This is a genomic window from Microbacterium sp., from assembly GCF_031180975.1.
Taxonomy (GTDB): Bacteria; Actinomycetota; Actinomycetes; order Actinomycetales; family Microbacteriaceae; genus Microbacterium.
This window is the reverse complement of sequence record NZ_JAPSLI010000002.1, coordinates 111,693-169,363: the sequence shown is the minus strand read 5'-3', so window position 1 is coordinate 169,363 and position 57,671 is coordinate 111,693. Positions and strand designations below refer to the sequence as shown.

At 70.6% G+C, this 57,671-nt stretch carries 27 protein-coding genes, 1 tRNA gene and 1 pseudogene (2 of these 29 cut by a window edge); 13 read left to right on the top strand and 16 right to left on the bottom strand.

What is annotated here, in order from left to right; genetic code table 11:
• The 3 genes from RIF65_RS03795 to RIF65_RS03785 form a co-directional block, all read left to right on the top strand.
• Positions 1-685, top strand: the 3' portion of a protein-coding gene (locus tag RIF65_RS03795; protein WP_309064361.1) for a beta-ketoacyl-ACP synthase III. It extends 314 nt beyond the left edge of the window; 685 of the gene's 999 nt are visible here — the last part of the coding sequence; its start codon lies beyond the left edge, outside the window; it ends in the stop codon at positions 683-685.
• Between the two features lie 64 nt (positions 686-749).
• Positions 750-998 (top strand): acyl carrier protein, encoded by a 249-nt coding sequence (locus RIF65_RS03790; protein WP_309064362.1) that lies wholly within the window; start codon positions 750-752, stop codon positions 996-998.
• Between the two features lie 78 nt (positions 999-1,076).
• On the top strand, positions 1,077-2,312 hold the full coding sequence (locus RIF65_RS03785) for a beta-ketoacyl-[acyl-carrier-protein] synthase family protein (protein ID WP_309064363.1): 1,236 nt from the start codon (positions 1,077-1,079) through the stop codon (positions 2,310-2,312).
• Between the two features lie 141 nt (positions 2,313-2,453).
• On the opposite strand, the gene RIF65_RS03780 is transcribed toward RIF65_RS03785, so the two are convergent.
• Together RIF65_RS03780 and RIF65_RS03775 are read right to left on the bottom strand one after the other, a co-directional pair.
• Positions 2,454-2,957, bottom strand: a complete 504-nt coding sequence (locus tag RIF65_RS03780) for a DUF3145 domain-containing protein (RefSeq protein WP_309064364.1) — start codon at positions 2,955-2,957, stop codon at positions 2,454-2,456.
• 168 nt (positions 2,958-3,125) lie between these two features.
• Positions 3,126-3,899, bottom strand: a complete 774-nt coding sequence (locus RIF65_RS03775; RefSeq protein WP_309064501.1) for a hypothetical protein — start codon at positions 3,897-3,899, stop codon at positions 3,126-3,128.
• Positions 3,900-4,072: 173 nt separating this feature from the next.
• On the opposite strand from RIF65_RS03775, the gene RIF65_RS03770 reads away from it, so the two are divergent.
• Positions 4,073-6,070, top strand: a complete 1,998-nt coding sequence (locus tag RIF65_RS03770; protein WP_309064365.1) for a DUF262 domain-containing protein — start codon at positions 4,073-4,075, stop codon at positions 6,068-6,070.
• 12 nt (positions 6,071-6,082) lie between these two features.
• Here RIF65_RS03770 and RIF65_RS03765 read toward each other — a convergent pair whose 3' ends face one another.
• A complete protein-coding gene (locus tag RIF65_RS03765; protein ID WP_309064366.1) occupies positions 6,083-6,301 on the bottom strand; it encodes a hypothetical protein in 219 nt (72 codons plus the stop codon).
• 103 nt (positions 6,302-6,404) lie between these two features.
• On the opposite strand from RIF65_RS03765, the gene RIF65_RS03760 reads away from it, so the two are divergent.
• Positions 6,405-7,286, top strand: coding sequence for a DUF72 domain-containing protein (locus tag RIF65_RS03760; protein ID WP_309064367.1), 882 nt, complete (start codon positions 6,405-6,407; stop codon positions 7,284-7,286).
• An 11-nt stretch (positions 7,287-7,297) separates the two neighbouring features.
• Positions 7,298-7,498: a KTSC domain-containing protein gene (locus RIF65_RS03755; RefSeq protein ID WP_309064368.1), complete on the top strand. Its 201-nt coding sequence runs from the start codon at positions 7,298-7,300 to the stop codon at positions 7,496-7,498.
• On the opposite strand, the gene RIF65_RS03750 is transcribed toward RIF65_RS03755, so the two are convergent.
• Complete coding sequence (locus RIF65_RS03750) at positions 7,493-8,458, bottom strand: YihY/virulence factor BrkB family protein (RefSeq protein WP_309064369.1); 966 nt, start codon at positions 8,456-8,458, stop codon at positions 7,493-7,495. The two genes, RIF65_RS03755 and RIF65_RS03750, sit on opposite strands and share 6 nt — an antisense overlap.
• A gap of 182 nt (positions 8,459-8,640) precedes the next feature.
• Here RIF65_RS03750 and RIF65_RS03745 point away from each other — a divergent pair, with 182 nt between their 5' ends.
• Entirely contained in the window at positions 8,641-8,943 is a 303-nt protein-coding gene (locus RIF65_RS03745) for a hypothetical protein (protein ID WP_309064370.1), read from the top strand.
• Here RIF65_RS03745 and RIF65_RS03740 read toward each other — a convergent pair.
• Positions 8,922-8,998, bottom strand: a tRNA-Ile gene (locus tag RIF65_RS03740). The genes RIF65_RS03745 and RIF65_RS03740 overlap by 22 nt on opposite strands.
• Positions 8,999-9,034: 36 nt before the next feature.
• A complete protein-coding gene (locus tag RIF65_RS03735; RefSeq protein WP_309064371.1) occupies positions 9,035-9,571 on the bottom strand; it encodes a gamma carbonic anhydrase family protein in 537 nt (178 codons plus the stop codon).
• A 138-nt stretch (positions 9,572-9,709) separates the two neighbouring features.
• Here RIF65_RS03735 and RIF65_RS03730 point away from each other — a divergent pair, with 138 nt between their 5' ends.
• Entirely contained in the window at positions 9,710-10,195 is a 486-nt protein-coding gene (locus tag RIF65_RS03730) for a Dps family protein (RefSeq protein WP_309064372.1), read from the top strand.
• A 66-nt stretch (positions 10,196-10,261) separates the two neighbouring features.
• Here the strand turns inward: RIF65_RS03730 and RIF65_RS03725 are convergent, their stop codons facing one another.
• The 6 genes from RIF65_RS03725 to RIF65_RS03700 all read right to left on the bottom strand — a co-directional run bounded on the left by RIF65_RS03725 (position 10,262) and on the right by RIF65_RS03700 (position 16,739).
• Positions 10,262-11,743, bottom strand: a complete 1,482-nt coding sequence (locus RIF65_RS03725) for an amidohydrolase (RefSeq protein ID WP_309064373.1) — start codon at positions 11,741-11,743, stop codon at positions 10,262-10,264.
• On the bottom strand, positions 11,740-12,378 hold the full coding sequence (locus tag RIF65_RS03720; protein WP_309064374.1) for an FMN-binding negative transcriptional regulator: 639 nt from the start codon (positions 12,376-12,378) through the stop codon (positions 11,740-11,742). Before RIF65_RS03720 ends, RIF65_RS03725 begins: the two co-directional genes overlap by 4 nt.
• Before the next feature lie 38 nt (positions 12,379-12,416).
• Positions 12,417-13,907, bottom strand: a complete 1,491-nt coding sequence (locus RIF65_RS03715; protein WP_309064375.1) for an alanine/glycine:cation symporter family protein — start codon at positions 13,905-13,907, stop codon at positions 12,417-12,419.
• A gap of 104 nt (positions 13,908-14,011) precedes the next feature.
• Positions 14,012-15,010, bottom strand: coding sequence for an Fpg/Nei family DNA glycosylase (locus RIF65_RS03710; protein ID WP_309064376.1), 999 nt, complete (start codon positions 15,008-15,010; stop codon positions 14,012-14,014).
• Position 15,011: 1 nt separating this feature from the next.
• A complete protein-coding gene (locus RIF65_RS03705; protein ID WP_309064377.1) occupies positions 15,012-15,497 on the bottom strand; it encodes a ribose-5-phosphate isomerase in 486 nt (161 codons plus the stop codon).
• A 48-nt stretch (positions 15,498-15,545) separates the two neighbouring features.
• Positions 15,546-16,739, bottom strand: coding sequence for a ferrochelatase (locus tag RIF65_RS03700; RefSeq protein ID WP_309082487.1), 1,194 nt, complete (start codon positions 16,737-16,739; stop codon positions 15,546-15,548).
• A 135-nt stretch (positions 16,740-16,874) separates the two neighbouring features.
• Between RIF65_RS03700 and pepN the strand changes: the two genes are divergently transcribed.
• The 4 genes and pseudogenes from pepN (at position 16,875) to RIF65_RS03680 (ending at position 22,682) form a co-directional block, all read left to right on the top strand.
• Complete coding sequence (gene pepN / locus RIF65_RS03695) at positions 16,875-19,445, top strand: aminopeptidase N (RefSeq protein ID WP_309064379.1); 2,571 nt, start codon at positions 16,875-16,877, stop codon at positions 19,443-19,445.
• Positions 19,446-19,511: 66 nt separating this feature from the next.
• A complete protein-coding gene (locus tag RIF65_RS03690; protein WP_309064380.1) occupies positions 19,512-20,582 on the top strand; it encodes a mechanosensitive ion channel family protein in 1,071 nt (356 codons plus the stop codon).
• Positions 20,579-21,028 carry a globin gene (locus tag RIF65_RS03685; protein ID WP_309064381.1) on the top strand — a complete coding sequence of 150 codons (450 nt, stop codon included), beginning with the start codon at positions 20,579-20,581 and terminating at the stop codon, positions 21,026-21,028. Before RIF65_RS03690 ends, RIF65_RS03685 begins: the two co-directional genes overlap by 4 nt.
• Positions 21,025-22,682 (top strand): annotated as a pseudogene (locus tag RIF65_RS03680) (FAD-binding dehydrogenase). The gene RIF65_RS03685 and the pseudogene RIF65_RS03680 overlap by 4 nt, the downstream one beginning before the upstream one ends.
• Positions 22,683-22,718: 36 nt before the next feature.
• Here RIF65_RS03680 and RIF65_RS03675 read toward each other — a convergent pair.
• The gene (locus RIF65_RS03675; protein WP_309064382.1) at positions 22,719-23,387 is read right to left on the bottom strand and encodes a hypothetical protein; all 669 of its coding nucleotides are present in this window, start codon (positions 23,385-23,387) and stop codon (positions 22,719-22,721) included.
• A gap of 18 nt (positions 23,388-23,405) precedes the next feature.
• Here RIF65_RS03675 and RIF65_RS03670 point away from each other — a divergent pair, with 18 nt between their 5' ends.
• Positions 23,406-24,293 (top strand): acyl-CoA thioesterase, encoded by an 888-nt coding sequence (locus RIF65_RS03670; protein WP_309064383.1) that lies wholly within the window; start codon positions 23,406-23,408, stop codon positions 24,291-24,293.
• Between the two features lie 56 nt (positions 24,294-24,349).
• Here the strand turns inward: RIF65_RS03670 and RIF65_RS03665 are convergent, their stop codons facing one another.
• From RIF65_RS03665 to ettA, 3 genes are all read right to left on the bottom strand, one after another.
• Positions 24,350-56,104, bottom strand: coding sequence for a hypothetical protein (locus RIF65_RS03665; protein WP_309064384.1), 31,755 nt, complete (start codon positions 56,102-56,104; stop codon positions 24,350-24,352).
• Positions 56,105-56,416: 312 nt separating this feature from the next.
• Positions 56,417-56,944 carry an acyl-CoA thioesterase gene (locus tag RIF65_RS03660; RefSeq protein ID WP_375142122.1) on the bottom strand — a complete coding sequence of 176 codons (528 nt, stop codon included), beginning with the start codon at positions 56,942-56,944 and terminating at the stop codon, positions 56,417-56,419.
• Positions 56,895-57,671: the 3' portion of an energy-dependent translational throttle protein EttA gene (gene ettA, locus RIF65_RS03655; protein ID WP_309064386.1), read on the bottom strand. It continues 903 nt past the right edge of the window; only the last 777 of its 1,680 coding nucleotides appear in the window; its start codon lies beyond the right edge, outside the window; its stop codon occupies positions 56,895-56,897. The genes RIF65_RS03660 and ettA overlap by 50 nt, the downstream gene beginning before the upstream one ends.

Here is a 57,671-nt window from a genome sequence, read left to right as displayed (position 1 = left end):
CGACCGCATCGGTGCGAACCCGGCTGCCGCCTACGACTCGAACGCCGCCTGCGCCGGCTACGCCTACGCAATCGCCCAGGCCGACGCGCTCATCCGCGCCGGTGCGGCGCACTACGCCGTCGTGATCGGCGCTGAGAAGCTCTCCGACATCGTCGACCCCACCGACCGCAGCATCTCGTTCCTGCTCGGCGACGGGGCGGGCGCCGTGGTGATCGGCCCCAGCGACACGCCGGGCATCTCGGCGACCGTGTGGGGCTCGGACGGCTCGAAGGCCGACCTGGTCGGGATGAACCACACCCTGACCGAGTTTCGCGACGGCGTCGCGCCGTGGCCGACGCTGCGCCAGGAGGGCCCCCGCGTGTTCCGCTGGGCGGTCTGGGAGATGGCGAAGGTCGCACGCGAGGCGCTCGAGCGCGCCGGCGTCCAGGCATCCGACATCGCCGCCTTCATCCCCCACCAGGCGAACCTGCGCATCGTGGAGGAGTTCGCGAAGCAGTTGGAGCTTCCCGAGACGACGGTCATCGCGCGCGACATCGAGACCACCGGCAACACCTCGGCCGCTTCGATCCCGCTGGCGACCCACCGCCTGCTCGAGGAGCACCCCGAGCTCAGCGGCGGCCTCGCCCTGCAGATCGGCTTCGGCGCCGGCCTCGTGTTCGGCGCGCAGGTCGTCGTCCTTCCCTGAGCAGCGCCCGCCGTTCCCTAGACTGTTCACCGGTCCCGAAACCACCCCCGAGAAAGAGGAAAACATGGCTCTCACCCACGACGAGGTCCTCGCCGGCCTTGCCGAGCTGGTCACCGACGAGACGGGCATCGACGCGTCCGAGGTCGCGATGGAGAAGTCGTTCACCGACGACCTCGACATCGACTCGATCTCGATGATGACGATCGTCGTCAACGCCGAGGAGAAGTTCGGCGTCACCATCCCCGACGACGAGGTCAAGAACCTGAAGACCGTCGCCGACGCCGTCAACTTCATCGTCGCCGGCCAGGAGTAAGACCCCGCAGGATGCCACCCCCGCTCGTCGGGGCGTGGCATCCTCCTTATCCGTTCCCTCCCTCCACGAAGGACCCCCATGACCAAGCGCATCGTCGTCACCGGTATCGGCGCCACCTCCGCACTGGGCGGAACGGCCCCGGAGAACTGGGAGAACCTGCTCGCCGGCAAGCCCGGCGCTCGTACGCTGACGCACGAGTGGGTCGAGAAGTACCAGATCCCCGTCACGTTCGCCGCCGAGGCGTCGGTGCGCCCCGAGGAGGTCCTGCCGCGGCACGAGGCCAAGCGCCTCGACCCGTCGACGCAGTTCGCGCTCATCGCGGCCCGTGAGGCATGGGAGGACGCCGGGACCCCCGAGGTCGCCCCGGAGCGACTCGGAGTGGATTGGGCCACCGGTATCGGCGGCGTCTGGACCCTGCTGGACGCGTGGGACACCCTGCGCGAGAAGGGCCCGCGCCGGGTCATGCCACTGACCGTGCCCATGCTCATGCCGAACGCCGGTGCGGGAAACCTGTCGCTGCACTTCAACGCCAAGGCGTACGCCCGCACTGTGGTGAGCGCTTGCGCGTCGAGCACGGAGTCGATCGCGAACGCGTACGAGCACCTGCAGGACGGTCTCGCCGACGTGGTCATCGCGGGCGGCGCCGAGTCGGCGATCCACCCCATCACGATGGCATCCTTCGCGTCCGCTCAGGCGCTGTCTCGCCGCAACGACGACCCCGAAGGCGCATCTCGCCCCGGTGCGATCGACCGCGACGGGTTCGTCATGGGTGAAGGCGGCGCGGCCCTCGTGCTGGAGACCGAGGAGCACGCCAAGGCACGCGGCGCCAAGATCTACGCGTATCTGGTCGGAGGCGGCGTGACCGCCGACTCGTACCACATCACCGGCAACGACCCTGAGGGTGCCGGCGCGGCCCGCGCCGTCGAGCAGGCGCTGGAGCAGGCGGGCGCCAGCGCCGACGAGGTGACCCACATCAACGCGCACGCGACATCGACGCCGGTCGGCGATCCCAACGAATACGAGGCGCTGAAGCGCGTCTTCGGAGAGCGGATCGACGACATCCCGGTGTCGGCCACCAAGGCCTCCACAGGCCACCTGCTCGGCGGCACCGGCGCTCTCGAGGCCGTGTTCACCGTGCTGGCGTTGCGCGACCGTGTCGCCCCGCCGACGATCAACATGACCGAGCCCGACCCGGCCGTGCCGTTCAAACTGTCCGGCGAGCCGCAGCCGTTGGGCGACGGTCCCCAGCTCGCGATCAGCAACTCGTTCGGCTTCGGCGGTCACAACGCCGTCGTGGCCTTCCGGAACGCCTGACCGCCGGAGACATGGACGGAGCCCCCGCTTCCCCGCGGGGGCTCCTGCCATATGCGGAGGATTCGCCTTCTCGGCGCCAGGGATGACTCACCGGGCTCCGGTACTCACGCCTCCTCCACAGGTCTCCTGCGGCGGTCCCGGTCAGCCGACCTTGTGCAGCCAGACGACGCGCGCGTCGTCGCTGGCGTGCCGGAACGGCTCCAGCTCCTCGTCCCAGGCCGTGCCCAGGGCGACGTCCAGTTCGCGCTGCAGTTCCGCCGCGTTGCCCGCCGCGATCTCCATCGCGTAGCGGATGCGGTCCTCGCCGACGACGATGTTGCCGGCGGCGTCCGTCTGCGCGTAATGGATGCCGAGATCGGGCGTGTGCAGCCAGCGTCCGCCGTCACTGCGAGGTGTCGGATCCTCCGTCACCTCGAACCGCAGGTGCTCCCAGCCGCGGATCGCCGTGGCCAGCGCAGCGCCGGTGCCCACCGGGCCGTCCCAATAGAACTCCGCACGGCGTGTGCCCTGCTGCACCGGCTGGTCGCTCCAGTCGAAGCTGACGGCACGACCGAGAGCGCGTCCTACCGCCCATTCGAGGTGCGGGCAGAGCGCGCGAGGGGCGGAGTGGATGAACACCACTCCGCGTGCGTATCCCGTCGCCATGATCTCTCCGTTTCATCAGGTACGTCTTCCCCTACGACCTGACCGAAAAGATGCGGCGAGCTATGCGGTTATGTGCCCATTCTGACCCACGACCGCGGAAATCACAACCATGTCATTACGACGGCGAAGGCCCCGGTCCGTGTAGGAACCGGGGCCATCGGGAGAGGGTCAGGCCTCGCTCATGGCCTGCTTGACCTGCTGGCCCTTGGCTGCGTAGTACGCGGCGCGGGCGGCGTCGCGGCGGGCCTGCTCGGCGTACCCGGCCTCGAGCACGTCCTGAGGGACCTCGTAGTTCTCGACGTCGTCGGTGCCGTTGTACTTCTCGATGTACGCGTCGAGCTCAGGGCCCGAGGTCCACGAGGTGATCAGGCAGTACCGCGGCTCGGTGCCGTTGTGGGTGGCGGCGTGCCACAGACGCTGCGTGTCGACGATGAGCTGGGCACCGGCCGGCAGGGCGATGCGGTACTCGATGCTCGGGTCGGTGCGGTTCTCGCGCAGGACGAAGTAGCTGTCCTTGTCGTCGGTCAGGTTGAAGAACCCGCGCACGACCCAGCCGGTGCCGTCCGGGTTCAGACGATTGTTGTCGTCCTGGTGCAGGTTGTACAGGCACTCGCCGTACGGGGTGGGCTGCAACTCGATCACGCGGCAGCGGCCGACGTTGGCGCCCGGCTCCTGCGCGCGACGGGTCAGGTTCGGCGCCTTCTCGACCTGCGAGTCGATCCACACGCCGTCCTTGTCGGTCCGCGGCGGCTTGTGGTTCCAGAAGCCGTTGCACTCGATCTCGCCCTTGGCGCTGGCGAGCGGTGCGAAGCGGGTGTCACCCGAGGACTTCCAGTCGACGTACTCGATGTCGAGCCACTCCTTGGGGTCGGCCTCCTGGTCGTAACGGTCCAGGACGACGAAGCCCTTCTCCTCGAGCGCTGCGGACTTGATGTATCCCATGATCTGAGTCATGTCCTTTCGTAAGGGGCCAGCACGTTTTAACAGGCCCTACTTAGGCAAGCCTACATCGCCCGCCTCCGAGGACCCGGGAGCAGCGGCTCCGCCGAGAGGGCGAAGACTAGACTCGATGCGGCGGCACTCGTCTTCCCGCCAATCGGAGGCATCACTCAGTCATGGCAACGGCGACCAATGTCGAAGCGAACGCGGTCAACACTGTCGAATGGCTCTCGTCGCCGTCCACGACGATCGTCGTCCCGGTGTATCAGCGGCAGTACCGCTGGGACATCGGCGGCTGCGAGAAGCTGCTCACCGACATCCGCGCCGTCGCCGGCGAGGACGACGCGCACCGCCACTTCATCGGCTCGATCCTGTCCGCCGAGGATGCCGCAGGCGACGACCTCATCCTCATCGACGGCCAGCAGCGGATCACCACGATCATGCTGCTCGTCGCGGCGCTGCATCACGCCGTGCAGGACAGCGACCCGGCGATGGCGGCGGAGTTGCACCGGGTCCTGGTGCGCGCCGACGACGACCGGCGCACCAAGCTGCGCCCCCACGACGCCTGGACGGACCTGTACGAGTCTGTGGTGCTGGACCGCCGCGGCGACGTCGACCGCGAGTCCCGCTTCGACGACAACTACGCATTCTTCCGCAGCCAGGTGCACGCCGACGAAGCGCCGCGGATCTGGCGCGGCCTGCGCAAGCTCGAGCACGTCTCGATCACCCTGGGTGCGAGCGCGAACGCGCAGCAGATCTTCGAGAGCCTGAACTCCACGGGTGAGCCGCTGCGGGACCACGAGCTCATCCACAACTACATCCTGATGGGCCTGTCGCACGCCGAGCAGCTGGCGGTCGAGGAGGAGTACTGGCTGCCCATCGAACAGCACACCGGTGAGACGATCGGCGCGTTCTGGCGCCACTACCTGGTGATGACCACCGGCCGGGAGGTCGCCGCCGCGGGTGAGCACGGGGTGTACGCCGCGTTCCGCGACCGCTTCCCCCGCGTCGACGTCGAGCGTCTGCGGACGGATGCCGGCGTCTGGCGCGAGTACGCCGAGATCTACGGCATCCTGCTCGATCCGACGCGGGAGCCCGACCCGGAGATCCGGCGACAGCTGGTGCACGTGAACACGTTCGGACGCATCTCGTACCCGCTGGTGATGAGCGCCTACGGCGACCACCGCCGCGGTCTGATCAGCCGGGCGGAACTGCTCGAGACGCTGGAGTGGGTGCAGGCGATGTTCCTGCGCCGCGCGGTCGTCGGCCTCCCGCCGGAGCGGCTGATCGCGCGGCTGTGCCGGGCCAGGGCGCAGGGACGGGACGCGCTGATGCGCGCCGTGGCACGCATCACGCCGTCGGACGAGCGTGTCAGCGCCGTCCTCAAGTACGGCGAGCTGCCGCACGCCGCATACGTGCTCGGGCGCATCGAGGGGGTCACCGACCCGGCCCCCTTCGACGTGGAGCACATCGTGCCGGCGGCGCCCGGCGACACCTGGTCGGGGGACGGACGCCGGGTGTGGAGCGACTACACCGAGGACGAGCAGAACAGCCACCGCGCGCTCGCGCCGACGCTCGGCAATCTCACGCTGCTCGAGCAACCGCTCGCCGAGCGCGTGTTCGGCCAGTCGTTCCCCGACAAGCAGGTCGGCGCGTACGCGCGCAGCGCCGTGCCGGAGACCCGTGAACTGGCGGGTGTGCCCGCGTGGGGCACCGCGGCGATCGCCGAGCGCACTGCCCGGCTGACCGCCGACTTCGTGCGGATCTGGGCGCGCCCGGCGCTGCCGGAGATCGACGACGACGGCCTCACCCCCATCCTGGACGCCGTCCGCCGCCGCGGCTGGCCGGCCGGCTGGGACCGCGAGTTCGACTATGTGGAGTACCGCGGCGAGCACTGGGAGATCAAGGATGTCCGGGCGCTGTTCAACCGCATCTTCCGCCGCGCGTGGACGGACGACCGCGCCGCGGCGATCGCGTACAGCGATCGCCGCGGCGGGCCGATCTACGACGAGATGGCGTGGAAGGGCCACTGGGACGCGCTGGACGACAGCCACTTCCTCTACATGGGCTGGGACTCCAACTACATGATGAACGCGCTGCAGGGCGTGCTCGAGGAGTCCGGGATCGCCGCCGAGGTGTTCGTCAAGTACTCCTACATCGGCAACGTCATGTAGCGGGCCTCCGGCTCACTCCTCCTCGTCGTCATCGAGGTCGACGTCCTCCGGCACCTCGATGGTCTGCTCGACGACATCGGCGGGGTCCGCATGGATGTCGTCGGCACGCGGCACTCGGGGCGTCACGGCCTGCTCGGGGTCGACGGCATCCGTCCCCCACGCCTCGCGTTCCTGATCCAGCAGGTCCCCCTCCGACGCCTCCGCGGCTCGGTCGTCCTGAAATCCGGACATGTCCGTCCTCCCTTCGCGATGTTCGTCCCCCCAGGATGCCGTGCGTCCGGGCCGGGCGGAAGGGGGTTGCACGGGTCCGGGCCGCTCTGCCTAGCATCACGGGATGACCACCACCAGGCCCGACCCGCCCGCCTCGGCCGCTCGTGTGCGCGTCGGGACGTCCGGGTGGCGGTACGTCTCGTGGCGGGGCGACTTCTACCCGGTGGGTCTCCCCCAGCGGCGTGAGCTGGAGTACATCGGGCGCACCATGTCCTCGGCGGAACTGAACGGCTCGTTCTACTCGCTGCAGCGACCGGAGAGCTACCGCCGGTGGCGGGAGAGCGTGCCGGAGGGTTTCGTGTTCGCCGTGAAGGGGTCCCGCTACATCACGCACATGCTGCGCTTGCGCGAGCCCCGGCAGGCGCTGGCGAACTTCCTGGCGTCCGGCGTGCTGGCGCTCGGTCCGGCGCTGGGCCCGATGCTCTGGCAGCTGCCCGCCCGGCAGGAGTTCGACCGGAGTCTGCTCGCGGACTTCCTCGCGGCGCTCCCCCGCACGACCGGCGAGGCTCTGGCGATCGCCCGCGAGCACGACCAGCGGCTTCAGGGCAGGGCGTGGCTGCATGTGGACGAAGAGCGCCCCATCCGTCATGCCATCGAACCGCGGTCGCCGAGCTTCCACGACCCGGCCTTCACCGACCTGCTGCGCGAGCAGCAGGTCGCGCTCACCGTCGCCGACACCGCGGGTCGCTGGCCGCTGTTCGACGAGGTGACGGCCGGCTTCGTGTACGTGCGCCTGCACGGCTCCACGGAGCTGTACCACAGCGGATACACGAGCCAGGAGCTGGACGATTGGGCCGAGCGGTGCCGCCGGTGGGCGAGCGGTGCGACGGACGGGGTCGCGCGGGACGTCTACGTGTACTTCGACAACGACGCCAAGGGACACGCACCCCACGACGCGGTGGCGCTCGCCCGGCTGGTGGGCGACGGTCCGGTGGGGGCACCGTGAAGCGGCATCCGGTGTCCTCGTCCGCGCTGGTCGGCGTGGGCTACGACCGCGAGACCGCGGTGCTCGAGATCGAGTTCACCGGCGGCGAGGTGTACCGGTACTACGCGGTGCCCGCCTCGGTGCATCGCGCTCTGATGTCGGCGCCGAGCATGGGCAGGTTCTTCGCCGAACGCATCCGGGAGCGGTACCCGACCGAGCACGTGCGCTCATGACTCCCTGATGCGTCGGGCGGTCCGCTCGTCCTCGACATCGTGACGGGCGATGTTCGCGATTCGCTCCGTGTCGCGCAGCGGCAGCTGGATGCTGCGCTCGGCGGGCTCGCCCACCTTGAGCTCCCTGGCGCGCTCGATCTCGGCGTCGAACAGGGCGCCGACGAGCAGCGCCATGTTCGCGATCCACAGCCACAGCAGCAGGATGACCACGCCGGCGAACGACCCGTACACGCGGTCGTAGTCGGCGAGCCGGGAGACGTAGAACGCGAACCCGGTCGAGGCGAGCGCCAGCACCAGCAGCGCGATCGCCGCGCCGATGCTGATCCAGCGGAATCGCGGGTGCTGGACGTTGGGCGCGAAGTAGTACAGCAGCGCGATCACGAGCATCACCAGCAGCACGACGGCCGGCCAGCGCAGCACCCGCCACACCGTCAGCGCGGTCTCCCCCGCACCGATCTGCGCGCCGATGAACTGGGCGAGCGGCCAGCTGATGGCGGCGAGACCGGCCGCCGCGAGGACGAGCACGAAGACGACCGCGGTGAGCAGCAGGTGCACCGGCTTCGCCTTCCACAGCGGCCGTCCCTCCGGCACCCCGTAGATGCGGTTCATCGCGTGGCCGAGCGCGGTGATGTAGCGAGCGACCGACCACAGCGCGACCGTGAGGCTGACGACGAGCACCCACCCGGCGCCCGATGCCTTCGCCACGGCCTGGATCGGCTCGCGCAGCGCGTCGATGGTGTCCGGCGCCAGCACCTCGCCGAGCGCGTCCAGCACGGCACGCGCGGCCCCTCGCTTCTCGCCGAACAGCCCGATGACCGAGAACGCGGCGATCAGCGTCGGGAACATGGCCAGCAGCCCGTAGAAGCTCAGACCGGCGGCGGCATCCGCCGACTGCGTGCCGAGGAAACCGCGCACGACGCGCCGCAGGATGAACCCCGCCGTCAGCCGCTTCTGCTCCACTCTCCGACTCTGCCCGCGCGGACGGGTCGGCGCCAACTGCTTGCCCTGCGGCGGGGCGGGTGCTAGGCGGAGCGGTACATCCGGGCGGCGATGTTTGTCGACCCCCTTCGCGCCGCACGCGGGTCGCGGTTAGCGTGACGGCGACATGGGGCCCACACCGCGGAGGCCCGGATGGGAGAGACATGCAGGAGCAGCAGAACGGCCCGCAGGAGGAACCGCAGGAGCCGCTGCCTCAGGGCGGTGACGAGCAGATCGCGTCCCGTCCGGACCGACCGCAGCAGCCGACCACCAGCGAGCTGCAGGAGCCGAGCACCGAGAAGGACCCGGGCGATGAGCCCAAGGCGCCGCCACGCGATGAGCCGGAGCCCGACCACCGGGCGGTCGGCATCGGCGTGGTCGATACGCCCGAACCCACGCAGCCCGAGCAGGGTACCCCTCCGGACGGGGGTCAGAGCGAGGCGGATGGTGGGGCCGGTGGGACTTGAACCCACGATCGTCGGGTTATGAGCCCGCTGCCTTGACCAGCTTGGCCACGGCCCCGTGTGACTTCCAGCCTACCCGTGCCGCCGACCGCACTCAGAGCGCCTCAGCCGCGCGGTGGGTCCTCACGTGGTCGAGATAGATCTCTGCGTTGCGCAGCAGCCCCGCACGCTCCTCATCGGAGAGCGGTCGGCGCACCTTCGCGGGCACCCCGGCCACGAGTGAGCCGTCCGGCACCTCGGTGCCGGCCAGGACGACGGCTCCGCCCGCCACCAGACATCCCGCGCCGATCACCGCGCCGCTCACCACCACCGCGCCCATGCCGATGAGAGACCCGTCGCCGATCCGGCAGCCGTGCACGACGGCGTTGTGCCCGATCGACACCCGCTCGCCGATCTCGACGCCGTGCCCGGCATCGACGTGCACCGACACGTTGTCCTGCACGTTGCTGCCCGCACCGACGACGATGGGCGCGGAGTCCGCACGCAGCACCGCGTTGTACCAGACGCTGCTTCCCGCGCCGAGCCGCACCTCCCCGACGATGCGCGCGCCGTCGGCGACGAACGCGTCGTCGGCGATGCTGGGGCGCTTCTCGGGCAGGGCGAGGACGGATGCTCCGGATGCGACGCTCATGTAGGCGAGACTACCCTCACACGCGCCGAATTCCGCGTGTTTCCGGGCCGGTAAGCGTTGCCTTCGCTTGCTTGCGGAATGCGCTCAGCTGAGTAGCGTTGAACCTGTCAGGCCCGCACGCACACTTCAGGAGGACCCATGAGCAAGGCACAGACCGTTCCCACCACCGCCGTCGACCCGACCGTGGCCGCGGCCGCCGCGCAGTTCCTCTCCCCTGTGGTGCTCGGCCTCGAGGCGCTGACCGTCAACGGCAAGCAGGCGCACTGGCACGTCCGCGGTGCGAACTTCGTCGGTGTCCACGAGCTGCTCGACACGATCGTCGCGCACGCCGGTGAGTTCGCCGACACCGCGGCGGAGCGCATCGTGGCACTCGGCCTGCCGATCGACGCCCGCGTCGCCACCGTGGCGGAGAAGGCCGGCCGCACCGCCGTCCCGGCCGGCTTCACCCAGTCCGACGAACTGGTCCGCGCCGTCATCAGCGACATCGACGCGATCCTGGTCGACGTGAAGGCTGCCATCGAGGGCCTGGACGAGGTCGACCTCACCAGCCAGGACGTCGCCATCGAGATCATGCGCGGGCTCGAGAAGGACCGCTGGTTCCTCGTCTCGCACATCGCCGCCTGACGCCGAACACCTCACGAACGCCCGGTGGACCCACGCGGAGGGTCCGCCGGGCGTTCGCGTTCCCGTTCACGCCAGGTGGGTGATGCGCCCCTCCAAGAGGGTGGCGGCGACCGGCATCCGCTCCAGCGCGGCGGGGTCGAACGGGTCCGCGGCGCAGAGCACGACGTCGGCAGGCGCGCCAGGGGTGATCTCGGCCTCGCCGTGACGGGTGCTGGCGCGCAACGCCGCCTGCGTTGACACGCGCTCCTCCGGTCGCCACGGCGGGCGCTCGTCACCCGTCCTGGTCACCGCGGCCGCCATCGTCAACCACGGATCCAGCGGTGCGACCGGGGCGTCCGACCCGAACCGGACCGCGGCGCCTGCCGCCATGAGCGATGCCAGCGGGTAGGCCACGGCGGGCTGGTCCGCCCACAGCCGCGTGGCCAGGTCGCGGTCGTCGACGGCGTGTCTGGGCTGCACGCTCGCCGCGACGCCCAGCCGCGCGAAGCGCGTCAGGTCGGCGTGCCGCACCAGTTGCGCATGCTCGACCGTGCCACGCGCCTGCGTCCACGCGAAGGCGTCCAGCGCGGAGGCGACGGCGAGATCGCCGATCGCGTGCACCGCCACGTCCAGGCCGCCCGCGGTCGCGCGGGTCAGCAGGTCCCGCAGCTCGGCGGGCGGGATCGTCAGTACGCCGTGATTGCCGGGGTCGTCGGCATAGCCGTGCGAGCAGGCGGCGGTGCGGGTGCCGAGGGAGCCGTCGCTGATGAGCTTCAACGGCCCCACATGCACGAGACCGGCGCCGCCCTCCAACGGCATCCCGGTCCGCAGACCCTCGTCGATCGCGCGGTCGAGCGCCGCCGGATACACGGCGAACTCGACGCGGTGGGTGCGGAAGCCGGCGGCGCAGCGTCGCCGCCAGGCCTCCGCGTTCCACGCCATGTCGAAGTCGACCAGTCCGGTGATCCCGCGTGCGGCGGCCCGCCGAGCGGCCTCGGCGACCGCGGCGTCGGCGGTGGCAGGGTCGGCGGCGTTGAGTCTGCGGGAGATCTCGAACGCGTCGTCCTCGCGCAGCATCCCGTCCGGTTGCGTCGGGAAGCCCTCGCGCCGAAACGCGGCGGAATTCAGCCACACGCTGTGCACGTCGGCGTTGATCAGGTAAGTCGGCACCTCGCCGGTGGCCTCGTCCAGCAGCATCAGCGACGGCTCATCCGGCCAGAGCCCGTCCCGGAACCCGGCGCCGACGCGTCGCCCGTCGGGGAGCGGCGAAGCGGATGCCATCCGCCGCGCGGCTTCGGCGGCGCTCGCCACATCCCCCAGGGCGGTGCGCTGCGCGTCAAGCGCCCACTGCACGGTGTGCACATGGTGATCCCACAGGCCGGGCACGATCCAGCATCCGTCGCCGTTCAGCACCTCACCCGCCGGGCGCAGGACGCCGGCCGGGGCGACGTCGGTGATCAGTCCGTCGGCCAGTGCGATGTCGACCGGATCGTCGGGCGCCGCGATGCCGCTGCCACCGGTGATCCGCACCCCACGGATCAGTGAGACCGCGGAATCCCTCGCAGTCATCGCGTCCCGCCCGGCGCGCCGTGCGCGCGGCGCATCTCGGCGGCGAGAGTGGGGTTGGCGTACGCACCCGGCGCGTCCAGCGCGGCGATGATGTCCTGCACCATCGTCGCCGGCTTGTTCTGGCTGAGTTTGCGCTTCGCGACGACCCGCGTCGGGGTGAGCCGGAACCCGACCGTTCCGGCGGCCAGCCGCTGCACGAACTGCTCGTCGTTGGGCCGCTCCCACATGTGCCGGGGTTGTGGCATGCGGTTCTCGAAGACGTCCACCATGCGCTCCAGCACCCGCAGATTCTCCTCGTCGGAGAGGATCTCAGGGATGCCGGACAGGTGCACGGACACGTGATTCCAGGTCGGAACGGCCTGCACGTCCCCGTACCAGCCCGGTGAGATGTAGCCGTGCGGCCCCTGGAACACCACCAGCAGCTCCCGGTCGCCGAGACCCAGGATCAGGTCGTCCGGGCGGCCGACGTGGCCGACAACCGTCAGATCGTCCCGGCCCTCGTCGAGCAGCACGACGTAGTGAGACGCGGTGAGGCCGTCGTCGCCGGCGGTGACCAGCGTCGCCCACGGGTTGTCGGCGATCACGCGGCGCAGTTCGGCCGGGTCGGTCATCGTGAAGCTCGGGTTCTGACGCATGAACCCAGACTAGGACCGGCCCGGCCGCAGTCGGCCGGTCAGCGTGCGGCGTCGCTGTCGCGGACGACCGGCACGGCCTGGGTCTTCCACTCCTCCCAGCCCGGCTCGCCCGCCATGAACGCCTCGACCTCGTCGGTCGACGCGCGCAGCTTCGGGTCGTTGTCGAGGTACTTCTTGGTCTCCCGCGCCACCAGGCCCGACAGGATGAGCAGGCCGATGAGGTTCGGCAGCGCCATCAGTCCGTTCATGACGTCCGAGAACGCCCACACCACGCCGAGCTGCACGGTACAGCCGATGAAGACCACCAGCGAGAAGAGGACGCGGAAGGGCATCACCGCTCGGCGTCCGATGAGCCGCTCGATGTTCCGCTCGCCGTAGTACGACCAGCCGAGGATCGTGGACCCGGCGAACATCACCAGCCCGATCGTGACGATGTAGTGTCCCCAGTCCCCCGGCAGGCCGTGCGAGAACGCCGCGCCGGTCATCAGCGCGGGGCTGATCTGCTCGCCCGTCGCGGGGTCGATGTCGTCCCACGTGCCGGTCGCGATGATCACCAGGCCGGTGCAGGAGACGACGATGATCGTATCGATGAACGTCTGGGTCATCGACACCAGCCCCTGACGGACCGGGTGGCTGGTCTTGGCGGCGGCCGCGGCGATGGCGGCCGACCCCATGCCCGACTCGTTGGAGAAGATGCCGCGGGCGACGCCGTACTGCACCGCGATGATGATCGCCGAACCGGCGAAGCCGCCCACCGCGCTGGTGCCGGTGAACGCGTCGGTGAAGATCTGCGCGAACGCGGCGGGCAGCGCGCCCACGTTCACGATGAGGATGTACAGCGCACCGAGCACGTAGAGGATGATCATGATCGGCACGAAGCCGGCCGTGACGCGGCCGATCGACTTGATGCCGCCGACCAGCACGAGCAGCGCGAACACGGTGAGCACGATGCCGGTGACCCAGGTGGGGATGCTGAAGCTGGCCTGCAGGTTCGTGGCGATCGAGTTGCCCTGGGTCATGTTGCCGATGCCGAAGCACGCGATGACGGCCGCGACGGCGAAGAAGAGGGCGAGGAACTTTCCGAACCCGCCGGGGATGCCGCGCTCCAGGTAGTACTGCGGACCGCCGGACTTCTCACCGGCGTCGTCCGTCTTACGAAAGCGCACACCGAGGAACGCCTCGGAGTACTTGGACGCCATGCCGAGCAGCCCGGTGACCCACATCCAGAACAGAGCGCCCGGACCGCCGATGCCGATCGCCGTCGCGACACCGACGATGTTCCCGGTGCCGACGGTGGCGGCGAGGGCGGTCGTCAGCGCCTGGAACTGCGAGATGTCGCCGTCCGCGCCGGGGTCTTTGCGGGTGAACAGCCCCAGCCGCAGGGCTGGGCCGAGGCGCAGGAACTGCAACCCGCCCAACCGGATGGTGAGGTACAGGCCGGTGCCGAGCAGCAGCGGGATCAGGACGTACGGGCCCCAGATGACGCCGCTGATCTGTTCGAGGACGGTCTGCAGTCCGGTGAGGTCCATGGGGGTCTCCTTCGCGCATCGGTGCAGGGATGCAGACATCCTATTCACAGCATGCGCTCAGCCTAGGTGCGACCTGCTGCGCACCCGCAGCCCGACAGGACGGATCAGCGCTGGCAGGAGGGGCACCAGTACAGCTTGCGCGCCCCGATCTCCTCCAACGCGATCTCCGTGCCGCACACCCGGCAGGGCAGGCCGGCCCGGTGGTACACCCAGTGCCGGTCGTCACGGCTGGCCATCGCGGCGCGGTAGGCGTCTCCGGTCAACCCGTCCATGGTCATCATCTGCCCGGTCTCCACGCCGATCGCGAGCAGACGCACCCAGTCGTGCCAAAGTCCGCGCACCACGCCCTCCGGCACGTCCCGTCCGGGCGTGTGCGGGTTCAAGCGGGCGCGGAACAGCATCTCGGCGCGGTACACGTTGCCGATGCCGCTGACGACCGACTGATCCATCAGCAGCAGCGCGATGGGAGTCGGCTTGCGGCGCACGGCCCGCACGAACCGCTCCTCGCCCTCGGCGGGATCGCCGACCAGCGGATCGGGGCCGAGCTTGTCGATGGTCGCGAGCACCTCGTCGGGCCCCTGCAGGGCGCACGCGGTCGGCCCGCGCAGGTCGGCGCACGTCACGTCTGTGAGCAGGCGCAGCCGCACCTGACCGACCACCGGTGGCGGCCACTCGTCGCCCTCATCGGCCAGGCCACTGGTCTGCTCCGACATGCGCACATGCACGCGCGTGCGGCGCGGGGCGCCGATGGAGCTCAGCGAGTTCTCGCCGGCGTCGTCCAGGATCGGCTCGTCGAGGTCGGTGCCGCGCTGGTTGGTCTGCCCCATCCGCCCGTTCGCGGAGGCGATGGTGGGGTCGACCAGGATCTCGCCGGCGAAGTCCCACGCGCCGTACAGCCCGAGGTGCACGCGCAGCCAGACATCGCCCTCGAACTCGAGGAACATCTGCTTGCCGACGGCCTTGGCCTGCAGCGCCTCCCGGCCGTCGATGACGGCCGCCCCCTCGGCGAAGCGACCCTGCGGGCTGGATGCCGCGACCGGGCGTCCCACGAAGTTGCGGGCGAACTGCCGGGCGATGCGGTGGACGGAATGCCCCTCGGGCATGTCAGGCCCGGGGGTCCGGCAGCAGCGACCCGTCGCGCTCGAAGTCGGCGATCTGGCGGATGCGGCGCACGTGCCGCTCGTCGCCGGGGAACGGCGTGGCGATGAACAGGTCGATGAACTCGACGACCTCTTCGAAGCTGTGCTGGCGCGCGCCGATCGAGATCACGTTCGCGTCGTTGTGCTCGCGGGCGAGTTCGGCGGTGGAGCGGTTCCACACCAGCGCGGCACGGATGCCCTGCACCTTGTTCGCCGCGATCTGCTCGCCGTTGCCCGAGCCGCCGAAGACGACGCCCAGCGCCTCGACCCCGGCGGACTGGTCGGCGACCACGGCCTGCGCGGCGCGGATGCAGAACCCCGGGTAGTCGTCGAGGGCGTCGTACTCGACCGGTCCGTGGTCGACGACCTCGTGACCGGCACCGCGGAGGTGCTCCTGCAGCCGCGTGGAGAAGTCGAGGCCGGCGTGGTCGGTGGCGATGTGGATGCGCATGGGGACAATCCTATTTCGGCGTTGAGGTCGACGGTCGGGGCGGGCGGGTCAGGGGACGAGTCCCGCGGCGGCGGGTTTGAAACCGGCGCGCACGTTCTCGCAGCACGCGGGGCGGCAGACGTCGTACCAGGGGCCGAGGTCGGTCACATGCGCGCGCTGCCCGGCCGGGCGGCCTTCCAGGCGCTCCTCGATCAAGTCGACGATCCCTGCGACGAACGCCTCGGACACTCCAGGCGTGGGTGTGCGCACGAACCGCAGGCCGGCCTGTTCGGCGGCATCCCTGGCCTCCGTGTCGAGGTCCCAGAGCACCTCCATGTGGTCGCTCATGAAGCCGACCGGCACGACGACGACGGCGCGGCGGCCGCGCTCACCGAGCGCCTCGATGACGTCGCACACGTCCGGCTCGAGCCACGGCTGGGAGGCGGGGCCGGAACGCGACTGGTAGACCAGCTCCCAGGGCACGTCGGACGCCGCCGGCAGCAGACGCGCCACCTCGGCCATGGTCCACGCCGCGACCGCCTCGTGCTGCGCGGCGTAGGCGCCGCCCTCGCCGAAGTCGATGTCGCGGGGCCCGGAGCGCTGCGCGTCGGCGGTCGGGATGCTGTGCGTGGAGAACAGCACCTGCACCTCGCCCGGCGCGATCCCGTCGTCCATCAGCTGCTGCACGGCATCGCGGACGCCGTCCACGAAGGCCTGCACGAAACCGGGGTGGTCGAAGAACGGGCGGATCTTGTCGATGGTGACGACGCCGTCGTACTCGGTGCCGTCCAGGACGCGCGCGAAGTCTTCGCGGTACTGGCGGCAGCTGGAGAACGAGCTGTACGCGCTGGTGGCGAAGGCCAGCAGCGTGGTGTCGCCGTTGCGGGCCGCATCCGCCACGGCGTCCTCCAGGTACGGGTCCCAGTTGCGGTTGCCCCAATACACCGGAAGGTCGATGCCGCGCGCCGCGAGCTGCGCCTCGAGCGCCTGCTTGAGCGCCCTGTTCTGCGCGTTGATCGGACTGACGCCGCCGAAGTGGCGATAGTGGTGGGCGACTTCCTCGAGCCGCTCGTCGGGGATGCCGCGGCCGCGCGTCACGTTGCGCAGGAACGGGATGACGTCGTCCTGGCCCTCGGGTCCGCCGAATCCGGCGAGCAGGATCGCGTCGTAGGCGACGGGCTCCTCGATGTGCGGCGCACCGCCGGCGGCTGCACGGGAGGCGTGGGGAACGGCATCCGATTCGTAGGCACTCACATCGTCCATCCTTCCATCGGTTGTCTATGAACCGGCGTTGAGAAACCGGCTCGCGCGGCGCTCTGGCGTAGGCTGGGAGGGTTGTCGTCGGCGCCAGCAGTGTCGACATGTGGCGACATCCCCTCACCATTGGGAGTGAAAGCTGTGCCTGGAGAAAACCTCACCCGAAGCGAAGCGCAGGAGCGACGCGCCGTCATCGACACCCAGTCCTACGAGGTCGCGCTCGACCTCACCAAGGGCGACGAGGTGTTCGGATCCCGCAGCGTCGTCCGCTTCACCGCCACGCCGGGCAGTTTCACGTTCATCGACCTGATCGCCCGCGACGTCCGCGAGATCACGCTCAACGGAGAGCAGCTGGACCCGTCGGAGGTCTTCAGCGACTCGCGTATCCAGCTGACCGATCTGCAGGCCGAGAACGTGCTGGTCGTCGACGCCGACTGCCTGTACACGAACACCGGCGAGGGTCTGCACCGGTTCGTCGACCCGGTGGACGGCGAGGTGTACCTCTACTCGCAGTTCGAGGTGCCCGACTCGCGTCGCGTGTTCGCGGTGTTCGAGCAGCCCGACCTGAAGGCCACGTTCCAGTTCACGGTGACCGCGCCCGCGGCCTGGAAGGTGGTGTCCAACTCCCCCACTCCCGAGCCGATCGTGCACGACCCGTCGACCGACTCCGGCACGCAGCGGATCGCGACCTGGGGGTTCGAGCCGACCCCGCGGATCTCCTCGTACATCACCGCGCTGATCGCCGGTCCCTACGAGGCGACCTTCTCGGAGCTGACCAGCGCCTCGGGCCGGGTGATCCCGCTCGGGGTGTACGGCCGCAAGAGCCTGTGGCAGCACCTGGACGCCGATTACATCTTCGAGAAGACCCGGCAGGGCTTCGAGTATTTCGAGTCGAAGTTCGGCGTGCCCTACCCGTTCGCCAAGTACGACCAGCTGTTCGTGCCGGAGTTCAACGCCGGGGCGATGGAGAACGCCGGTGCGGTGACGTTCACCGAGACCTACGTGTTCCGCAGCAAGGTGACGGATGCCGTCAAGGAGCGCCGCGTCGTCACGATCCTGCACGAGCTCGCGCACATGTGGTTCGGCGACCTGGTCACCATGAAGTGGTGGAACGACCTGTGGCTGAACGAGTCGTTCGCCGAGTGGGCGTCCACCATAGCCACGGCGGAGGCGACCGAGTGGACCGAGGCGTGGACCACGTTCAACGCCATGGAGAAGACCTGGGCGTACCGTCAGGACCAGCTGCCCTCCACGCACCCGATCGTCGCCGAGATCAACGACCTGCAGGACGTGCTGGTCAACTTCGACGGCATCACGTACGCCAAGGGCGGGTCGGTGCTCAAGCAGCTGGCCGCCTGGGTCGGCATCGACGCATTCTTCGCCGGGGTGTCGAACTACTTCCAGAAGCACGCGTGGGGCAACACCGAGCTCGGCGACCTGCTGGTCGAGCTCGAGGCGGCCAGCGGCCGTGAGCTGTCCACCTGGGCGCGCAAGTGGCTGGAGACCGCCGGGGTCAACACCCTCGCCCCGGTGATCGCCGAGGACGCGCACGGCGACATCACGCGGTTCGCGGTGACGCAGACCGCCCCCGCGGACTACCCGACGATCCGTCCGCACCGGCTCGGCATCGGCTTCTACGATCTGCAGGACGGCGCCCTGGTGCGCACGCACTACGTCGAGGTGGACGTGGACGGCGACCGCACCGAGATCCCCGAGCTGCAGGGTCTGCCCCGCCCCGACATGGTGCTGCTGAACGACAACGACCTCGCCTACGCGAAGATCCGCCTGGACGAGCGCTCCTGGGCCACTGCGATCGCGCACCTGGCCGACATCAGCGACCCGCTCGCGCGCTCGCTGGTGTGGGGCGCGGCGTGGGACCAGACCCGCGACGCGGAGAGCTCCGCGAGCGACTACATCGACCTGGTGCTCGGCAACATCGGGCGCGAGAGCGAGTCCACGACCGTGCGCACCACCCTTGCGCAGCTGCAGCTCGCGGCGCACAGCTACGTGCAGCCGGAGTCGCGGGCTGCCGCCAGAGAGAAGGTGGCGGACGGCCTGTGGGCGCTCGCCCAGCAGGCCGAAGCGGGCAGCGACATCCAACTGCAGCTCGTCACCGCGTTCGCGAACGCCGCGGTGACCTCGGAGCACGCCGGAATCATCGGCCGTCTCCGTTCCGGCGAGGAGACGCTGCCCGGGCTGGAGATCGACGCGGACCTGTCCTGGCAGCTGCTCGTCGGCCTCGCCGCCCTGGGCGCCACGGACGCCTCCGCGATCGATGCCGCGCTCGCCGCCGACAACACCGCGAAGGGTGCCGAGTTCGCCGCTCAGGCCAGGGCCGCACTGCCCACCGCTGAGGCCAAGCAGGCCGCGTGGTCGTCGCTCATCGACAGCGACGAGCTGCCCAACACGATCGTCCGCTCCGCCGCGCTCGGCTTCGTGCACCCCTCCGGCGTGGACGTGCTGGGCGAGTTCGTGCCGAAGTACTTCGACATGCTGCTGCCCATCTGGGAGAACCGCACCTACCAGATCGCGGACTACCTGATCGTGGGGCTGTACCCACGCTCCCTCGCGAACGTGGCGCTGCGCGACGCCACCCGCGCGTGGCTCGCCGCGCACCAGGACGCGCCGCCGGCGCTGCGCCGGCTGGTGCACGAGAACCTGGCCGACGTGGAGCGCGCCCTCGCCGCTCAGGCGAGGGACGCCGACGACTGAGCGTCATCCGATCGGAGGGCCTCTGCGCACAGGCTGCGCAGAGGCCCTCTCGGTAAAATCGACCCGATGCTCCCCTTCGAGAACGAGACCCCCGCGCCGGAGATCACCGACCCCGGATTCTGGGAGCGGGTGCTCGCCGTGCTCATCCAGGTGGGCTGGAACGCGCTGACCATCGCCCTCATCATCGCCGGCTGCGTGCTCGCCGCCCTGGTGCTCCGCGGCGTGATCAACCGGGTGGTGCACCGGATCGTCGACAGCGCCAAGACCAAGGCGAACGTCGACGACACGCAGGCGCTGGAGCGCTCGCCGCTCGCCGACATGCGCCTGGTGCAGCGCACCCGCACTCTCGGCACGATCCTGCAGAACATCGTCAACGTGATGCTCGTCGTGATCGCGGTGATCCTCATCGTCCAGTTCCTGAACAAGGACCTGCTGGGCTCGCTCACCCTGCTCACCGCCGCGGTCGGCGCCGGCCTCGGCTTCGGCGCCCAGAACATCGTCAAGGACGTCCTGAACGGACTCTTCCTGGTGGCCGAGGATCAGATCGGCATCGGCGATGTGGTCGACCTCGGACTGGCATCCGGCGTCGTCGAGTACGTGAGTGTGCGGATCACGCAGGTCCGCGACGTGAACGGCACGCTGTGGTACGTCCGCAACGGCGAGGTCACCCGCATCGGCAACATGTCGCAGGGGTGGGCCCGTGCGATCGTCGACCTGGGGGTTGCGCCGGACGCCGATCTCGAGGTCGTCGAAGCGACCATGCTGGAGACCGCGCAGGCGCTCGCCAAGGACCCGAAGTGGCGCACCCGCATCATCGAGAAGCCGGAGATCTGGGGCCTGGAGTCCGTGGACGGCGACGCACTGGTGGTGCGGGTCGTCATGAAGACCAGGGCCAACGCCATGGACGACGTGTCGCAGGAGCTGCGCCGCCGGCTGCGCACCGCGCTCACCGAGAAGGATGTCGCCGTGCCGAAGATGAACGCCGTTACCCTCACCGGACCCGACGGCGCACGACGCGTGCGCGGTGCCAACCCGCCCCAGACGAAACCCAACGCGGTTACCGGCGTGCCCCGCGTCGCCGACCGCGGGATCTGGCGGCGCAAGAAGACGAACAACGACGAGGGCGGCGCACGATGAGCTTCTACGACGAGGTCGGCGGCTACCCCGCATTCGAGCGCATCGTGTCGGTGTTCTACCGCGAGGTGGCGCTCGACCCGGTGCTGAAGCCGATGTACCCGGAGGACGACCTCGGCCCCGCCGCCGAGCGGCTCACCTGGTTCCTGGCGCAGTACTGGGGCGGACCGTCCACCTACGGAGAGCGCCGCGGGCACCCGCGGCTGCGCATGCGTCACATGCCCTTCCACATCGACCCGGATGCCAGGGATCGTTGGCTTCGTCACATGCGCACCGCCGTCGACGAGGCGCAGTTGTCGCCGCTGCACGAAGCCACGCTGTGGGACTACCTGGAGCGCGCCGCGTATGCCATGGTGAACACGTTCGAGCCGTCCGGCATCGGGCCCGCCCCAGCGGGGCGTCCGACGCTGGAGACGCGCGCCGGTGAAGGAGCCACGGAGACCACATGACGACGACACCCCCGTCCGCTGACGTGCTGGTGATCGGATGGGGGCTGGCGGGGCTCGTCGCCGCAGGTGAGGCGGTCGCGGCCGGGCGCCGCGTGGTGGTCGTCGACCAGGAGCCGCGGCAGAACCTGGGCGGGCAGGCCTGGTGGTCGTTCGGAGGCTTGTTCCTCGTCGATTCGCCCGAGCAGCGCCGGATGGGTATCCGTGACTCGCTGGAGCTGGCCGGCCAGGACTGGTTCGGCAACGCCGGGTTCGACCGGCCGGAGGACGAGTGGCCGCGCCGCTGGGCGCACGCGTACCTGGAGTTCGCGGCCGGCGAGAAGCGCGCCTGGCTGCGGCAGCGCGGCGTGCGCTTCTTCCCTGTGGTGGGCTGGGCCGAGCGCGGCGGCGCCGGCGCGATCGGGCCGGGGAACTCCGTGCCCCGGTTCCACATCACGTGGGGCACCGGTCCGGGCATCGTCGAACCCTTCCTGTCCGCCCTGCTCGCCGCCGAGGCCGATGGCCGCCTCACGGTCCTGCCCCGGCATCGCGTGCGGGAGCTGATCCGCGAGGGCGGCGCGGTGACCGGTGCCCGCGGCGACGTGCTGGTCGACAGCACCGTGCGCCGCGGCGCGCCGAGCCCCGACGAGCAGGTCCGGGATTCGAGATCAGGGCCGCGGCGACGATCGTCGCATCCGGCGGCATCGGCGGCAACCATGAGCTGGTCAGGGCGGCGTGGCCGGTGACGCTCGGGGCTCCGCCGCAGCACATGCTGTCGGGCGTGCCCGCCTACGTCGACGGCTCGATGCTGCAGATCTCCCGCGCGGCGGGCGCGGCGCTGATCAACACCGACCGGATGTGGCACTACGTCGAAGGCATCCAGAACTGGGACCCGGTCTGGCCCGGACACGGCATCCGCATCCTCCCCGGGCCGTCGTCACTGTGGCTGGACGCGACCGGCGCCCGGCTGCCCGTGCCCCTGTACCCGGGGTTCGACACTCTCGGCACCCTCGCGCACCTGCGCACCACGGGGCACGACCACTCCTGGTTCATCACGTCGCTGAAGATCGTCGAGAAGGAGTTCGCGCTGTCCGGGAGCGAGCAGAACCCCGACCTCACCGGCCGGGACATCGCCCTGCTGATCCGCTCACGCCTCGCGAAGGGCCCGACCGGCCCCGTGCGGTCCTTCCTCGACGAGGGTGCCGATTTCGCCGTGGAACACGATCTGGACTCCCTGCTGGACCGGATGAAGCGGATGCCGGGCGGCGAGGTGCTCGACGCGGAGCGCGCGAGACGGGAGGTCGTCGCGCGCGACCGAGAGATCGGCAACGAGTTCACGAAGGACGCCCAGATCGCCATGCTGCGGTCGATGCGGGCATACCGGGGCGATCGGCTCATCCGCACCGCCGCCCCGCACCGGCTGCAGGACCCGGCCGCGGGTCCGCTGGTCGCCGTGCGGTTGCATGTGTTGACCAGGAAGACCCTGGGCGGCATCCACACCGATCTGGACGGCCGCGTGCTGGACGCCGGCGGCGAGACCGTACCAGGGCTGTTCGCGGTGGGCGAGGCCAGCGGGTTCGGCGGCGGCGGCATGCACGGCTACCGGGCGCTGGAGGGCACGTTCCTGGGTGGCTGCCTGTTCTCAGGGCGTGCCGCGGGGCGCGCTGCAGCGCGCTGAGTCCGTCGCGACGTGGTGCGCGTTCAACCTGCGCGTTCAGCCCGCAGAGCTGCCCGTGGTGCGCACCGAGGTGAGCCCGACCGCGGCCGGGCCACGGCTCAGGACGTGTCCGCGCTGGAACGCCAGGCGCGTCCATCGGCCGGACACGGTGACGCGCACCTGCTCGGCCCCGGAGATGAACCCGAACGCGTGCGCCGCGAACGCCACGCCGCGGGGAAGCCCGAGCAGCGCCTCGTCCGGTTCGCCCCAGATGCGGGCGCGCAGGGCGCGGACGGCCTCCTCCCCCGCGCCCGGCGGTGTGCCGTGGGCGACCGCCGAGATGCCCCACTGCGCGCGTTCGGCGATGGTGTGGGCGGGGAGCCCGGCGCGTGGTTCCCATCCGCCGCGCGGGGGTGCGATCCCCGCCCAGGCGGGCGAGCGCCCGACATCGGGCAGGCAGAGCTCATTGCCGGCATCCGTCTCTCCGAGCGAGTCGACGACGATGTCGCAGCGCAGTTCCGGGTCGGCGCGGACGACGCGCAGTGCGAGCACCGTGGGCGTCTGATCGAACAGACCCTGCGGGGCGAGCGGCGCGGCGGTGAGCACCAGCACGCCGTCCGACGCCTGCAGCCGCACGCCCTCGGATGCCGCCTGCGCGGCGCGTCCGGCGAAGGTCAGGACGTCTCGGGCGGTCTGCGCATCGGCGAGGACGAGAGGACGGGTCACCCCTCCTAAACTAGCGTCATGACGCTCGAGGAGAACGCACGCCGGTCGGTCGACAACCTCCTCGAGGTCCTCGACATCGCGGCGTCCGAGGCGCGCACCACCGAGGACATCTTCACCGGCCGCTCGCACCAGATGCCCACCGGCCGGGTGTACGGCGGGCAGGTGCTCGCCCAGTCGCTCCTCGCGGCGGAGCGCACACTGCCGGTGGAGCGCATCGTGCACTCCATGCACGGGTACTTCCTTCGACCCGGCGATGCCTCGGCGGGCATCACGTTCGCGGTGGACCGCATCCACGACGGACGGTCGTTCTCCACGCGGCGGTCGCAGGCGTTCCAGGGCGGGGTGCCGATCTTCTCCATGATCGCCTCCTTCCAGGACGACGACCCCGGGGTCGAGCACCAGGAGCCCGCCCCCGACGGCATCCCGGGGCCCGACGAGGTCGCATCGGACGACGACCTGATCGGTTCGGTGCACCCCGTGACGGGACGGCTGCTGGCGGAGCGTCCCGCCGACATCCGCCACATCGAGGGCCCGCTGTTCCTGGAGGTCGCCGGAGAACGCGTGCACCGTCAAGCCGTGTGGATGCGGATGCGCGCACCCATGCCGGACGACCCGCGACTGCACCGCGCCGCACTGGCCTATCTCAGCGACATGACGATCCAGGAGTCCATCCTCCGCCGGCACGGCGTCACCTGGCAGACGCCGGGCCTGAAGGTCGCCAGCCTGGATCACGCGATGTGGTGGCACCGGTTCGGGCGCGTGGACGAGTGGATGCTGTACGTGCAGGAATCGCCCAACGCGCGCGGTGGCCGCGGGCTGGCGACCGGACGCATCTACGACCGGGACGGCGCGCTGCTGGCGAGCGTCGCGCAGGAGGTCATGGTGCGGGTGCCCGCTCAGGGCTGAGGGTATCCGGCGGGCCGAGTACGTCGGGGGAGGTCGCACCCGGCCCGCCGGAGGTTTCACGCCGAGCCGTCGTCGTTCAGCACCGTCAGCACGCCGCGCGAACGCCGCAGGTTGACGGCGTCGATGGGCTGCAGACGGATGACGAGCTGCTCGTCCGGTTCGGCCGTCGCATCGCCGACGACGGTGAACGTGATCGTGGCGATGGTCTGCCCTGGTGCGAACGTGATCACCGGGGAGTCGGGTCCGGTGACGTCCGTGCCGGTCGCCGTAGACGTCGCGTCGACGACCCACCCGATCGCCAGGGACCCTTCGCCGGAGGAGCGCGTGACGGTCATCGTCACCGTCCTCGTCGTGCCGGAGCGGCCCTCCACGGCCGTCGCGTCGGAGATCCACACCGTCTGCGGGGCGGCGGGCTCCCCCGCGTACGCATCGTCGTCGGTGCGCAGCCGGTACTCGTCGACCGAGGCGACGACCCCGGTGCCGAGTCCGAACAGGCCCTGCCTGCCGTCGGCGAGCGGTGAGTTGAAGGCGAACGAGGCGAGCACCTGCCCGTCCAGCGTGACGGTGACGACGGTGGCCTTCAGGACGACGTTGAGAATGTGCTCCGCCCCCGGCGTGAAGCTGCGGGAGATCGCCCGGTCGATGATGCGCGCACCGCGGGAGACGTGCCCGATCACGATGCGCTGCGCTGCCACGTCGATGGCGACGAACTTGTGGTCGGATGCCGAGTACCAGTCGAACACGAAGCCGGTGAGTCCGAGGGCGCGCAGCCGGCTCTCGAGTTCGACGTAGCTCGTCGGGGCGAAACCGGGGATCGCGGTCTCTCCTGACGGGACGACGCCGATCAGTGAGACGGCTGTTCCGGTGGCATCCGCCGTCCCGGTGTAACGGCCGTCGGCCGTCGTGGTCCACACTCCGGACTGCTCGTCCCGCTGCGTCTGCGGGGTGCCGTCGAAGTACTCGGTGCGATCGACGGTGATGGCGGGGGCGATCACCGTGAGTGCGATGTTGTCGAACCATCCCCGCGCCTGGTCGGAACCGAACCCGGCGAGACCCTTGTTCAGGGCGACCTGACGGCCGTCCAGCATGCGCGGTGCGAACGTGTAGGTCAGCGCGTTCCTGCCGTTGACGGTCACCGTGACGACGAGACCGTTGATCACGACGTCCAGGTGGTAGTAGGTGCCGGCCTTGACGCCGCCGGGTACCGTGCCCTGGGCGAGTGCGGCCCACCCCCACGCGGCCCGGTATCCGATGACGAGCTTGTTCGTCGACTGATCGATCCCGGCGAACTTGAAGTCCATCGGACCGAAGTAGTCGAACACGATATAGGCGTTGGCCTTCCATCCCCCGGTGGGCTTGTCCATCGAGATCTTGGCGGAGAGTTCGTAATAGACGCTCTTGTACGCATCGGAGTACCAGACGGCCACGGCGTCCCCGGTGGAGTCGGCGGCGGTGACCTTCAGCACGCCCTGGTGGACGGAGAACACGCCGGAGTCGGTGGCGAAGCCCTGCATCGTGCCGTCGTTGAAGTCCGACCCGCGCAGGGTGTCACGACGCCCGCCCGGTGTGTTGCCCGCCTGCGGGTCGGTCGGCCCGCCGGTCTGCGTCTGCCAGTGGTGGTGATCGTGCTGGGTGATGAGCCCGAGCTCGCCGTACGGTTCGCCGTTGCGGATCTGCTCCGTGCCCTCGTCGCTCCACCGGGTGAGGTCGACGCCGTGGCTGCGGCTGAGCGCGTACAGGAACTCGGGCAGCTGCGGCTCGACCTGGCGGCTCACTGTGGCGATGCCGAACGGTGCGAACGGGACGATGTAGGAGTTGAACTCCCCGACCCAGTCGATCAGGCGGTCGCCGCCGGTGTTGCCGATCAGGATGTCCAGGCCGGCGCCGCCGAACACACGATCCTGGAAGCTGGAGTTCACGCCGTCGGGGCGGTCGTTCAGCCAGGTGTCACCGGTCTGCGTGCAGGTGCCGTTCGGGGTCGACGTCAGGCAGCCGGAGCGCAGGTCGTCGTCGGCCTGGTGCAGGTCGTTGCCCCAGCCGCCCCACAGGGTGTCCTGTCCGGTGCCGCCGACGATCCAGTCGTTGCCGAGGTCGCCGAAGACCACGTCGTCCCCGTCGGTCGCTTGAGTGCTCGTGCGGGCGATGCACACGCCCTGGTTGTCGACGGCGATGCAGGCGCCGTGGCCGGCGGCATCCACGTAGTGGTCGCCGATGAGGTCTTCGTTGTTGAGGAAGAAGTGGTGCGGGAACAGGGAGCGGTCCGCGCTGCCGGTGCACGTGTGCCCGCTCGGCGACGTCGACGTGCACCGCCAGACGGATCCGGCCCCGTCGAACAGGATGGCGCGGCGCGGGTCGTACTCGTCGTACAGGTAGAACTCGCCCAGGCGCAGCTCGTTGTGGTTGTTCGCGTGCCAGGGGTTCGTGTCGGCGCCGAACCGCAGCACGTCGCCCGGGTTCCACGGGTGGGCGAAGTCGATGTACTCCAGTCCGATCGGGTCACCGTCGGCGTCGAAGTGCTGCGCGAATCCGCCGGAGCCGAACGTCGCCTGGCCGGCACCGATCGCCTCGGCGCCGCTGATCGCGTCGTCGCCGGCGCCGCCGTGAATCCAGTCGCCGCCCCAGCCGCCGAAGATGATGTCGTCGGAGTTGTTGGCGTCGAAGGTCGGCTGGTTGGCCACGTGCTGCTGGCTCTGGTTCGTGTCGGGGCCGAGGTTGTAGACGGTGAGGTCGACGCTCTTGACGAGCGCGTTCGGGACGTTGATCCGCGCCGTCTGCACCTGGCCGGGCGTGTAGATGAACTCGTTCAGCACGTCGCCCTGGCTGGTCCTGGTGTCGGGGTCGATCGTGCGGAGCTTGCGGACGCCGTACAGCGGTTCGGCGAACTCGGTGCACACGGCGGTGGAGGCGACCGAGCAGCCGGTGTTTCGGCTGGTGAAGATCCGGCCGTCGTCGCCGAGGATGCCGTCGGCACCGGTGCCGCCGGAGATCCAGTCGTTGCCCCAGCCGCCGATGAGGTCGTCGTTCTGCGCGTCGCCGAAGAGCACGTCGTGGTCGCCGCCGCCGTACACGGTGTCGTCGCCCGTCTCGCCGTGCACCTCGTCGCGCCCGCCGATCTGGGTGGTCTTCCAGGCGCCGCTCGCGGTGTCGAGCACGGCCGAGCAGGTCGGCTGCGTGGTGGAGCCGTGGCAGTCGGCACCGATGCCGAGGCCGAAGTTCTCGGGCTGGTAGTCGGGTCCGCCGACGGTGTAGTCGAGCAGGTGCACGCCGCGGACGATGAGGCGCTGGGCGCCGGCCGCCGCCCCGCCGAGCGAGTCGTAGACGAAGGTCACGTAGTTCGGGCCGGTCGCGGGGGCGACGCCGAGGCCGCCGATATTGGCGTTGCCGTTGACGTCGGTGTGCGCCGTGCCGACGATGCGGACGATGCGGCCGTTGTCGCCGACGACGGTGTCGGAGTCGCGGGCATCCATGTCGTTCGCCTGCGTGGCATCCGCCAGCGAGCCGCCGGTGACGGGGGTGCTGGCGAGGGTGCCGTTGCCGGTGGTCTGGTCGTTGATGCCGACGCGGGTGCCTGCGCCGCCGAAGATGATGTCGGCACCGCGGTCGTGACCCGGCAGGTAGGCGCCGGTCGGCGACGGCAGCCCGTCCGGGCGCTTGTCGGGGGTGTCCAGGCTGAAGAAGTCGCTCGAGCCTCCGACGAGGTCGTCCTGGCCGAGGCCGCCGAAGATCACGTCGTTGCCGGCGTTGCCCTCGAGGTAGTCCTGCCCGTCGGGCGCGGCCTCGATCGCCGGGACGACGACGAGCGCGCCGGTGTAGTCGCAGACCATGGCGCCGGCGGGCCCGACGCAGCCGAGCGGGGTGCGCGAGGCGCCGACGTGGATGGCGGCGCTGTGGTCGTCGATCCAGCGGCGGAACGCCCGGTCGATGTCGCCGTCGCCCTGCATTACGTCGTCCCCGAGCTGGCCGAACAGCAGGTCGTGCGCCTGTCCACCCGCAAGATAGTCGTTGCCCCAGGTACTGCCCCACTTCGTTCCGGCGTCGGAGGCGAAGTCGTGGAACAGGTCGAAGACGTCGTACTCCGCCCACCACGGTGCCTCGTCGGGGTCGCGGTACGGCCGGGGGATGCCGTCGACGAGCAGGTTCCCGGAGGTGTTCTCCGTCGGCACCGGCGCACCGTTGCACAGGTTCGACGCGGTGAGGATGTCGCTGCGGCTGTACAGCAGCGTGCCGCAGAGCGTCTGGAACCGGCCGCTGGTCCAGTCGCCGGGTGTGCGGACGAAGGTCACGGCGTCGCCGAACAGCAGGTCGTCGGCTTCGTCGCCGTCGATCATGTCGTTGCCCGCGCCGCCGATGAGCACGTCGCGGCCGAGTCCTCCGAAGACGATGTCACCGGCGCCCTTGTCGAGGTTGACGCTGCGGATCGCGATGACCGTCGACAGCACGGTGGTCTGGATCTTCTGCGGACGCTGGTCGGGCTCGTTCGGGTCCGCGACGTTCTGGTCGACGGCGCCATGGTCTCCGAAGACGATGTCGTCGTAGACGCTTTCCGGCTGCGCGCCGGCATTGACGGTGAACGAGCCGAGGCCGAGGCCCGGCGCCCCCTCCCCGAAGATAAGATCTTGGCCGGCGACCAGCAGGTCGTCGACGATGCCGGCGACGCCGCCCACCACGGGCGTCAGCGTCGTGCCGTTCGGGATGAACCCGGCGCCGGTGACGGTCGGACGCGGGCTGCGGTTGATCGTGGCGATCTCGAGCGCGCGGGTCAGCACGTCGACGTTGACGCCCGAGTCGCCGTAGATGTGGTCCACTCCGCGCACGCCCCGGATCTCGTCGTCGCCGGATCCGCCGGTGAGGTGGTCGCCCGCCTGGCTACCGATGATCAGGTCGTCGCCGAGCCCGCCGTAGGCGGTGACCCCGACCGCCGGGAGGTGCGCCGGTGCGACGTCCGCGAACAGGCCCGATGCGTCGATGATGTCGTTTCCGCTGTGATCGAACGGGTTCGCGAGCCCGAACACCCACTCGTCGTCCTCGTTCTGGCCGTCGGGGATGTGCGTGAACGGATCGAACGGCTTCGGACCGAACTCCATGCCGATGTTGTCGCCGGGGGTGCCCGAGTACCAGACGCCGTCCTGCGTGGTGTCGCCGTAGACCACGAGCGGCGAGCCTGGACCGGCGGTGTGGATCTGATCGCACGGCACGGGGTCGTCCTCGACGCCGTCGCCGTCGGCGTCGATACGGAACAGCAGCGCCGAGCGGTTGCACACGGTGAGGACGTCGCCGCCGATCATGATGCCGTCGGACGCGCGGTACTCGTCCCAGGCGGTGACGGTCATGGTCACGGTGTGCCACACGGCCACGCCCGCCGCGTTCAGGTGCATGCTCGGCGCCCAGGCGGTGTTCGCGAAGGTCATCACGCTGCCGGCGAGGGCGGAGATCGTGAACGGGCCCGCGAAGGCGCTGATGCGCACCTGCATGCCCACCTTGAAGCCGGCTGCCGCCCAGCTGGCGCCGTCGGTGCGGGTGAGGCTCGAGGTGCGCACCTGCACGGGGGTGGTCACCTCGATCTTCACAGGAACGGAGACGCGGACGTCGGTGGTCGACGTGCCGGCGGGCAGGGCGCCGGATGCTCCGGGCAGCGGGCCGCTGAGGATCATGATCGAGCCCATGCCGCAGCCCGGGAACGGGTCGGCGTACGGGCACTGCGCGAACGGCAGGTCCTGGAAGCCGAGGATCATCCGGGTGAAGCTCTCCCCCACGAGCTGCACGTGCTGGAAGGCGCGCAGGTACGGGTCGCCGGCCACGTAGCCACTGCCCGGCAGCAGGCCGTTGAACGCCCAATTCAGCCCGTCCAGCCGGGTGAGCACGAGACCCGCGCCCGGGAATGCGGCCAGCTGCGCCGCGGTGGGTGCGGTGCGCTGCATCTCGAACACGGTGCGGATCGGCGTGTTGCCGCCGCCGTGCACCGCGGTGAGTCCGCCGTGCGGGCCGGGGACGAAGACGGTGCGCGGCGTGGATGCACTGGAGGGCAGGACATCGCCGCGGTCGAGGGTGAGCGTCCGCTCGTCGGCGGAGATGCCGACCAACCGCCACTGCCCCGTGATGTTCGCGATCCGAACCAGCTGGCCGACGACGAAGCCGTCCGCGATCCAGCTGCCCGAGGAGCGGGTGACCGTGCCTCCGGCCGCGCCGCCGGCGATCGTGACCGGGATGGTGATGGTGACCGGCACGTCCTGCGCGATGACGGTGCGCAGGGCCGTCCCGACCGCCGCTGCGCCGGAGAGCAGCCGCAGGTACATGACGGTGTTGTCGGTGGTGTCGTCCGGGTCATCGTCCCCGAAGCCGACGACCCGGAACGTGCCGCTCATGCCGCTGATGGTCACCGGCTGGCCGATCAGGAAGCCCTGGGCCTTCCAGTCGAACGGTGCGGAGCGCGACAGCCGGTGCGTTGAGCCGAACTGGTCCGCGGACGTCGCGAGCGTGACGGTGCCGGTGAGCTTGACGGGCGCGTCGGGCTGCAGAGTGCCCTGGATGTCGAGCCGGTCGTTGCCGGAGCCGAGGAACAGGTTCAGCACCTCGATCGTGCTCTTCCCGCCGTCGGTGGCGTACTCGCCGTCCACCACCGACACGGATCCGAAGCTGATGCCGCCCGGGAAGATCTGCGGCTCACCGAACGTCTCGTCCTGGCTGCCGCCGTATGCGGCGCCGAAGTCGAGGTCCTTCGCCATGCCGAGGCCGCGCAGGGTCGTCGAGGTCATCGCGCCCCAGTTGTGCGCCACGCTGCCGTCGCCGTAGATGTTCAGCACGTCGATCTGCTTGGACTCGGGTGCCTGCGTCGCGATGGCGAACAGCGGGCCGTCCTGCTCTCCCGGCAGCTTCAGCCCGAGCTCCAGCGAGCGGTCGGCGCCGGTGACGCCGCCCTCCACCGCGAGCGGGCCGCGCAAGCGGCTCAGCAGGTGCTGCGAGGCCGGGAAGTTCTTGACGCCCTGGCGGACGATCGGCTGGTAGTAGCCGAGGTCGGCCTCGAGTTCCACGAGCTTGTCGGCCGACCAGTCTGCGGCGGTGAAGACGGCCTGGGCCGCGATGCGGACGACGGCGAACGTACTGCCAGTCAATGCGGCGAAGTCGTCGTAGGAGACGGGGCGGAACTCGAGCTGCTGGTCGTGCGCGGCGTTCGTGCCCCGGATGTTCTGGATCTTCGCGCGGACGCAGTTGCCGAATGCGTCGCAGATCTGCACCCACTGGCCCTCCAGGAAGCCGTCGGCGAGCCAGCCGCCTCCTGCGCGGGTCAGGCGGTAGTGGCTCAGCCCGTCGTCGCCGGTCGCAGTGCCCAGCGCAGCCTGGCCGTCCCAGATGCCGCGCCGGGTGAGGACGTTGATGGAGGTGTCTTGAACGCTCACGCCGGAGCATCCGCTCAGCGCCGTCGTGACCGTGAACGACTTCCCGTTCGCGGCCACCGTCGCGACGGTGTACGTGCCGGTGCAGGCTGCGAACCGGACCCGCATGCCGGGCGTGAGCCCCTCGTCGAGGAAGCTGCCGGTGTCGCTGCCGTTCGCCCTGGTGACGGTGGACCCGGCGAAGTGCAGGTTGCCGAGGAAGAGGCGCGAGGGGATGTCGCCGCCGATCTCCACGTAGTCGACCGGGCTGACCGCGGTGCCGCCGATCGAGACCACGTCGACGAGTCCGTCGGGGGTGATGATGACCCGCACGGTGCCGGTGGGCGCCGTGGTGAGGCGCATCCAATAGCCGTCCCTGAGCCCGGGGATCGAGCAGCCGGCGTCGCCGCACTGGATCACCACGGTGTCGGTGCCGGTCGGGATCGTGACGACCTGTGCCGTCTCGTCGTCGTACACGAGCACGTCGGTGCGCTGGGCGCCCGAGCGCAGGTTCGGGAATCGGTAGGCGGGGGTCGCGAACTCCTGACCCCAGGTGATCACCGCGGTCGTCGGGTCGCCCGGCTCCGGGTTGTTGCGCGCCTGCAGGATCAGCCGCACCGGGACGTTCCAGTTCGTGCTGTCGAAGGTGAGGAGGTAGTAGGTGCCGAGCACCGGGTCGACGATCTTCGTCCAGCGCGAGCCGAGGCCCGGGTCGAGGATCTGCAGGATGCGCTGCGAGTCGGCGTCCATCGTGATCTTCACAGTGACGGCGAGTGCGCCGGGGTCCTTCGCCAGCTGGACGAGGACCTCGTCGAGGCGCTGGTGGGCCGGCGCCCCTTCGATCACGATGCCCCGGTCGTCGAGGACGCAGTTGGCGGTGTTCGCGCTGCAGGCCGCGGACGGCTCGACGTGCGTGACGTACACGCCGGGCGTGTCGTTGTCGTAGACGCGGACGTTGACCTGGCGAACGGCGGCGCCGTGGAACTCGGCGTCCACGATCGGGTCGGCGGCGATCACGGAGTGCTGGACGACGACCGTGCGGTCGCCCTCGGAGCGCGTGTCGTCGAAGGCGCGGACGTAGACGCGCTGCGGGGTGTTCCAGTTGCCGGCGGTGAAGGCCAGGACCACCGCGCGGCCGGCCTCGTCTACGAGGACGCCGTTTCGGAGGTAGTGCCGCTGGAAGTCGCCGATGCCGTTGCACTGGTCGCCGTACGGGAAGGTGTCGACGCACAGCCAGATCGTGTCGGCCGCGCCGTCCGTGAGCCCGAACCCGGTCGGGTTGGCGAAGGTGTCGCGTGCTTCCTCGTCGGGCGACAGCGCGGCGGACACCGTGACGTACACGGTGGCGGTGGGCGCGTGGCTGAGCTCGACGGTGTAGTGATCGCGCTCGGTGATCGGCCCGCTCGTGGTGCCCTCGCGGACGCTGGTGGACGTGCCCTGCTCCTTGATCACGACGACACCGGACTCGGGGGTGGCCAGGTTGTAGGGCACGCCGTCGACGACGATGCCGTCGTAGCGCGGGTCATCGGACAGCACGATGTGGTCGACCGCACCGGAGATGCCCTCGAGCTCTCGGGTGACGATGTCGGCGGTGACGTCGCCCGCCACCGAGATCTGATCGGAGCCGAGCCCGCCGATGATGCGGTAGGCGACGCCGAACGCGGTGGACAGGACGAAGAACTGGTCGTCGCCCTCGAGGCCGTCGACCTCGATGACCTCGACCGTCGTGTACTTGACGTTCAGGCCCGCTCCGTAGATCGCCCGGTCGGTGATCACGAAGTCGTCGGCGAACTCGGTGCCGAGCACGACGAGTTTGTCGAACCCGGTTCCGCCGTCCACGTTGACGGGAGCGTTGACGTTGTACTGGACCTCGTCCTCGCCACCGCCGGCACGGATGTCGAGCGGCCGGTTCGTGGAGAAGCCGAGGCCGATCACGGGCACCGCAACGCCGTTGGCGTCGAGCGGGATGACGTCGTCCTGCCACATTGTGTGGTCGAGGTCGACGTTGCTGCCCGAGGCATGGTGGTAGGTGATGTGCGCGTCGGCGTTGTTGCAGACGTTGTCGCCGTTGTTGTCGTACCGCACGTAGCCGCCTGCCAGGACGCACTGTCCGTCGTCGGCGCCGTCCGCGGCATCCTGCGGGAACACGCCGCCTGCGGGACGGTAGTCGACGTCGGAGAGTCCGCAGCCGGCGATGCTGTCGGCGTTCGTGTCGCAGACGGCGGCGATCGCGAAGGCCCGCACGATGAACAGGTCGTTGTCGTCGTCGCCGTTGAGCTGGATCTCGGCCTGGTTCGAGTACACGACGAACCGATCGTTGCCGGTGCCGCCGGTGGCGAGCAGGGGGGCGTGCGCACCGGGGCTCAGCCAGCCGCGCGTCGTGGGGACGAGCGACGGGAACGTGTCGGCGGTGAGCAGGCCGCCGCCGTCGGGAGCGGCCTGGCTGTCGCGCTGCGTCCCGAAGATCTGGCCGATCTGGAAGGCGTCGTTGCCTGCACCGCCGTCGAGGGTCATCGTGGCCTGGGTGTCGTCGACGTAGAAGGCGTCGTTGCCGCCCATGCCGAACACCGTGATGCGCCCGTTGAGCGCGCGGTCGTAGTTGATCCGCTGCACCATCGCGCTCGGTTCGTTGCCCTGGATGCGATCGCGGTAGAGGCCGATGCCGCCGTCCGGGTTGCCGTTGCCTGCGAGCAGGGCGATGAAGGCGGGGTGGTCGGCCTGTTCGGTCGGCGTGGCGCAGGTCGCCGGGACACCGGCGTTGAGCGCGAACGGCGACTGGTTGTCGATGCAGGTCAGCGCGCGCAGCAGCCAGATGTCGTCCGTGGCACCGTTCGCGCCGTTGTATCCGGCGGCGGCGTTGTCGTAGCCGAACACGTCCAGTTCGTCGACGCCGTCGCCGGCGGGGCCGGTGTCGAGGACGTTGATGACGTAGTTGCGGGTGCTGCCGTGACTGCCGTTCGTGTACACCGCGTAGTGATCGGTCTCGCCCTGCCCGTCAAGGGTGAGCGTGTGGCCAGCACCGACCCCGGACTGCAGCCCGGTCGGGCTGGTCACCACGTTCATGGACTGCAGGAACCACACCGTGATCTCGTCCTCGCCGTCGGCCGTGTTCGAGCTGAGAGTCGCGTTGCCGTGCACGATCGTCTTGGCGCCGAGGAAGATGTAGCCGGCGCTCCCCCAGGTCGTCTTCGTGCCCGGCTGCGCGGTGTCGAGCCCGGACGGGTCGCCGAGCCGGATGACGTCGACGTCGCTGCCGCCCCAGACGTTCGTCTGACGGCCGGTCACCGGGTTCGCCGTGGAGGGTGCGCCGGCGCCCATCGGCTCGTCTCCGGGGCCGCCGGCGGTGACGGCGCAGTCGGCGATGATGCGCCCGCGGAGGATCATCGACGTGCCGTACTCGGTGCCGACGCCGCCGGTGTCGGCGTTGCCGAAGTCGCCGCGGATGTCGATGGACAGGTTCGCCAGGATCTGGCTGTTCTGGTGCAGGGTCACGTCGTCGCCGACCCGCAGCTCCACGCTGCCGGTCTCGGCGAAGATCGTGCCGTTCGGGATGACGCGCGGGGCGTCGATGTCGCTGTTCGGTCCGCGGGTGTTCGACTCGGCGAACCTCGCGGTGCCGCTGTGGATCAGGTAGAGGTCCTCGTCGAGTTCGGCGGTCTCCCGGACGGTGAGGCGGATGTTGCCGGTCAGGGAGTGCGCGAGCACGAGGCGCAGATAGGAGTCGGTCTCGGTGTAGTAGATGCCGCCGGTGGCCTCGAGCCCGACGTCATCGCCGGAGGCCGCGAGGGCGGGATCGGATGCCCCGGTGACGGGGTGGTTGCCGCAGTTGACGTATGTGCAGCCGAAGGGGGGCGCCCGCCCGGAGTCCACCATGACGTCCATGGACTGCAGGCCGATGGATCCACCGTTGGCGTCGATGTCCACGGCATCCGCTCGGATGTTGTCGCTGTCATCCAGCTTGGCGTTCAGGACCGAGCCGTCCACGGTGCGCAGTCCGGCGTTGCCCGTCGTCGCGGCGGTGCTGCCGGCGGTGTAGATCTCCCACAGCGGCATGTCGCCGGTGAGCTCGTCGAGGTAGATACCGGCGGTCTGCGCGTCGGCGGAGTCGAGGTCGTACGCCTTCAGGACGCCGTCCGCGGCGTCGTCCCAGGTCGCGTCGAGCACGGCGGTGTCGATCTCGAGCCAGTCGGTGAGGAGGCCGATGCCGCCGATGCCGCCCGCCTCGCCGGCGTGCATCGTGATGTTGATGCCGGTGACGTCGATGGTGGCCCGACCGTCGGCATCCAGGATCCGCATCGGCGAGTGCAACTCGACGTCACCGTTCGTGGAGTGGATGTGCCCGACCAGCATGTCGCCGGCAAGCTCGGTGGCGGTGATGTCGCCGTTGGTGCGCAGGAAGATCTGTGCCACGTTGAACGCCATGCCCGGGTCGTCGACGGGGCCGCTGTGTGCGCCGCCGGTCCAGGCGACGTCGGTGTTGATGATGATGTGGATGGTGGTGTCCGGGGTGGGGTCGGCGGTCACGGCGTGCGCGCCGCTGGCGACGGCCGTCGTGCGGCAGGTCTTCGGCTCCTGGCCGCCGGTGGTGACGTGGCAGATGTCGATGTCGTCGCCCGCGCGCACCTCGGTGAAGTCATAGGTGGAGTCGATCTCGCCATCGTCGTCTGTGCCGAGGGCCCGCAGGATGTGGGCGAGGGCGGGGTCGGGCGCGTCGGGGCGGAAGTGCGTCTCGTACTGCCCGGACCCGGTGCCGCAGTCACCAGGGTAGGTGCCGCTGCAGCTGCCGCGATCGATCGAGTCGCCGTCGTTGATCGCGGGCGTGAACGTGGTCGGGAAGGTGAAGCCGTAGTAGGTCGACGTCGCGGCCGGCTGGTACATGTCCACCACGACGAGCACCAGATCGCTCGGGCCATCGCCGTTCTTGGAGTCGTTGAGGACGACGTCGACGTCGTCGCCGGCGCGGACGCGCTGGATCACGATCGTGGCGGGGGTCCCGAGTGCCGTGTCGGTGCGGCGGAAGTAGGTCAGGTCGACGACGACGTCCTTGCCGGCGTCGAGGGTGACGACAGGCGCCTTGTCACACGGTGCGGCTCCCGTGCAGAAGTCCGGGTCGGGGTGGAGGTAGTGCACCAGTTCGATCTCGATCGGGTTGCGGACTGGGTCGGGGTTCTGGTGAGTCGGGCTTTGGTCCCCGATGTTCCCGTGCGGCGCGTCGATGTCGATGACGTTCGTGCGGATCAGCTCGTGGCCGCCGCCGGAGAGGATGTCGCCGGAGCCGTTGAAGATCTCGGTCTCGCCCAGTGGGTTCTCGATGTACCCGTCGAGGCGGAGGAACGGGTTGCGGACGGGGCAGCTGAACGCGCATGTGTTGCGGATCTGCACGTACGTGGGCGGGAAGGTGTACTCGATATCGAAGTCGAACGTGGTGTTCGGGTCGTCCTCCGAGAGCGGCCCGTTGCCGGCGGCGCCGTCGTCCCAGATCTTGTCGACGCGGATGTCGATGCGCGGGGGGTTCAGCGTGTTCACCACGTCGATGTTCTTCGTCACCAGGTTCAGGTTCGACGCGTTCACGATCCGAACGAAGTCCCAGGTCTGCTGGAACTCGAAGCTGCCGGCTGCGCCCCAGATCTCGCCGACCGGGCCGCCGAAGACAGTCAGGTCGTTGGCGAGGAAGCGCGCCTGGGCTCCGTGATCGTAGACGATGTGGTCCACCGTGACCGTCGTGCCGCTGAGCGTGCCCTGGGTGTGGGTGTCGGTGAGCGGGTTGTCCTCGAAGCAGTGGCCCTGGTCGTCGCACACCTTGACGTTCACGATCTCCACGATCGCGCCGCTGCCGTCGATGACGAGCACCGGGTTCGGCTCGCCGAGCATGACGACGGTGGCCTCCCAGAAGATCTCGCGCCGGAGCGCCGAGTTGTCACCGTGCCCGACGCCGCCGTTGCCGAAGTCGAGGAACCCGCCGGAGGTGTCGGCGTGGCGACGGATCCGTTGGATGCGGTCGTTCACCTGCACGGTGAGGTCGGAGGTGGTGAGGACGGCGTTGTTGCGGCCGACGACCTTCGCCTCGAGCGTGGGGTGGATGCTCGCGTCGGCATCCGTCGCGCCGCCGCCGCAGTCGCATTCGGCGAACGCGTCCGCGTTGAAGTCGACGCCCAGCCACTCGGCGAGAATCGCGATGTCGACGTGCCCGGTGAGGATGACACTGCCGAGCAGGGTGCTGCGCGTGTACCCCTCGACGTTGATCTCGGAGTCGGCGTCGGAGTCGGCGCCCAGCGCGATCGCGTAAGTGAAGGTGTGCGCGTACGCCTTCGCGGAGTCCACGAAGCTGCCGATGCGGACGTGCCGGCCGGTGAGGGCGCCGCCGACCTCGGTGAGCGTGTCCGCCGCATCCACGCCGGTGCCGATGAGGACGTTGGCCGCAGTCTCGGCGGATGCGCCGAGGCCGCCCACATCGGCGACGGAGTCGGCGAAACCGTCGAAGGAGGTGTGCGACTCGACCGCGAGGCGGTCGCCGGCGGTCAAGGTGCCGTGCGTGACGGTCTTCGTGGCGTATCCGCCGCGCGCATCCGTCGACCCGAAGGACCCGCCGACGAGTCCGCCCTGCTGCGTGGAGGCGAGCACCTTGGGGCGCAGGTCGCTGAAGGCGGCGAGGCTGAGGTCGTCGGTCGCGGTGATGACGGCGCCGGAGGCGACGGTGAGGTCGTTGACGATGAAGGTGGTCGCCCTGGCATCCGAGTCGCCGATCGAGATCGCGCCGCCGCCCGCGTTGCCGGCGACGCCCTTCGCCAGGGCGGTGGCGTGCGTGGTGACGGAGACGTCGGAGCCGGTGATCCTCGCCCCGCCGCCGATGCTCACCCCGGCGGTGACTGTGGTGCCGGCGCTGGAGGATGCCGTGGAGACGTTGATCGCGCCGCCTCCGCCGCCGGCGGCGGTGGCCGAGATCACGCCGTCTGTGGAGCTGGCCGCGCCGGACGGGCCGCCGATGCCGTGCAGCTTCTGGATGCCGCCGGTGGCCGCGAGCTGCAGGATGAGGCGCTGGACGCCGGAGCCGGATCCGGTGAGGTCGACGCCCTCGACGCGGAAGACGTGCGGGTAGGCTCCGCCGCCGGACAGGCCGATCGGCGCCCCGTTGAAGGACGCGGAGAGCTGGAAGCTGGTGCCGTTCGCCCCGACCACGTAGTAGCCGAAGCCGTCCTGCAGCCCGCCGAGAGCCCGCGTCGTGGTGGCGTTCAGCTGGTGCCGCACGGTCGACGGGCTGGCTCCGGGGTTCAGCGAGATGGCCACGACGCTCGCGCTGCCCACCGCGCCGTCGTCGCCCGCGACACCGGTGGCGAAGGAGCTGTTGCACACGCCGTTGGCGCCGAGGGCGATGCCACGGGCGTTGCAGTACGTGCTGGCCAGGCGCAGCTGGTCACCGCCCACGCGGATGACGTAGTAGGTGGCGCCGTTGCTGAGCCCGCCGATGGTTGCGCCGTTCGCCTGGTAGACCATCGGGGTGCCGCTCAGCGGCACGGAGTTCGCGGCCCCGACTGTGATGACGTTGCCGCTGACGTGCGCGGAGGAGAAGAAGTTCGACGCGGGGGCGGCGTGGTAGGTGACGTACTGGCCGTCGCTGAACCCGCCGCTGATCCGGTCGGTGCCGGTGTTCACCTGGGAGGGCAGCGCGACCACCTGGGGTGGGTTGTGCACGTCCACGCCGGTCAGCTGCAGCTTCAGCCGGAACGCGTCGATCTTGTAGACCTTGTAGACGCCGGCGGAGAGACCGCCGATGGCGCCGCCGAGGGGCTGGTAGACCACCAGGTCGCCGGTCTCGAACCGGTGGGACTGGAAGCCGAAGTCGATGATGTCGGTGTCCGGATCGATCACGGCGCCCTCGACGATGCCGGGCGTGGCGGGGTCGTCGAAGACGAACTCGAGGCCGAGTTGGAGCGTGTTCGCGCCGGTGACGATGACGTTGATGCTGCGTCCGCTCAGGCCGGTCGCGATCGCCGTGCCGCCCTGCGCGTCGTAGATGACGAGCTGGCCGGTGTAGGCGTTGTGCTGCAGCGAGAACGAGATCGTGTTGCCGGAGACCCCGCTGCCGGCGTCGAACGTGCCGTCGGAGCTGGGCGGGGGCGGCTGGTTGCTGGTCGCGTCGATGGTGACGAGGCCGTTCGTGCTGGTGATCGACGCCCCGCCTGTGACGAGGACGGACACCGTCGGGTTCATCGTGGCCGTCGCCCCGAACAGGTTGACGTTGAGGACGCCGCCGCTGCCGCTCGTGGTCGCGGCATCCGCGTCGTTGAGGCTCTCGGCCTTGGCCGACACCGCCCCCGAGACGATGATCACCGACGCGCTTCCGCCGAGCGTGACCGCCACCGTGGGCGAGCCCTTCGCGGTCGACGAGGAGTCGCTGATCGAGAGGGCGCCGCCGCCGGCATTCTCCATGCCGGCGAAGGCGACGTCGTCGGCCTTGGCCAGCACGTCGAGGACGGAGGCGCCGCTCGCGGCGCCCACACGGACGTGCCCGAGCAGGTCGGCCCGGGTGACGCCCTTCGCGTCGGCGGTCGGGTTGGCGTCCGGTGCGATGCTCGCGAGGCCGCCCTGGACGCGTTCGAACACGGCCTTGGCCTGGTTGTGCGAGAGCGCCCGGAGTGCGGCGGTGCCGGATGGGGCGGCGAGGGTCGCCCCGGCCTCGACCGTGGCCGTGGTCGTCGCCTTCGCCTCGGCGAGCATCGACACGTCGCTGATCGCCAGCAGCAGGGACACCGTTGTCGCGCTCGCCGAGGCGAACACGCGGTTGCCGAGGAAGCCGCCGGCGTAGTTGTGGTGGGCGAGGACGGATGCGGACGCCCCCGTGCTGTGCACGCGCCCGCTGCCGGAGACCGAGGCGGCAGTCGTGGTGTTGTCGACCGCCGTGACCGCGCCGGCGACGGCGGAGAGGAAGCCTGCGATCTGCAGCGCCTTGTAGGTCGCGGTGACCTTGATCCTGGCGTCGGCGAGGACCGTGATCTCCCCCGTCGCCTGGAGCACTCCGCCGACGCGGGAGCGTGTCGTGACGGAGGCGGTCGCGTCGAGGTCGGCGACCGACACACCCGCGCCGATGCCGCCTCCGGCGGCGCGGCCCTGTACCCGGGGGTGCGCGTCGGTGCGGGCGGTGACGGTCGCGGCGGCGATCGTGCCGGAGGTTCCATCGAAGTAGGCGTCGACGGTTCCGCCGGAGGTGACCGAACCCTCGACCACGCCGATGCCGGCGAGCACGCCCACGGCGGGGAGGGCCAGGGCGTCCACCTGGGCGTCGCCGAACGCCCGGGCGATGATCGACAGGAAGGTGGACGCACTGACCTGCGTGCCGGCGCCGACGCCGGCAGCGATGGTGGGCGAGTTCTTCGCCTGGGCGAAGCCGCCTGCGACGCCCGCCGCGAGCCCCACGGCGCCGAGGCTGACGCGGGCGAACGCCGGTGCGACGGTGGTCAGCACATCGGAGGTGGTGTTGGTGGCGTCGTCGATGTTCGCGAAGGTGTAGCTGGGCGAGAGCGGGGTGCCGTGCTGATCGACGTTCACGCGTGCGGTGAGGGTCACGTTGCGGCCGCTGAGCGAGCCTCCGCCGACCGTGTACGCCTTCACAGTCGGCGTCAGGACTGCGTGCGTCGAGGTGAGGCCGGCATCGAACCCGAGCGAGGCGCCGAAGCCCTTGGCGTCGGCGATGGCCACCGCGATGGCGGCGGCGGTGAAGGCGATGTCGCCACCCATCACCTGTGCGTCGTCACCGAGGTACGCCAGCACCGTGGGTGTTGACGTGGTGGTGACCTTCACGATCGCGGCGGCGAAACCGAGGCTGAAGCCGAACGCGGACGAGGTCGCCAGCGGGGTCGAGGTGTACTGCGCCGTCACCGCGACAGCGCCGGTGGTCACGACGGACGTCGGGTCACCGGCATCCGAGGACGACGTCCCGTCGGCCGGACCGACGCGCGCGGCGACGGTCGTCGAGTCGGTCGCGCGGGCCTGCGAGCCCGAGACGCCGATGATGCGGATGCCGGCGGCGGCGGTCGACGCCTTCGGCGAGCTCGTTCCGCCGGCGGTCAGCGTCACGGAGCCGGCTGTGACGTCGGCGCGGTCGTCGATGTACGCGGTGATCGTGCCGCTCGTGGTGGCCTCGAGGTCGACGAAGGAGATGTCGATGGGGGCGGCCGAGACGTTGGTGCCGAGCGCCGTGGCGTGGGCGGTGCGCGTCGCCGCGAGCGTCGCGGCACCGGAGGCGAGATTCACCGTCTCGTCGAATCCGATCGCGGCGCGCGTGGTGCCGCCCACGAAGGCGCGCGGGCCGGAAACCAGCACGTTGGCGAGGGCGGAGATGCCGACCATCTTCGCCTCGGCGACGGCATCCGGCGTCGCGGTGGCGGTGATCGTGAGCGAGCCGGCGTTGACCGACTTGCCGTCGCCGACGAACGCGCTGGTGGTGCCGGTGACCTTCGCCTCCGGCTGCAGCAGCGACACCGACAGGCCGCCGCCCGCCGCTCCGCCGGCGTAGGCGGTGGCGTCGTCGTCCGAGGTCGCGGACACGGTGACCGCGCCGCTGCTGACGTTCGCGCCGCCGATCGCTGCCTCGGTGGTGGCGGTGACCTCGGCGAGCGAGTAGGCGACGACGACGCCGACGATGCTGATGGCGATGATCTCGGAGGCGTCGGCGGTGGCGGTGTTGTGCGAGTTCGCGGTGGCGGATGTCGACGTGCCGCCGGTGACCTGTCCGAGGTAGCTCGCCCTCGTGGCGCCGCTGACCCGCGCGATCGGCAGCCTCACTGTGATGGTGCCGAGCCCGACGGTGGGCCCGTCGGAGTCGGAGGTCGCGGTGTAGGTCGAGTCGCTGGTGACCGTGAACGCCCCGCCGGTGAAGGCGGTGCCGCCGTCTCCCCCCGCTACCGTGTCGGCGGACACGATGGCACGCGTCTCGGTGCCGGAGGTGGTCAGGCCGCCGATCCCCACGAAGGTGCTGTCGGCGTCGGCGAGCATCGTCGCGTCGGCGTTGATGGTGATCGAGCCCGCCCCGGTGATCGCGCCGTTCAGCTTGGCCCGCACCGATCCGCTCACGGTTGCCAGAGCCGAGACGAGGCCGGCGCTGATGCCGCCGGCGGCGGCGCCGTGCACCTGCGCCCTGGCGTAGTTCTGCTGGCCGTTCGCGGTTGTCAGCTGCGCGTCGATGAGGACGGCGCCGGAGACGTTCACGCTGCTGTTCGCGCCGACGACGGCGTCGGCATGCCCGCCGGCGCTGGCCTCGGCGTTGACGCCGGTGCCGCCGAACCCGGCGGAGACCGTCACGACATCGACGTCGGAGACCGCCTGGTTGCGGGCGCGGACGTGGACCGTGAGGCTCGCGGTCTTGGTGCCTGTGGACGGGATGTCACCGTCGAAGGATGCGGTGGTGTGGCCGTCGGCGGTGGCCTTGCTGATCTGCACGCTCAGGCTCACGCCGATGCCGGCGCCGATCGCGGTTGTGGTCGCGGTCGCGGTGTTCGCGGAGGCGGCCGTGACGAGCACGGCACCGGCCGGTGCGCTCACCTGCGCCCCGGCGAGGACGACGGCGGTGGTGGTCGCGGCCGGCGTGATCAGTGCCTCTGCCCAGTTGAAGGCCGCCGCGCCGATGCCGCCGATCGAGACGATGATCACGCTCGTCGTCACCGTGTTGACGCTGGTCGCCGACACGGTGACACCCGCGGCACCCGCGGAGAGATCCCCTTCGACGCTCGCGATGGTGGCGGCGGCGACGAGGGCGGTCGGGACGGACACGGCCGCTCCGAAGATCGCACCGCCGGCGCCCATGCCGGTCGTGGTGGCAGCGGTGTTCGCCGAGGTCGCGGTGAAGGAGATCTGGCCGCTGGAGGAGATCTGCTGGTCGCCGTCCGGGTCCGTCGAGGAAGCTTCGACCACCGCGGCGGAGGTGACCTCAGCATCCGCGATGCTGACGGCGATGCCGGCAAGACCGGCGCCGGCGGCGACGATGAGGTCGGCCTTGGCGTAGTTGCGGCCGGTGGCCGCGACCGTGACGGACGCGGATCCCGTGACGTCGCCGTCGAGGGCGGCTTTCAGCGCGCCGCCGACGTGCGCCTGCGCGGCGAACACGGCGCCGGACGCGAACAGGGCGGCAGCGACGTTCTCGCCCTCGGCGATCGCCTCGTTGCGGGCGTTCGTGCCCTTCATCTCAGCGGTGACGGCGATGGCGCCGGAGGAGGCGATGGAGGCGCCGGAGGTGACGGCGGCGATGATGTCGGCGCTGTCGGCGATCGTCGCCTGCGCGAAGGCGACGTTGACGCCGACGCCGGAGATGCCGATCACGAGGACGTCGGCCTTCGCCCGGTTCTCGGCGATCGCGTGCACGGTCGTGCTCGCCGAGCCCAGGATCGTCCCGCTCAGGGTCGCCGTGGTGTGACCGGACACGGTGGCGATGGGGATCATCGCCGCGATCGCGGCGACGCCGACCGTGATGCCCGGGGTGTTCGCGATGACGACGTTCACAGCGTCGGCTTCGACGAGCACCGCGCCGGACGAGGTCAGTGAGCCGCCGAGCTCGGCTTCGGTGTGCCGGGAGAGCGTGGCGATGTTGACGGTGAATCCGACGGCGAGGGCGCCGGTGGCGACGTTGACGGTCTGCGCGGCGAGCGGGTCGCGGTCGCCGAGGGCGCGGACCGTGACGGCGCCGATCGCGCCGGTGAAGGTCGCGAGCGAGGAGGCGCGGGTGGTGCCGGAGTACTCGATGACCGCCACGACGCCGCTGAGGCCGACGACGATGCCGCCGACGATGCCCACGGCCCACGCGGTCGGCGTGAAGTGATCGGTCGCCGTGACGTTCACCGTGCCGACGCTGCCGACCGTCCCGATGGGCACCGCGCCGATGGTGGCGCGGGTGTCGCCTGAGACGGCGATGACCGAGACCGCGGCGCCCGCGCCTGCGGCGGCGAATGTGAGGCCGATCGCGTAGCCGGCGATCGTCTTGGCGGCGTCGGCGGTGACGAGGACTCCGCCGCTCGCCCGCGGCAGCGTGGCGCCGGTGTCGATGTGCGCGGTGACCGCGGAGGTGTCGGTGAGGACGAGGATCTGCCCGGCGACCGCGACCACTCCGATGGCGCCGGTGACGGCGATGACCTCGATGTCCTCGACGAGGGTGGCCTCCACTCGGATCGCGCCGGCGGCGGAGACGGATGCCCCGCTGTACACGCCCGCGTCGACGTTTCCGGCGACGGTGAGGATCGCGATGCCGGCGCCGATCGCGCCGGCGCCGCCCGCGACCGCCCCGGCGAGGACGAACACGTCCGCCTGCTCGTGCGCGCCCACCTCGACGTTCGCGAGCATCGAGTGCACGGTGCCGTAGATGCCTGCCGTGACGCCCGAGGGCGGGGCGGGCTGGGCGAACCGGTCCTGGGTGGGGGTGGAGTCCGTGTAGGAGCCGTTGACGCTCGAGTCGGATGCCGCCGCTCCCCCGTACACCCGGAAGCGGTAGTCGTCGTCCGCGAGCGCCCAGCGCGCGGCATCCGCGTTCGGGGCGAGGTTCGCGTTCGCGATGGCGACTTTCGCGCGGTAGTGGTGACCGCCGAACCGGACGTAGGCGCCGGCGGCGTAGGCGTTGCCGAGGACGAACGCCGGGGTGGAGTCCTGAGGTGCGCCGTCGAGCGCCGACTTCCAGCCGTCCTTGACGGCGTACCAGTTCGGGTTGTTCTCCGGGTCGGCCTGACCGGCGGCGATGTGGGCGGTCGCCTGGTAGCGGACTCCATCGAAGGTGACCTGGTCGCCCTCGTCGTACGCGGTGCCGCTGTTCCATGCCGGGGCCGGACCGTTGCTGCCGTTACCGGAGGCGACCTGGTCGGCCTGCTGCTGCCCGTTGGTGCCCTCGCCGTTCGTGGCGGTGGCTGGCTGATCCTGCTGCCACTTCGTGGCATCCGTGCCGGGCTGCACGCCGGTGCTTCCGGTCTTCGCGATCCAGGTCTGCCCGCCGAAGGTGACCACGTCGCCGGCGGCGTATGCGGCGGTGCCGTTCCAGGCGCCGCGGTGCGGTCCGTGCGCATCGGTCGAGTAGGAGGCGGTGGGTGCGGTGCCGATCGCCCACACCGAGACGGCGCCGGCCACGCCGACGAAGCCGCCGCCGATGGAGACCGCGTAGGACTGGACGTCCTTGATCGCGAGCGCCTTCACCGTGACGGCGGCCTTGGCCCAGATGTCGGTGCCGGCTGCGAGGGAAGCGTTGACCGTGATCGACGCGACGCCGATGTCGATGCCGCCCGATGCCCCGACGAACCCGCCGGCGACGCCGCCCGCGAAGGTGACCGCGTCGAAGCGGTCGGTCGCGACGACGGTGACCGCCTGGGCGTCGTTCACCCCGGCGATGATCGTGCCCGCACCCTGGTTCACGGTCGTGGTCGCGTCGATGTACGCCCGCGTCACCACAGTGAAGACGTTGACCCCGATGTTGGCGGTCACGCCGACGAACCCGGCGCCGATGCCCGCGACCAGGCCGAACAGCCGCTCCGAGGAGGAGGACTGCACCGCGAGCCCGCGGAACAGTGCCGTCGGGAACCCGCCCCCGGCGATGGTGCCGTTCGACGCCGACGACAGCCCGCCGCCCTGCGCCTTGACGATGACGGTGTTGCCGCTGCCGAGGAATGCACGGGTGGTCTTCTCGATGATCGCCACGCCGACTCCGACGCCGACGCCGACGTAGCCGGCGGCGATCGACGCGGTGATCAGGATGAGGGTGGAGGTGCTGTGGGCGAAGACGCCGATGTTGTTGTCGGCGCGCAGGGTCACCCCGGTGCCGGTGAAGGCGTTCGTGAACTCCTTCACCACCGTCACGCCGACGGTGCCGGCGACGCCCACGGTGCCACCGCCTGCCGCGGCGTTCACCGAGACGATGGCGGTGCGGGCGTCGGCGCGCACCTCGATGTTGTTGCGGGCGTTGACGACGGCGTTCGCGGCGATCGACGCGTCGGTGTGCAGCTCTACGACGCGGACGGCGGCGGAGGCGCCGACCCCGGCGGTTCCGGCGACGGCGATGGAGGCGGCGATGCCGAGGGTGCGGAAGCTGTTCACGGCGGAGACGAGCACGGACTGGCTTCCGTCAGCCGATCCGGCGTTCGCTCCGCAGGCGAGGTCGCCGTCGGCGCAGTTGATCCTCGCGCCGGTCCCGATCGTGGCGGTGGTGTGCACGGTGACGACCGCCACCGAGCCGGACAGGCTCACCGCGGCGGTGCCGGCGCCGCCGGCTGCCACCCCGATCGAGCCGAGGTAGTCGCTGTTGGAGGCCGTGACCGCCACGCCGCCGAAGCCGGTGCGGACCGGGCTGTGGATGACCTGCGGTCCGAGCTCGGCTCCGGGGCCGGCGGGCAGCATCCCGGAGGGGACCAGGCTGTGCGAGCGTCCGCTGCCCGTCGAGGTGAGGTCGATGGGGGTGCCGCGGGCGATGTCCGCGGAGGTGTTGCAGTCGTCCTTCTTGCCTGTGGCCTCGCACTTCGTGCGCACCAGCTGCACGTGGCTCAGGTTCACCGGGTCGGCCGGGTTCGCGGTGAAGAAGTAGTAGGTCGCGCCGTCGACCAGCCCGCCGATCGGCGTGCCGCCGCCGGCGCTGTAGATCACCGGGTCGCCGTTGCGCAGCACCATCGGGGTGACGCCGTCGTCCTCGTACAGGACGTACGGGAGCACGATGTAGTTGGAACCGACGTGGACGGCACGTTCGGCCGTGAACCGGGCGGAGACGTCGGACGCGACGCCGGGCTCTGTGGTGGGCACGAACCGGTGGTTCTCGCCCATGATGACGCCGGCGGGGAGGCTGAGGCCGGTGACGGCGAACCCGGGCGCGCAGCTGAACTCGGACGAGCCGGCCGTCACCGGTGGGCCGCGCTTGGTGCACAGCTGGATGGCGGTGGCCGAGACCGGGATGATGAAGTAGGTGCCGCCGTCCGTCAGCCCGGTGATGGGTGCGCCGCCGCCGGCATCGTAGACGACCTGCTGACCGTACTTGAAGCCGTGGTTGTAGCCGAGGTTGATGGTCGCGCCGTCGGCCTGCAGGCCCTTGCCGTCGAACGGGCTGCCGGGGAAGGGCACCGGCCAGCCCCCGAGCGTCCCGCGCGGGTCGAACCGGGTGTCGGTGCCGGTGGTCGCGTAGCTGCCGGCGTTGACGGTGGCGTGGGTGATGTGGCCGGGCAGGGCCAGAGACGTGACACGGGCGTTCGCGCCGATCGTCGCCGTGGTCGTCTTGGTCACGACGGGCACGGCGACGCCCGCGCCGATCGCAGCGGTGCCGGCGACCGAGATGTTCCCGGCGATGGTGAACAGGGTGAGCGCGGAGTCGGCCGAGACGATGACGTTGCCGCCGGCGTGCAGGTCCGCCGCGGAGCCGACGGTGGCGGTGGTGAGGATCGTGATCACCGGGACGGTGACGTTGACCGTGACGGCGGCGGTCCCACCGCCGCTGCCTCCTGCGGAAATGGACTTCGCATCGACGCGGGACCGTGCCTCGACGACGATGTCGCCGTTCGCGCGGACGATGCTGGACGATCCGATGGACGCCGCCGTGGTGGTGTGCACCGACGGGACGTCGACGCCGACGCCGACGCCGGCCGTGCCGCCGACGGCGAGCACGCCCGCGAGTGCGAGCAGGTCGAGCTGGTCGGATGCCGTGACGACGACGTTCTGGGTGAGGGCGGGCGCACTGTTCGCGCACGCCACGCCGGCGCAGTTCACCCGGACGCTGTCGCCGATCTCGGCGGTGGTGGTGTTCTCGAGGACGGTGACGGTGACCGATCCGCCGACCCCGGCCGACTGACCTCCCGCACCGCCGACCGCGAGGAGCACGTAGTGGCCGGTCTGCTCCGCCTCGACGGTCAGGTCGTCGCGTGCGCGGACATCGGCGCCGTCGGCGACACGGGCCCTGACGTGGTTGTCGCGGACGACGACGGTCACCGACGCGCCGACCCCGGCGCCGCTGGTCGATACCGACAGGTTGCCGCCGGCGAGATCCGCGGAAGTCGTCTTCCCGGCGTGCACGGTGACGTCGTCGTTCGCGGCGACGAGGGCGTCGCCGAGCTCGGCCAGCACCTGCGGGGCGGATCCGCCCTGGTTGGCCACGACGACCAGCACGGCACCGGTCGCGGCGACCGATCCGGCGCTGGCAGCCCCGGCCACGGCGAGGACGAACCAGTCCTCGGTGGAGAGAGCCTCGACGGTCACGGAGCCGCCGGCGCGGACGGCGACGGCATCCGCGATCCAGGCGCGGACGTCGGAGTTGGAGATCTCGACGACCACGGTGATGCCGACGCCGGCGGAGTCCTTGCTCAGCGACAGGGTGCCGCCGACGTCGACGATCTCGAGGTCATCCTCGGCACGCACGGTGACGTGCTGGCCGGTGCCGCCGATGAGCCCCTCCTGGTTCAGCTGCGCTCCGGCCGCGATCCAGGCGCGGGTGGAGAAGTTCAGGATGTTGACGATGAATGCGCCGGTGACGGCGGCGCCTCCGGCGCTCGCACCGCCGGCGATGGCGACGTTCGTCAGGGTGAGCCAGTCGATCTTGCCCGCGACCGGCTCGGGGACCTTCGGCACGAGCGGCACCAGCCGACTGCTGGCCGTGACGGCGACCGCACCGCTCGCGTCGACGCGGGTGGGCGTGACGCCGCTGGAGGCGACCCACGCCCTGGTCCCGATCTCGAGGAAGTTCACCAGGAAGGCGCCGCCGATCGCGGCGCCGGAGCTCGTGGACAGCGCGCCGGAGATCGCAAGGTTCTGCAGGCCGATCGACTGTCCGGCCGTCACGGTGACGTCGCCGTTCGGCGCGTCGACATCGGCGCCGGCGCCGATGTGCGCCTCGGTGGTCAGCAACAGGATCTGCACGGCGGCGCTGCCCGCCACCGAGGTGCTCTTCCCGCCGCCCGCCGCGAAGGACCAGACGACGAATTCGTTGCGCGCGCCGTTCGGCAGCAGTGCGGCGACGGTGACGCCAGTCTGCCCTGTGACGTGCGCCCCCGCGCCGATCGTGGCGAGGTTGTCGGCGTCCTGCACGTTGAGGCCGATCGTGGCGCCCACCTTCGTGCCGCCGGAGTCGAGGTCGATCGCCGAGCCGACGGCCAAGGCGGAAGCGGTGAGCAACAGGGTCGAGCGCACGGTCACGGCACCTGTGGTGGCAGTCACGTCGACGTCGGTGATCCGGGCGGTCGAGGTGGCGACCAGCCAGTTGACGGCGACCGCGGCGGCGACCGCGGTCGTGCTGCTCTGCTGCGATCCGGACTGCCCGGACTGTTCGGCCTGGGCGTCGTTCGCCCCGTTCGCCCCGTTGGAACCGTTGGTGCCGCCGTTCGCACTCGGCAGTCCAGCGGTGGAGTCCTTGGTGTTCTGCGTGTTCGGGTTGTTCGCGCCGTTGACCTGTTCGTTCGACTTCTGGTCGCCGCTGGAGTCGGATTCCTCCGCACCCTTCGCGCTGGCGACCGAGCGCGCTTCGGTGCGCGCCTCGGACGCCGCGACGACCTCGACGCTGCTCGCCCGTGCATCGCGCGCGAGCTCGGCGAGCGTCGTCCACCCCACCACGGCGTTGATGGCCAGGTCGGCACCGACCGCGGTGCTCTTGCCCGCGGCATCCGCTTTGCCCTCGGTCGCGACCCAGAGGGTGTGTGTCGCCGTCACGGCGAGGGCGCCGGTGCCGGTGTAGCCGGAGGCCGCGGTGCCCAGCCGTGCGACGACGATGTCGTCGACGTTGACGACCAGGGCGACCACCGGCGTCACCGCCGTGCCGCCTTCGGTGCCGCCCTCGGCCTTGGTGCTCATGTCGCGCAGACCGGAGGCGGCGATGGTGAGCCCGATGCCGCCGGTGACCGTGGCGCCGTCCTGCACCTCGGCGCGCACGGCGCTGCCGTCGATGACCTGCAGGGCGAAGGCGGCGCCGACTCCGGTGGCCGAGCCGACCTCGGCGCGCGAGGTCGCCGTGACGCTGTCACGCTCGTTGCTGCGCGCCGATACGGCGCCCGCAGCGGTGCTCAGTGTGACGGTGGAGCCCGCCGGCAGCAGCGCGTGCGTGGTGTTGTCGAGGATGTTGATGGCGAGAGCCCCGGCGACGCCGACGCTGTCGGCCTTGCTCGCACCGGCCCGTGCCGTGGTGGCGATCTCGTGCTCGAAGAGGCGGAACAAGGTGTCGGTGGCGGGTGCCGCCGGCAGCTGATCCCCGGCGCCGAGCGTCGCCGAGGCCTGGTGCACCCACTCGTGCTGGTCGTTGCGCTTGTAGAACCCGGCGGCCTTGCTGCCGTCCGTCTCGGTGAGGTGGAACCAGGTGCCCTCGTCGATCTCGTCCTTGGGCAGTTCGGCCTTCTGCTTGACGGTGTACTTGGTGACGAACACCCACGCGCCGCCCTCGCGCTTCCAGACGCTGCCCGCGGGGTGGCCGTCCTTGGCCTTCTTCAGCAGGTAGTACTGGCCGTCGATGGCGCCGGCGGGGAGTTCGTCGACGGTGCCGGTGAGGCTGACGTTCGTGTCGATGTTCCAGGCGGAGCCGTCGAAGACGTACAGCCCGTCGTCGCCGCCGCTTCCGCCGTTGGTCGTCACGAAGTACTTGTCGTTCTTCGACGGGCCGGGCAGCTGCCTGCCCGACTCGACGGTCTCCCACGCGGTGCCGTTCCAGCGGCGCACGATGTCGTTCGTGTCGCCCGCGAGCATGCCGGCGGTGACCGTGAGCCCGGTGACGGTGACGGTGGTGGCGCCGGTGCTGGCGCTGATGACGATGTCGACCTTCTGCACCGCCACGCCGGCGCCGACTCCGACGGATCCGTCGGTGGCGGAGTCGCCGGATGCGGTGGCTGCGGCGTCGGTGTCGCCGCGGGCGGTCAGAGACACCGCGCCGCCGGCTTGCACGACGATGCCGTTGGCGAAGAAGGCGCGCGCGGTGCTGGCGACCACGTTGATCGCGATGGCCCCGGCGATCGAGACGCTGCTTCCGCCGTTCTCGTTCGAGGCGGCCTTCGGAGTGCTGGTGGTGGAGGAACCGCCACCGGCGTTCTGCTGCTTGCTCTCGTTCGCCTTGGCGAGGTTGTCGTCGGCCTTCTTGTTGACGTTCTTGCCGCCCCCGCCCGAGCCCTCCGATGGCGAGGCACCCTTGGTCGCGGCTTCGGCCTTGGTGTCGACGTCGACGCGCTGCTGCGCGGTGAACGAGACGGCGCCTGTGGTCTGGATGCTTCGAGCGCTGGCGGATTCGGCGACGATGTCGTCGAGAACGGCCAGGGCGAGCGAGACGCCGATGCCGGCGGAGCTGCCGGCGACCGTCGACCCCTTGGCGGTGGTGGTCGCGGTGACCTTCTGCGTGGCGGAGGCGGTGATGCTCGAGGCGTTCAGCACCGTGGTGCCGGCGCCGAGCGAGGCGCGCGTGTGGATGGATGCGATGACGATGGCGACCGCGGGGACGATGGTGACGCTGCCCGACTTGCCTCCGGCCTGCGCCTGAGTCGTCAGCGCGACGTCGTGGGTCGCTGTGAGCGTGAGTGCTCCGGCTCCAGTGAGCGGAGGGCCACGGGTCGGGTCGGTCACGGGCGAGATGCCGGCGTACACGCGGTGAGTGGGGAGGTTGAGGGCGATCGCGGCGCCGAGGCCGACAGTGGCGCCGCCGGACTGCGCGGCCTTCGCCGACGCCTTGTCGGTGCTCTTCGAGCCGGCGGTGATGCTGACCGCTCCGCCGCCGACGATCGCGACACCGGGCACCGGGTCGGGTCCGGGGTGCGGGCCAGGGGCGGGGCTGCCGAGCAGCGCCCCGGTGGTGTCCTCCTCAACGACATTGAGGGCGAACGCGCCGGCGACGCCGAGCGTGCCGGCGCTGTCACCCGCGCCCGCTTCGGCGGTGGCCTCGAACGCGTGCGTCGCATCGGACTCGACCTGCTTGACGGTCGCGGAGATGGTGAGACCGGCGGCCTGCAGCGATGCGCCGACGCCGAGGCCGGCCCGGTTGATGAGGCGGACCTTGTTGACGGCGAGGGCGGCGCCGATGCCGACGGTGTCGGACGTCGCGCTGGTGCCCTTGGCTGTCGCAGTGGCGTCAGTGTTGTTCGCGCTGCGGAAGGATGCCGTGCCGGTGGTGGTGAGGGACGCGCCGTCCCCGAGCACAGCGAGGGTGACGGAGCGCACCAGGTTGAAGGCGATCGCGGCTGCCACGCTGACCGTGGTGCCGTCCTCGTTCTGCGCCTTCGGCGTGGTGGATCCGCCGCCCGCTCCCCCGGTCGTGCGGGTGGACGCGTTGCCGAGCTTGTCGTCGGACTTGGCGTTCACGTCCTTGCCGGTGGAATCCTTGCCGGTGCCGCCGGACTCCCCCGGCGCGCCGGTGGTGCTCGCCTCGGCCGTGGTCGCGGTCGTGGAGATCCCGGTGGCGGTGACGGCGACGTCGCCCTGTGCGGTGACGTCGCGGTCTATGAGCGCGGATGCCTCGTGGTCGGCGGAGGTGAGGGCGAACGCGATCGCCGCGCCGAGCGCGGCGCCCGCCCCGGCACCGGTAGCGCCGACGGCCTTCGTCGTCGTCTTCGCGGTCTGCTCCGCGGTGAGGGTGAGCGTGCCGGTGAGCGTCAGCGCCGGACCGCCGAGCACGACGGCCGTGGTGCGGACGTTGTGCACGGCGATGCTGGCGACTCCGGTGAGCGAGGCGCTGGTGCCGCCATCGGCGCCTCCGATCGTCTCGGTGGTGGCGTCGTCCAGCCCGGTGGCGGTGGCTGTGAAGGCCGCGATCCCGTCCGCCGCCGCGCCGTCCGCTGCGCCGGCCTCGACGGTGGTGCGGACCAGAGTCAGGGCGACGGAGGCGCCCGCACCGACCGCGCTGCCGTTGTCACCACCGGCGGCCTGCTTCGCGGTCGCCTTGGCGGTGCTGGCGTGGCTGCCGCGCGCGGCTGTGGTCACGGCGCTGCCGCCGTAGGAGCCCGTCCCGCGCAGCTGCGCCGAGGTGACGGCATCCTTCTTGAGCACGGCGAGCGAGCCGGCGATGGCCACCGACCCGCTCGACTTCTTCCCCGACACGGCGGTGGCCGTGTACGAGGACGCTCCGGTCGCCGGCTCCGCAGCGGTGGCGGTGACGCCTCCGGGTGCGTGCAGCAGGGCGTTCAGCAGGAACGCCTCGGTGAGCAGGTCGGCGATGAGGATCGCGACACCGATCGCGAGTCCAAGACCACTGGCGCCGCCGGTGCCGTCGGTGGTGCCGCCGTCGGCATCCGCTACGACGGTGTTCTTGGCGGTCGCGGTGATCGCCTGCGTGCCGGTGGTGGTGACCCGCGCTCCGCTGATGTGGGCGCGGGTGTCGTTGTCGAGGACGGCGACGGCGATCGCCCCGGCGACGTCGATCGCGCCGTCGCTGGTGGACGACTGCCCGTTGCCGCGGTCGGCACCGTTGGCCGGCTTGTTGTTCTGGGTCGCGCCGCCCTTGCCGGCCTTCGAGCGCGCGGTGACGGTCGACGTCTGCTCGGCCCGGACGACCAGGGAGGCGGCGGTCGTGCCGATCGGGTTGGTCGAGTCGATGGCGGCTTCGGTGAGCTGGCGGAGGTGCACCACCGCGACGCCCGCCCCGCTGGCGGCGTCCTTGGCGTCGCCGATCCCCTCGAGCGTCGCGGTGTTGGCTGCACTGACGGCGAGTGCCCCGCCGACGATGGCCCGCGCGGTCTCGGTGATCCAGCCGGTCGCCTCCGACGTGACGGTGACGATCGCGACGGCGGCGTCGTAGCTGCCCGCGGTCTCCTGCTTCGACGCGTCGGCCTGCGGTGTCGCGCCCGCCGTGACGGTGGACGTCGCGGCAATGGTCGCCGCCCCGTCGACGTCGATGAGCGAGCTGCCACCGAGCCGTGAGACCGCGGTAGAGGTCACGATCGCGGCGTCGCCGTACTGCTTGACCAGCGTGAACGGGCCGACCACGGAACGCGCGTTGGCGGTGAGGTCGCCGGTGGTCTGGATGCTGGACGCGCCGCGTACATCGATGCGCGCAGCCGAGTTCACCAGCACGGCGTAGGCCGTGGATGCCGAGGCGTCGGGTGTCACCGTGGCTTCGGCGGTCATCGTGATGTCGCCGGTCGCGGTGATGCTGCTGTCCTGGATGACGATCTCCGCGGTCGCGTCATGGTCGAGGCATTCGGTGATGCTGAAGTCGTCGAAGTCCGTGCAGTCCGCCGCATTCAGCGGGTTGCCGTCGGTGTTGCTCTCGCTCGCAGTGAGGGTCACGGCGCCGGCGGTGAGTTGCGCGTTGTCGAACCTGATCGACTCGAACAGGGCCGTGAAGGCGGCGTGGACAAGGGCGAGCGCGCCCTTCACGACGAGGGCGTCGTGTCCGTCTCCGCCATCGATGCGCAGCTCCTCCCCGGCGAGGGTGGGGGCGACGAAGCTGATCTGCTCGAAGGCGTGCCCGCCGGTCGAGCGCAGCAGCAGTCGACCGACGTTGTCGGGGTCCTCCAGCAGTTCGGCCTCGTTGTCGCCGGCGGTCAGCACGTGCGTCTTGCTGCCGGGCGTCGTGTCGACGATCGGCTCGATGTTCGTGTAGGTCACCACGGTCGACCCGAAGTCGAGGCTGCCGCTGGACGCATCCACCGCGCGGGAGGACAGTCCGCCCGCGCCGCGGGTCACCAGCGAGTCGAAGCCCGCTGCGCCGTCGAAGGAGACCGGGATGCCCGGCTGCGTGCCGCCGAAGTCGATCGTGAACGTGTTGTCGCCTGCCGTGCCGGTGACCCGGATCGCGGAGATCTCGGCGAGCGATCGGGTCACGCCTCCGAAGCTGACTGTGCCGTCGGCGTGGAACATCAGTGTCCCGGTGGAGCCCGACATGGCGATGACCCACGGCGTGGCCGTGGACGGCGCCGACGCCGGTTCGCTCTCAGCGCCGTCGGTCTGGGTCGTCGCGGGCGCCGAATCCTGCGGTGCGGGCACCGGGTCGGACGGCGCCGGGGGCTCCGCGGCCGGTGCGGGTTCCGTCGTCGCGGGCGGCACGGGCGCAGGGGCGGGCGTGCTCACGGCGGGTGCCGGAGGCTCCTCGGCGGGCGGTTCCACGGGGGCCGCTGGCGCTGGTTCGGCCGGGGCCGGTTCGGCCGGCGCGGGCTCGGCCGGTGCGGGCTCGGCCGGTGCTGGTTCGGCCGGCGCCGGCGACTCGGATGCCGGTGGAGGATCGCTGACCTCGAACGGCCGCGAGTTCAGAGCGGCGACCTGGCCGACGACTTCGGTGGTGCTCGGGAGTGCTGCGGCGTCGACGGGTGCGTCTGCCCCGCTCACCCGGACGACGAGTTCGTCCGCCGGCGCGGGTGCGGCGTGCGGCCGCTCTTCGGTGGTCGCCGCGGAACCGTCGGGGGCGCTGCGCGCGATCACCACGGCGGGGGCGCCCAGCCCCGGGAGGGCGCCAAGAGGGAGCGCCATGCTCACGGCGACGGCGATGGCCGTCGCGTACGTGAGCACACCGAACGCCGCTTTCCGCGAACGTTCCGCTCCCAATCCCCAGCTCATGACGCGCCTGTCGTTAGAGAAAATGACAACAACGCGCCGGCGCACCTCGTCCCGCTTCGCGGCTCCCCCGAACCCCGGCGATAGACCTTGACGTCTACGGGATCGGTGTCGCCCCTTCTCCGTCCGAGGACGCCTCTGCGGTGGACCGATCCGAGCGCAAAGCTAGACCCGCTTTGATGGCGCGTCAAGAGCCGTTTCGGAAATTCCTGCAACGCCACGACCGCATTCCGCATCGCGCATGCGTTCCCCCGGCGATTACGCGGAGGACGGAGAATCCGCGGCACTCGCATGCGCGTGCCGGAATAGATCGGATCAGTGACGCGCGTAGACGATCTGGGCGCCCAGGTACGGCTCCCACGCCGCCCGCATCTCCGGCGAGATGCGCGTCGGGCGCCCGGTCGTCGCGTCGACGAGGACGATCACGGCTGTGGACCGCGCGTACAGCATCCGCCCGTCGCTCTCGGGATGGTTGTACACCTCGTAGCACACCTCGAGGCTGGAGCCGCCGAGCTTGCCGAACCACATCTGCACCTCGAGCGGACGCCGCTGGTAAGGCACCGGCGCCAGGTACTCGATCTCCTGGCGCGCGATCAGCGTCAGCACCCCCTGCTCGATCCCGGAGTCGAGCAGGGCGGTAGAGGGAGCGTCCTCCCCCGCTGCGGGCTTCCAGAAGGCGCGAACGCGCGCCTCCTCGAGGAGCTTGAGCATCGAGGTGTTGTTGACGTGATTGAACGCGTCCAGGTCGCCCCACCGCAGGTGGATGGGGATGTGCAGTCTTCTCGTCCCCGCGTCAGTCACGGGTGAGCTTGCGGTGCGTGGTGCGGTGCGGGCGCGCGGCATCGGGGCCGAGTCGCTCGATCTTGTTGCGCTCGTAGGACTCGAAGTTGCCCTCGAACCAGTGCCACTGCGCGGGGTTCTCGTCGGTGCCCTCGTACGCCAGGATATGCGTGGCGATGCGGTCGAGGAACCACCGGTCATGCGTGATCACGACGGCGCAGCCCGGGAACTCGAGCAGGGCGTTCTCCAGCGAGCTCAGGGTCTCGACATCCAGGTCGTTGGTCGGCTCGTCGAGCAGCAGCAGGTTGCCGCCCTCCTTGAGCGTGAGCGCCAGGTTGAGCCGGTTGCGCTCACCACCGGAGAGGACACCGGCCTTCTTCTGCTGGTCCGGGCCCTTGAAGCCGAACTTCGACACGTACGCGCGCGAGGGGATCTCGGTCTTGCCGACGGTGATGATGTCGAGTCCGTCCGAGACGACCTCCCACAGCGTCTTGTCGGGGTCGATGTTCGCACGCGACTGGTCGACGTAGCTGATCTTGACCGTCTCGCCGATCTTCAGGTCGCCGCTGTCGAGCGGCTCCAGACCGACGATCGTCTTGAACAGCGTGGTCTTTCCGACGCCGTTCGGCCCGATCACGCCGACGATGCCGTTCGGCGGCAGGCTGAAGCTCAGGCCGTCGATGAGGGTGCGGTCGCCGAAGCCCTTCTGCAGCTTCTTGGCCTCGATGACGACGCTGCCCAGACGCGGCCCCGGCGGGATCTGGATCTCCTCGAAGTCGAGCTTGCGAGT

What these genes read in the sequence shown, in the direction of transcription:
- RIF65_RS03760 (WP_309064367.1), top strand. Translation starts at nt 6,405, where the DNA reads ATGACCACCACCAGGCCCGACCCGCCCGCCTCGGCCGCTCGTGTGCGC.
- RIF65_RS03745 (WP_309064370.1), top strand. Translation starts at nt 8,641, where the DNA reads ATGCAGGAGCAGCAGAACGGCCCGCAGGAGGAACCGCAGGAGCCGCTG.
- RIF65_RS03735 (WP_309064371.1), bottom strand. Translation starts at nt 9,571, where the DNA reads ATGAGCGTCGCATCCGGAGCATCCGTCCTCGCCCTGCCCGAGAAGCGC.
- RIF65_RS03785 (WP_309064363.1), top strand. Translation starts at nt 1,077, where the DNA reads ATGACCAAGCGCATCGTCGTCACCGGTATCGGCGCCACCTCCGCACTG.
- RIF65_RS03670 (WP_309064383.1), top strand. Translation starts at nt 23,406, where the DNA reads ATGACGCTCGAGGAGAACGCACGCCGGTCGGTCGACAACCTCCTCGAG.
- RIF65_RS03665 (WP_309064384.1), bottom strand. Translation starts at nt 56,104, where the DNA reads ATGAGCTGGGGATTGGGAGCGGAACGTTCGCGGAAAGCGGCGTTCGGT.
- RIF65_RS03725 (WP_309064373.1), bottom strand. Translation starts at nt 11,743, where the DNA reads ATGACTGCGAGGGATTCCGCGGTCTCACTGATCCGTGGGGTGCGGATC.
- RIF65_RS03730 (WP_309064372.1), top strand. Translation starts at nt 9,710, where the DNA reads ATGAGCAAGGCACAGACCGTTCCCACCACCGCCGTCGACCCGACCGTG.
- RIF65_RS03685 (WP_309064381.1), top strand. Translation starts at nt 20,579, where the DNA reads ATGAGCTTCTACGACGAGGTCGGCGGCTACCCCGCATTCGAGCGCATC.
- RIF65_RS03775 (WP_309064501.1), bottom strand. Translation starts at nt 3,899, where the DNA reads ATGGGATACATCAAGTCCGCAGCGCTCGAGGAGAAGGGCTTCGTCGTC.
- RIF65_RS03660 (WP_375142122.1), bottom strand. Translation starts at nt 56,944, where the DNA reads ATGCCGCGCGCCCGCACCGCACCACGCACCGCAAGCTCACCCGTGACT.
- RIF65_RS03690 (WP_309064380.1), top strand. Translation starts at nt 19,512, where the DNA reads ATGCTCCCCTTCGAGAACGAGACCCCCGCGCCGGAGATCACCGACCCC.
- RIF65_RS03715 (WP_309064375.1), bottom strand. Translation starts at nt 13,907, where the DNA reads ATGGACCTCACCGGACTGCAGACCGTCCTCGAACAGATCAGCGGCGTC.
- RIF65_RS03770 (WP_309064365.1), top strand. Translation starts at nt 4,073, where the DNA reads ATGGCAACGGCGACCAATGTCGAAGCGAACGCGGTCAACACTGTCGAA.
- RIF65_RS03790 (WP_309064362.1), top strand. Translation starts at nt 750, where the DNA reads ATGGCTCTCACCCACGACGAGGTCCTCGCCGGCCTTGCCGAGCTGGTC.
- RIF65_RS03705 (WP_309064377.1), bottom strand. Translation starts at nt 15,497, where the DNA reads ATGCGCATCCACATCGCCACCGACCACGCCGGCCTCGACTTCTCCACG.
- RIF65_RS03700 (WP_309082487.1), bottom strand. Translation starts at nt 16,739, where the DNA reads ATGGACGATGTGAGTGCCTACGAATCGGATGCCGTTCCCCACGCCTCC.
- RIF65_RS03720 (WP_309064374.1), bottom strand. Translation starts at nt 12,378, where the DNA reads ATGCGTCAGAACCCGAGCTTCACGATGACCGACCCGGCCGAACTGCGC.
- RIF65_RS03710 (WP_309064376.1), bottom strand. Translation starts at nt 15,010, where the DNA reads ATGCCCGAGGGGCATTCCGTCCACCGCATCGCCCGGCAGTTCGCCCGC.
- RIF65_RS03780 (WP_309064364.1), bottom strand. Translation starts at nt 2,957, where the DNA reads ATGGCGACGGGATACGCACGCGGAGTGGTGTTCATCCACTCCGCCCCT.
- RIF65_RS03765 (WP_309064366.1), bottom strand. Translation starts at nt 6,301, where the DNA reads ATGTCCGGATTTCAGGACGACCGAGCCGCGGAGGCGTCGGAGGGGGAC.